This window comes from Microcystis sp. M015S2 (assembly GCF_020245945.1).
Lineage (GTDB): Bacteria > Cyanobacteriota > Cyanobacteriia > Cyanobacteriales > Microcystaceae > Microcystis.
The window spans coordinates 115344-173014 of record NZ_JADBTX010000018.1 but is presented as its reverse complement, the minus strand read 5'-3'; the positions used below and the strand labels follow the sequence as shown (position 1 = coordinate 173014).

53 protein-coding genes and 2 pseudogenes (2 of these 55 cut by a window edge) are annotated in these 57671 nt (G+C 43.1%); 29 read left to right on the top strand and 26 right to left on the bottom strand.

The genetic code is table 11. The features are described 5' to 3' along the window. The 6 genes from rplB to IM473_RS04750 all read right to left on the bottom strand — a co-directional run. Window positions 1–4: the start of a 50S ribosomal protein L2 gene (rplB, locus tag IM473_RS04775; protein ID WP_002746601.1), read on the bottom strand. Its footprint begins 830 nt before the window's first position; only the first 4 of its 834 coding nucleotides appear in the window; the start codon lies at window positions 2–4; the stop codon falls past the left edge of the window. Between the two features lie 33 nt (window positions 5–37). Then, window positions 38–343, bottom strand: coding sequence for a 50S ribosomal protein L23 (locus IM473_RS04770; RefSeq protein ID WP_002771034.1), 306 nt, complete (start codon window positions 341–343; stop codon window positions 38–40). Continuing rightward, window positions 333–965 carry a 50S ribosomal protein L4 gene (gene rplD / locus IM473_RS04765; RefSeq protein ID WP_002732765.1) on the bottom strand — a complete coding sequence of 211 codons (633 nt, stop codon included), beginning with the start codon at window positions 963–965 and terminating at the stop codon, window positions 333–335. The genes IM473_RS04770 and rplD overlap by 11 nt, the downstream gene beginning before the upstream one ends. A gap of 20 nt (window positions 966–985) precedes the next feature. Further along, window positions 986–1624 (bottom strand): 50S ribosomal protein L3, encoded by a 639-nt coding sequence (gene rplC, locus IM473_RS04760; RefSeq protein ID WP_002734589.1) that lies wholly within the window; start codon window positions 1622–1624, stop codon window positions 986–988. A gap of 608 nt (window positions 1625–2232) precedes the next feature. Then, a complete protein-coding gene (locus IM473_RS04755; RefSeq protein WP_002801914.1) occupies window positions 2233–2571 on the bottom strand; it encodes a P-II family nitrogen regulator in 339 nt (112 codons plus the stop codon). Between the two features lie 184 nt (window positions 2572–2755). Beyond that, window positions 2756–3241 (bottom strand): DUF4079 domain-containing protein, encoded by a 486-nt coding sequence (locus IM473_RS04750; protein ID WP_287658867.1) that lies wholly within the window; start codon window positions 3239–3241, stop codon window positions 2756–2758. Between the two features lie 198 nt (window positions 3242–3439). On the opposite strand from IM473_RS04750, the gene IM473_RS04745 reads away from it, so the two are divergent. Continuing rightward, window positions 3440–4099: a phosphoribosyltransferase gene (locus tag IM473_RS04745; protein ID WP_287658866.1), complete on the top strand. Its 660-nt coding sequence runs from the start codon at window positions 3440–3442 to the stop codon at window positions 4097–4099. Window positions 4100–4305: 206 nt separating this feature from the next. Then, a complete protein-coding gene (locus IM473_RS04740; protein WP_287658865.1) occupies window positions 4306–5859 on the top strand; it encodes a lamin tail domain-containing protein in 1554 nt (517 codons plus the stop codon). A 244-nt stretch (window positions 5860–6103) separates the two neighbouring features. On the opposite strand, the gene IM473_RS04735 is transcribed toward IM473_RS04740, so the two are convergent. Beyond that, a complete protein-coding gene (locus tag IM473_RS04735) occupies window positions 6104–6406 on the bottom strand; it encodes a YkvA family protein (protein WP_002801910.1) in 303 nt (100 codons plus the stop codon). A 232-nt stretch (window positions 6407–6638) separates the two neighbouring features. After that, the gene (gene ybiA, locus IM473_RS04730; protein ID WP_287658864.1) at window positions 6639–7367 is read right to left on the bottom strand and encodes a riboflavin biosynthesis intermediates N-glycosidase; all 729 of its coding nucleotides are present in this window, start codon (window positions 7365–7367) and stop codon (window positions 6639–6641) included. A gap of 248 nt (window positions 7368–7615) precedes the next feature. Between ybiA and IM473_RS04725 the strand changes: the two genes are divergently transcribed. From IM473_RS04725 to accD, 3 genes are read left to right on the top strand one after another with little or no spacing between them, the layout of a single operon-like run. After that, on the top strand, window positions 7616–8425 hold the full coding sequence (locus IM473_RS04725; protein WP_287658863.1) for a prepilin peptidase: 810 nt from the start codon (window positions 7616–7618) through the stop codon (window positions 8423–8425). Between the two features lie 41 nt (window positions 8426–8466). Beyond that, window positions 8467–8676 carry a hypothetical protein gene (locus tag IM473_RS04720; RefSeq protein ID WP_287658862.1) on the top strand — a complete coding sequence of 70 codons (210 nt, stop codon included), beginning with the start codon at window positions 8467–8469 and terminating at the stop codon, window positions 8674–8676. Window positions 8677–8695: 19 nt separating this feature from the next. After that, window positions 8696–9646: an acetyl-CoA carboxylase, carboxyltransferase subunit beta gene (gene accD, locus IM473_RS04715; RefSeq protein ID WP_287658861.1), complete on the top strand. Its 951-nt coding sequence runs from the start codon at window positions 8696–8698 to the stop codon at window positions 9644–9646. Between the two features lie 85 nt (window positions 9647–9731). On the opposite strand, the gene IM473_RS04710 is transcribed toward accD, so the two are convergent. Further along, on the bottom strand, window positions 9732–10115 hold the full coding sequence (locus IM473_RS04710; RefSeq protein WP_287658860.1) for a Fur family transcriptional regulator: 384 nt from the start codon (window positions 10113–10115) through the stop codon (window positions 9732–9734). A 31-nt stretch (window positions 10116–10146) separates the two neighbouring features. Between IM473_RS04710 and purS the strand changes: the two genes are divergently transcribed. From purS to IM473_RS04680, 6 genes are all read left to right on the top strand, one after another. Then, on the top strand, window positions 10147–10422 hold the full coding sequence (gene purS / locus IM473_RS04705; protein WP_287658859.1) for a phosphoribosylformylglycinamidine synthase subunit PurS: 276 nt from the start codon (window positions 10147–10149) through the stop codon (window positions 10420–10422). A gap of 135 nt (window positions 10423–10557) precedes the next feature. After that, complete coding sequence (gene purQ, locus IM473_RS04700; protein WP_287658858.1) at window positions 10558–11244, top strand: phosphoribosylformylglycinamidine synthase subunit PurQ; 687 nt, start codon at window positions 10558–10560, stop codon at window positions 11242–11244. A gap of 259 nt (window positions 11245–11503) precedes the next feature. After that, entirely contained in the window at window positions 11504–12430 is a 927-nt protein-coding gene (cdf31, locus tag IM473_RS04695) for a CDF family zinc efflux transporter Cdf31 (protein WP_287658857.1), read from the top strand. Between the two features lie 46 nt (window positions 12431–12476). Then, on the top strand, window positions 12477–13553 hold the full coding sequence (rfbB, locus tag IM473_RS04690) for a dTDP-glucose 4,6-dehydratase (RefSeq protein WP_287658878.1): 1077 nt from the start codon (window positions 12477–12479) through the stop codon (window positions 13551–13553). Window positions 13554–13747: 194 nt separating this feature from the next. Continuing rightward, window positions 13748–13996: a 30S ribosomal protein S16 gene (gene rpsP, locus IM473_RS04685; RefSeq protein WP_002780060.1), complete on the top strand. Its 249-nt coding sequence runs from the start codon at window positions 13748–13750 to the stop codon at window positions 13994–13996. Next, complete coding sequence (locus IM473_RS04680) at window positions 13989–14354, top strand: KH domain-containing protein (RefSeq protein ID WP_150978017.1); 366 nt, start codon at window positions 13989–13991, stop codon at window positions 14352–14354. The genes rpsP and IM473_RS04680 overlap by 8 nt, the downstream gene beginning before the upstream one ends. A 9-nt stretch (window positions 14355–14363) precedes the next feature. On the opposite strand, the gene obgE is transcribed toward IM473_RS04680, so the two are convergent. After that, on the bottom strand, window positions 14364–15392 hold the full coding sequence (obgE, locus tag IM473_RS04675; protein WP_002801904.1) for a GTPase ObgE: 1029 nt from the start codon (window positions 15390–15392) through the stop codon (window positions 14364–14366). 195 nt (window positions 15393–15587) lie between these two features. Here obgE and sppA point away from each other — a divergent pair, with 195 nt between their 5' ends. Further along, window positions 15588–17399, top strand: coding sequence for a signal peptide peptidase SppA (sppA, locus tag IM473_RS04670; protein WP_287658856.1), 1812 nt, complete (start codon window positions 15588–15590; stop codon window positions 17397–17399). Between the two features lie 54 nt (window positions 17400–17453). Continuing rightward, the gene (locus IM473_RS04665; RefSeq protein ID WP_287658855.1) at window positions 17454–19613 is read left to right on the top strand and encodes a ComEC/Rec2 family competence protein; all 2160 of its coding nucleotides are present in this window, start codon (window positions 17454–17456) and stop codon (window positions 19611–19613) included. On the opposite strand, the gene IM473_RS04660 is transcribed toward IM473_RS04665, so the two are convergent. Beyond that, on the bottom strand, window positions 19603–20133 hold the full coding sequence (locus IM473_RS04660) for a universal stress protein (RefSeq protein WP_287658854.1): 531 nt from the start codon (window positions 20131–20133) through the stop codon (window positions 19603–19605). The genes IM473_RS04665 and IM473_RS04660 overlap by 11 nt on opposite strands. A 610-nt stretch (window positions 20134–20743) precedes the next feature. On the opposite strand from IM473_RS04660, the gene IM473_RS04655 reads away from it, so the two are divergent. Continuing rightward, a complete protein-coding gene (locus IM473_RS04655) occupies window positions 20744–21130 on the top strand; it encodes a hypothetical protein (protein WP_287658853.1) in 387 nt (128 codons plus the stop codon). A 2-nt stretch (window positions 21131–21132) separates the two neighbouring features. Continuing rightward, a complete protein-coding gene (locus IM473_RS04650) occupies window positions 21133–22083 on the top strand; it encodes an NAD(P)-dependent alcohol dehydrogenase (protein ID WP_287658852.1) in 951 nt (316 codons plus the stop codon). Between the two features lie 4 nt (window positions 22084–22087). On the opposite strand, the gene IM473_RS04645 is transcribed toward IM473_RS04650, so the two are convergent. Continuing rightward, complete coding sequence (locus IM473_RS04645) at window positions 22088–23323, bottom strand: bifunctional sterol desaturase/short chain dehydrogenase (RefSeq protein ID WP_287658851.1); 1236 nt, start codon at window positions 23321–23323, stop codon at window positions 22088–22090. 211 nt (window positions 23324–23534) lie between these two features. On the opposite strand from IM473_RS04645, the gene IM473_RS04640 reads away from it, so the two are divergent. Further along, on the top strand, window positions 23535–24962 hold the full coding sequence (locus IM473_RS04640) for a glycosyltransferase family 2 protein (protein WP_287658850.1): 1428 nt from the start codon (window positions 23535–23537) through the stop codon (window positions 24960–24962). A 138-nt stretch (window positions 24963–25100) separates the two neighbouring features. Here the strand turns inward: IM473_RS04640 and IM473_RS22670 are convergent, their stop codons facing one another. After that, complete coding sequence (locus IM473_RS22670; protein WP_407069729.1) at window positions 25101–25343, bottom strand: hypothetical protein; 243 nt, start codon at window positions 25341–25343, stop codon at window positions 25101–25103. 49 nt (window positions 25344–25392) lie between these two features. On the opposite strand from IM473_RS22670, the pseudogene IM473_RS04635 reads away from it, so the two are divergent. From IM473_RS04635 to IM473_RS04625, 3 genes and pseudogenes are all read left to right on the top strand, one after another. Further along, a pseudogene (locus IM473_RS04635) lies at window positions 25393–25743 on the top strand (helix-turn-helix domain-containing protein); the annotation flags it as partial. A gap of 357 nt (window positions 25744–26100) precedes the next feature. Continuing rightward, window positions 26101–27066, top strand: a complete 966-nt coding sequence (locus tag IM473_RS04630; protein WP_287658848.1) for an o-succinylbenzoate synthase — start codon at window positions 26101–26103, stop codon at window positions 27064–27066. After that, window positions 27042–28391, top strand: coding sequence for a 2-succinylbenzoate--CoA ligase (locus IM473_RS04625; protein ID WP_287658846.1), 1350 nt, complete (start codon window positions 27042–27044; stop codon window positions 28389–28391). The genes IM473_RS04630 and IM473_RS04625 overlap by 25 nt, the downstream gene beginning before the upstream one ends. A gap of 75 nt (window positions 28392–28466) precedes the next feature. On the opposite strand, the pseudogene IM473_RS04620 reads toward IM473_RS04625, so the two are convergent. After that, a pseudogene (locus IM473_RS04620) lies at window positions 28467–28784 on the bottom strand (helix-turn-helix domain-containing protein); the annotation flags it as partial. Window positions 28785–29027: 243 nt separating this feature from the next. Here IM473_RS04620 and ahcY point away from each other — a divergent pair. Beyond that, window positions 29028–30305 (top strand): adenosylhomocysteinase, encoded by a 1278-nt coding sequence (gene ahcY, locus IM473_RS04615; protein ID WP_002795864.1) that lies wholly within the window; start codon window positions 29028–29030, stop codon window positions 30303–30305. A gap of 101 nt (window positions 30306–30406) precedes the next feature. Beyond that, window positions 30407–31012 carry a DedA family protein gene (locus IM473_RS04610; RefSeq protein ID WP_002784839.1) on the top strand — a complete coding sequence of 202 codons (606 nt, stop codon included), beginning with the start codon at window positions 30407–30409 and terminating at the stop codon, window positions 31010–31012. Window positions 31013–31102: 90 nt separating this feature from the next. Here IM473_RS04610 and IM473_RS04605 read toward each other — a convergent pair whose 3' ends face one another. Further along, on the bottom strand, window positions 31103–31327 hold the full coding sequence (locus tag IM473_RS04605; RefSeq protein WP_002763361.1) for a hypothetical protein: 225 nt from the start codon (window positions 31325–31327) through the stop codon (window positions 31103–31105). 599 nt (window positions 31328–31926) lie between these two features. Between IM473_RS04605 and IM473_RS04600 the strand changes: the two genes are divergently transcribed. Both IM473_RS04600 and IM473_RS04595 read left to right on the top strand, forming a co-directional pair. Further along, the gene (locus IM473_RS04600; protein ID WP_002734651.1) at window positions 31927–32151 is read left to right on the top strand and encodes a DUF433 domain-containing protein; all 225 of its coding nucleotides are present in this window, start codon (window positions 31927–31929) and stop codon (window positions 32149–32151) included. 71 nt (window positions 32152–32222) lie between these two features. After that, window positions 32223–32486 carry a DUF5615 family PIN-like protein gene (locus IM473_RS04595; RefSeq protein WP_238560392.1) on the top strand — a complete coding sequence of 88 codons (264 nt, stop codon included), beginning with the start codon at window positions 32223–32225 and terminating at the stop codon, window positions 32484–32486. 239 nt (window positions 32487–32725) lie between these two features. On the opposite strand, the gene IM473_RS04590 is transcribed toward IM473_RS04595, so the two are convergent. After that, on the bottom strand, window positions 32726–33631 hold the full coding sequence (locus IM473_RS04590) for a metal ABC transporter permease (RefSeq protein ID WP_024969942.1): 906 nt from the start codon (window positions 33629–33631) through the stop codon (window positions 32726–32728). 135 nt (window positions 33632–33766) lie between these two features. Between IM473_RS04590 and IM473_RS04585 the strand changes: the two genes are divergently transcribed. Continuing rightward, window positions 33767–34285 carry a cofactor assembly of complex C subunit B gene (locus tag IM473_RS04585; protein WP_002734244.1) on the top strand — a complete coding sequence of 173 codons (519 nt, stop codon included), beginning with the start codon at window positions 33767–33769 and terminating at the stop codon, window positions 34283–34285. Between the two features lie 7 nt (window positions 34286–34292). Then, the gene (locus IM473_RS04580; RefSeq protein WP_287658840.1) at window positions 34293–34700 is read left to right on the top strand and encodes an acyl-CoA thioesterase; all 408 of its coding nucleotides are present in this window, start codon (window positions 34293–34295) and stop codon (window positions 34698–34700) included. Window positions 34701–34902: 202 nt separating this feature from the next. On the opposite strand, the gene IM473_RS04575 is transcribed toward IM473_RS04580, so the two are convergent. From IM473_RS04575 to IM473_RS04540, 8 genes are all read right to left on the bottom strand, one after another. Beyond that, window positions 34903–36825, bottom strand: a complete 1923-nt coding sequence (locus tag IM473_RS04575; RefSeq protein ID WP_287658839.1) for a hypothetical protein — start codon at window positions 36823–36825, stop codon at window positions 34903–34905. Between the two features lie 107 nt (window positions 36826–36932). Continuing rightward, window positions 36933–39902, bottom strand: coding sequence for a DUF6603 domain-containing protein (locus IM473_RS04570; protein WP_287658838.1), 2970 nt, complete (start codon window positions 39900–39902; stop codon window positions 36933–36935). A 253-nt stretch (window positions 39903–40155) separates the two neighbouring features. Continuing rightward, window positions 40156–42393, bottom strand: a complete 2238-nt coding sequence (locus tag IM473_RS04565) for a tail fiber domain-containing protein (protein WP_287690361.1) — start codon at window positions 42391–42393, stop codon at window positions 40156–40158. Window positions 42394–42439: 46 nt separating this feature from the next. Beyond that, entirely contained in the window at window positions 42440–42634 is a 195-nt protein-coding gene (locus tag IM473_RS04560) for a hypothetical protein (protein WP_271973804.1), read from the bottom strand. Then, a complete protein-coding gene (locus tag IM473_RS04555) occupies window positions 42627–47021 on the bottom strand; it encodes a hypothetical protein (RefSeq protein ID WP_287658836.1) in 4395 nt (1464 codons plus the stop codon). Before IM473_RS04555 ends, IM473_RS04560 begins: the two co-directional genes overlap by 8 nt. A gap of 428 nt (window positions 47022–47449) precedes the next feature. Continuing rightward, window positions 47450–47914, bottom strand: coding sequence for a DNA phosphorothioation-associated protein 4 (locus IM473_RS04550; RefSeq protein WP_287658835.1), 465 nt, complete (start codon window positions 47912–47914; stop codon window positions 47450–47452). Between the two features lie 72 nt (window positions 47915–47986). After that, the gene (locus tag IM473_RS04545) at window positions 47987–49579 is read right to left on the bottom strand and encodes an ArnT family glycosyltransferase (RefSeq protein ID WP_287658834.1); all 1593 of its coding nucleotides are present in this window, start codon (window positions 49577–49579) and stop codon (window positions 47987–47989) included. Window positions 49580–50124: 545 nt separating this feature from the next. Next, window positions 50125–51243 carry a peptidylprolyl isomerase gene (locus tag IM473_RS04540; protein WP_287658832.1) on the bottom strand — a complete coding sequence of 373 codons (1119 nt, stop codon included), beginning with the start codon at window positions 51241–51243 and terminating at the stop codon, window positions 50125–50127. A gap of 265 nt (window positions 51244–51508) precedes the next feature. Between IM473_RS04540 and IM473_RS04535 the strand changes: the two genes are divergently transcribed. Next, window positions 51509–52669, top strand: a complete 1161-nt coding sequence (locus IM473_RS04535) for a 2,3-diketo-5-methylthiopentyl-1-phosphate enolase (RefSeq protein ID WP_147069152.1) — start codon at window positions 51509–51511, stop codon at window positions 52667–52669. Between the two features lie 56 nt (window positions 52670–52725). Here the strand turns inward: IM473_RS04535 and serS are convergent, their stop codons facing one another. After that, a complete protein-coding gene (gene serS, locus IM473_RS04530) occupies window positions 52726–54009 on the bottom strand; it encodes a serine--tRNA ligase (RefSeq protein ID WP_287658831.1) in 1284 nt (427 codons plus the stop codon). A gap of 196 nt (window positions 54010–54205) precedes the next feature. Here serS and IM473_RS04525 point away from each other — a divergent pair, with 196 nt between their 5' ends. Both IM473_RS04525 and IM473_RS04520 read left to right on the top strand, forming a co-directional pair. Further along, window positions 54206–54808: a M23 family metallopeptidase gene (locus IM473_RS04525; RefSeq protein ID WP_002738195.1), complete on the top strand. Its 603-nt coding sequence runs from the start codon at window positions 54206–54208 to the stop codon at window positions 54806–54808. Window positions 54809–54918: 110 nt separating this feature from the next. Continuing rightward, entirely contained in the window at window positions 54919–55881 is a 963-nt protein-coding gene (locus tag IM473_RS04520) for a glycosyltransferase family 9 protein (protein ID WP_287658830.1), read from the top strand. A gap of 61 nt (window positions 55882–55942) precedes the next feature. Here IM473_RS04520 and IM473_RS04515 read toward each other — a convergent pair whose 3' ends face one another. After that, entirely contained in the window at window positions 55943–56452 is a 510-nt protein-coding gene (locus tag IM473_RS04515) for a YceD family protein (RefSeq protein ID WP_002737400.1), read from the bottom strand. 270 nt (window positions 56453–56722) lie between these two features. On the opposite strand from IM473_RS04515, the gene IM473_RS04510 reads away from it, so the two are divergent. Further along, window positions 56723–57671: the 5' portion of a tetratricopeptide repeat protein gene (locus IM473_RS04510; protein WP_287658829.1), read on the top strand. 5 nt of this gene lie beyond the right edge of the window; 949 of the gene's 954 nt are visible here — the first part of the coding sequence; its start codon is at window positions 56723–56725; the stop codon falls past the right edge of the window.

The following is a 57671-nucleotide window of genomic DNA, read 5'->3' as shown; positions in this document are numbered from 1 at the left end:
CCATAGTTTAGTTTTCCGTTATCGGGTTTCTTGGTTGTTATACGTCGGGATAGAGGGCGATCGAGTCGCCTGCTGCCAGGGTCACGATCGCGCGTTTGTATTGGGGTTTGTAACCGAGGAAACGGCCGACGCGTTTTTTCTGACGAGAGGGGCGGCTGGTGTTCACTTTCGTTACTTTCACGTCAAACAACAACTCGATCGCCGCTTGAATTTCCGGCTTAGTCGCTTTCAAGGCGACATCGAAGACGTATTTATTTTGTTCTAGGAGTAGGGTGGCTTTCTCGGTCACGATCGGCTTTAGGATCAGATCGGCGAGTTGTCTGGCTTCAGTTTTAAGCACCATAGACCTCCTCAATTTTGGCTAGGGCTGCGGCGGTGGCGATAACTCGATCGGCTAGGATGACATCATAGACGTTGAGACTATCGGCGCGAATAATTTTGAGATTGCAGATATTACGCCCCGATAAATAGACATTTTCGGGAATTTCCGTCAGAATTAGCAGAATTTTTTCCTCTGGACTGGCTCCCCAGCGACTTAAGGCAGCGGTGAGTTCTTTGGTTTTGGGTTGGGAGAATTGTTCAGCGAAGCTTTCCACCACGATAAAGTTATCGGCCTGGCTGATCAAAGCGGTTCTCAGGGCTAATCTTTTCTCTTTGCGATTGACCTTAACCTCAAAATCTCTCGGTTTTGGTCCGAAGATGACACCGCCACCACGCCAGAGGGGAGAACGGATCGAACCGGCCCGGGCGCGACCGGTGCCTTTTTGCCGCCAGGGTTTGCGACCACCGCCGCGCACTTCCGAGCGGGTTTTGCTGGAGGCGTTACCTTGGCGGGCCGCCGCTAGATGGCTGACGACGACGCGGTGAATTAGGTGTTTGGCGGTTTCGGGTTTAGCGGTTTTCAGTTCCAGGGTGCCTGTTCCCGCTTCTTCCCCTTGCCAATTTTTGACTGTGTAGTTAACCATGGCTTTAATCTTTCCTTGCCCTATTTACCAAATTTCTTGGCGGGGGTGATGTTTAACAGGGTTCCTGGTTTGCCCGGGACGGCTCCTTTGATCAGGATCAGGTTGCGTTCGCTATCGATTTTGACCACGGACAATTTGCGGATGGTAACTTGGGTTGCTCCGTATTGTCCAGCCATTCTCTTACCTGGGAAGACGCGGCCGGGGGTAGTACCAGCACCGGTGGAACCAGGGAGACGGTGGTTTTTGGAACCGTGGGTCATGTTACCGCGCTTGAAGTTATGGCGTTTTTGATAGCCGGAGAAACCCCGTCCGATGGTGGTTCCAGCCACATCGACTAAATCGCCTTCTTGGAAGATAGCGGCGGTAATTTCTTGGCCTAAAGTGTAAGCGGATGCGTCCTCAAGACGGTATTCGATTAAATGCCGCAGGGGGGAGACACCGGCTTTGGCTAAATGACCGAGTAGCGGTTTGTTGAGGGCTTTTTCTTTGACGGTTTTGTATCCCACTTGGATGGATTCATAACCGTCGGTTTTTTTAGTTTTGACTTGGGTGACGGGACAGGGACCGGCTTGAACGACGGTGACGGGAATGGCGACTCCCGTTTTGTTGTCGAAGATTTGGGTCATGCCCAGTTTTGTACCGAGGATACCGATAGACACGGATTGTTCTCTTTATCTTTACTAGACGACAATCAAAAATAACGTGGCCGTGGCTATAGGAGCGAGAAAAATCTTTCCCGCTTTATCAGCCTGCCCAACTTGAATGACTTTTTTCGAGTTATTTAAGCTGGCATCCCGTTAAATTCGTAAGTAAGACTAGACAGGTTTGCTGGTTCTGCCTAGATTGTTGCTGGTCTTTGTTTCTTCAGGACTTAAAGGGTTGATCTTCAGTATCCCGGCGAAGACCGAGCGACCAAGGCGGTTCTGCTCGGCAGTGCCTTCAGCACCACCTAACCCCGATTTTGGCCACAATCAAACATTATATAATATCTGTGACTTTTTAGGCAAGAGGTTTTTTTAGTCACCGGAAATGATCATATCTAGTCTGGTCAAATTATTTATCCCGTTCGGCGGTCTTCAGCAGCGATGGGGGCAGACCGAGCCAATAGATTCAATTATAGTAGTTATCTTAATGTTGAGGTACAAAGTTTCCGTTTTGGGGAATCGGTCGTCGGTGGTCGATACCAAATTAGGTTACATTTCTTGATGGGAAACACTTTCAATGGGGGGGGGATGACAGCATTGTGCTATCATCCCTTGTCGGGGGGTTAAATCGCTTCGAGATTTTTTTCTCCGGTACGGATGCGGACGATCTGTTCCACGGGGGAGATAAAGATTTTACCGTCTCCGATTTCACCAGTACGCGCCGCAGAAATCAGCTTATCGACGACCATATCGACCTGCTTATCTTCGACGACGATCTCGATCTTGAGTTTTTGGAGAAATTCGACGGTATACTCGGAACCGCGATAACGTTCCGATTGACCTTTCTGACGACCGAAACCTCTAACTTCGGAGACGGTCATGCCGACAATGCCCGCGTTAACTAGGGCGATTTTCACCTCTTCAAGTTTAAAGGGTCGGATAATCGCTTCTACTTTCTTCAAAATATCTATCTCCTCGTTGCGTGACGATACTTTACTTTCTGGGTAAATTACCTGTTAATTCTAAACTCGGAATCCCAAGAATAGTGCTTAAAGTCATAATTTCTTCAATTATTGTCCTTGGCCACAGTCTTCTGCGGTGAAAAACTTCCGGGTGGGAATTGGCCCACCCGCAGCCATAAACCAACTAGAGAGATAATCCCAACTGAAGACCGAAAACACCGTGAACTAGCAGTAAAATCAGGGCAATACTGCCGATATAAGCGTGAATAGTCCGGAAAAGTTCTTTTTTCTCGCCAGCGAAGCCAGTGAGGGACAATAATCCATTGAAAGCTAATAAACCGATGGCGATCGATCCTGTCCAGAAATGGCTGCTTTCGAGGATTGGATGTTTCTGCATGACTAGGGATAAAATACCGCCGGTGTAACCGAGAGCGATAAATAAAAACAGCCAGGGGGCGAGTTTGCGGTGATCAGCCCGATTTTTGGCCACTACGTCCCCATCTTTGCTTAAACGGCTTTGCCAACCGGCATAGGCAGTATAACTACCCATAACTAAAACCACGATCCCCATCATGACTGGATGTCCCCAATGAACGATCGGTTCGGGAGTTCCGAGACCGCGAAAGGCAGCGGCGATCGGCTCTAGCGCATCACTTAAACTTTGATTCATCTTTGTTACCTAACTTTACAAAACCCTCTGGCCTAAGATTTTAGCCGATCTCTGGCCTAGAAAAACTGCGGTTAGCTGAAAAAATGTCAAGCCTTCGCTAAATTTCTTAACATTTCCGCTAGAGATGAGCGGAGAAATATAGAATAAAGTCAGGGGAAACTAGGGATCCCCACGGGGATTAACCCCTAGGAGGGAGTTATGACTTATCTGCTCAAAGATCGGCGATCAGCAGGGAGACTATTAGCTAGTTACTTGACAGAATATACCAATAGTGCTAGGGCGCTAGTTTTGGCTTTGCCCCGGGGGGGGGTTCCGATCGCCTTTGAAATTGCCCAAAGGTTACATTTACCGCTAGATCTGTGTTTGGTGCGAAAATTAGGTGTACCGGAGCGAAAAGAGTTAGCTTTTGGGGCGATCGGTCAAAATGGGGTGCGGGTAATTAATGAAAGTATCGTTGAAGACTTGCACCTATCGGAGACGATGATAGAAAGGGTAGCAAAGGAAGAAATGATCGAATTAGAGCGACGCGATCGCTTGTATCGAGGTGAGCGACCCTTCCCGGTCTTGAAGGGGAAAACGATTATTCTAGTAGATGATGGGATCGCTACGGGAGCAACGATTAAAGCGGCGATTCTGACCCTTAAGGCTGAAAATACCGCTGCTATTATTATTGCTGTTCCTGTTGCCCCGCCGGAAGTTTGTGATCAATTAGAAAAATTAGTCGATCGAGTAATTTGCCTACATAAACCCTACGAATTGAGATCAATTTCTCTTTGGTACGAGGACTTTTCCCAAACCAGCGATGAGGAGGTGCAAACACTTTTGTCCACCGTCGATAGTTCTTTGATTCCAGTTTAGGGAGATGGGCTAGATCAACTCTCATTAAACCAGCGATCACTGACTAGAGTGTGACACTTCATAATTCTTAGTAATCGCTAAAAGTCTTACTATACAAGGGCTAGAGCAACTGTTGATTTCAATGACTAGGTGCGGAATGTAGGATAAAAATTACCGAAGAGCCACTTTTCCGTATATTATGCAGTTAGTCATTGGAGAAAATTATTATGACAAAATCAACCATTACGGGCGGCAACGAATTAAAAACTCGTGGGGTCAGTGACTCTCGCTCTAATTTTTACTTAGTTGATCTCAACGTCCCTATAAGTGGCAAAGGTGTACTCAACTCTTGGGAAATATGGGCAGACAAAGTAACTCCTGTCCAATTAGTCATTTATAGAAAAACCGCAAACGCTTGGTCTGTGGTTGGTAAAAGTGATTTAAAAACACCAGCGCTTGGCTTAAATCAATTTGCATTAACAACAGCTATTGCTGTACAACCAAATGATTTTGCTGGTGTTTACTATCCACAAACAGGAAGCGTCAGTTTTAACCGTAAAACCGAACAAGAAGCTTGGGATTTAGGCAATTTATCTGGTAGCGTGTTATTCACCAGTACTGGTGCGGCGGAAACCGCATTTTCTGGTTCAAGTAACCGCGTCTATTCTTTAAAAGTGCATGGCATAGATGATGCCCCCGTGTTTGTACCAATCGAAAAACCAGCCAATGGTCGAATTATTGTTCATAATGACGAGTGGGCTTTAAGCGATGCTGGTTTTCAATCGGTATCTGATACCGCGACTTTTGCGTTGAATGTTGCCACATATTTTGTAGGAACGACACAGGGAAAATTTCATGTTTTGTCCAATAACTTTGGATTGGTCGGCGCAACGCTTGAGCGTACCATGACTGGTGCTGGGCATACTTGGACAAAAGGCATGAACATTGCCATTAATGCGGTAGCATTGGCTCAATATGATGCCATTTTTGTAGGTGGCGACCCAGTTGATAATCAAGTATTAATTGATTATGTCAAAAACGGCGGTAAAGTCTATCTTTGCGCAGGCACAGGGCATGGTGGCAGCCAAGCAGAGGCGGGTCAATGGAATACGTTTTTGACAGCTTTTGGTTTGAAATTTGACGGCGTTTATAACAACATCAGTGGTAGCCTAGCGGTTACCAGCCCAAGCCATCCATTGTTTAGCAATGTGAAAACCCTTTATCAAAACAACGGCAATTCAATCAGTTTATTACCAAATGCCACTGCCAACATTGTAATGACTGGTAGTAATCAAGGGCTGATTGCAACCGCAGACTATATTAAGCCAAATGCACCAGCACGGTCTGAACCTACGCCTTCGCCAGCAACTTCTGAGCCACCTAAACCGAAGACCATCGAAACAGAAGAGTTTAGCATCACCGCAGAGGATGACGTGTTTATGTCTAACTTGGTTTATAAAGGACTGGTTAAGAAAACACAATCTGACGAATATGTTGAGCTTAGCAATCGCGGCAATCATCCCGTCAATATTTCAGGTTGGAAAATCACTTCGGTCGGCAGTGCCAGGCAGCAATTTACTTTCCCAGCAAATACTGTTTTAGCGTCTGGCAAGACTTTTCGGGTTTATACCAACGAAGTACATTCTGAAACTGGTGGTTTTTCTTTTGCCAGTAAAACGGCTATTTGGAATGACGCTGGCGATGAATTGAACCTGTATGATGCGATGGGTAAGAAAATTTCCACACTGGCGTATGGCATTGCTCGAACTAAAAAAAGCTGACCGAACGCGGGGCGAGGGGAGAGCATCTCATTTATGCAAGTGAGTAATTATACTTATCCATAAAACTGGTTTCTAGCAATGCTTTCAAAATAGCTTGACATAAAAACCTGATTTAGGGGTTACAAAGGTGAGATGCTCCCGATGGGCTGTGGGGTGTGAGGAGACCAATTCGTGGGCGTTGCGGGGGGAGAATAAATAACAGCAATCTCCTGAAGTCAGAAGTCAGAATTGAGACTTCCGAATTCTAACTTCTGACTTCTACAGCATCGGTATCAACGGCATTGGTTGGGGAAGAAACTTCGGTTTGATTATTTACTCCCCCCGGACGGCGATTGCGATAATCAAGAACTAATCGCGATAATTCCGTGGTTAAAAGGGTGAGGACAATCCCATCATCGATCCAACCAATAATCGGGAAAATGTCAGGGGAAATATCGAGGGGACTAAACAGATAAACCATAGTTCCCAGAATGATAATCCAACGATATTTAGGGTGAGTAATTTTGCTGCTGTACCAGTTGTAAAAAGATTCAACAATCGGTTTCATTGATTTGTCCTCTTTGACTGAGATAATTTAATTTTGTCAGGTTGCCACTGGGGCTGATAGTGCGGTTTTACACCCATTATGTAGGGTTATCCCCGCTAATTATCCACTAAAAAAGCCCAGAAGAAAATTCACCGTTAGGAATGAGCCTGAAGTATGATTACTGGATGCTTAAGAGGGGAGATAGTGGCATCTTTTCCCCGTGCAGGCGTTGGTTAGATCGCCAGTGAACCATCTACTGGCCGCTGGAAAAATCGTAACGTATTCGTTCACGGGTTTCCATCAATAGCTGACCCAGCCTATTCAATCCAGTTCCATCTCCACCATCACCCCAGTATCTATCATTGTTTGTATGCTCAATCAGCTTTAGATCACCTGTTGAAAGTATCTTTTCAGTCAAGTCAGGATGTTGTGTAAATTTGGCATATAGAGCCTCTCGCATCACATCATCTTTGATGATTTCCCAATCTCGACGCAGTGGTCTGCGACGATCCCGTCCCATCTCGGCCGCCTCTCGTGCTGTTTTGGCTCGTCGAATTTCTTCTTCATGAGGAGTATTAACAAACTTCTGAGCCTGAAAGTAATGTTCTGAGGTCGGCCATATTCTATCTTTTAGATAGATTGGGTATGGTGCGAAATTCGAGAAACAACCGTAAGGCTTGTTAAGGTGATAAAACTTGATCGGCTCACTCAGAGCTTCGATCACAATGCCACCAAATCTAGCTTCATCAGCCCAACATTCTATGCCCTCGATATAGCATATATGGCTTTGATATTCCTCTTGAGTCTCAGAGAAAACCGCCTTGAATCCGCCACCTATCGAAATATTATAGAAACTCAGTTTTTGTCCGTAAGCATCACAAGCTTTGTCATAGCAGACTTCACAAACTGCGCGAGGATATTGTTCCCAATGAGGAACCGATTTACAACAAATCGGACATGGATGATACTTGTTTGAACTCATGAGACCTGTTGCCTAATTTTTTTATGGTAGAATAGAAAGTTTTGCTTTTTTATAGATTTTTAGATTGGAGTTGAAATCTGAATGGGAGGGGAGGTCGGCCACTCCATTCTTGACCAGTAATAGATGAAGTGTAACTTAATTTGGTATCGAGGACTGACTCCCCAAAAGGAAAACTTCCTATCTCGCCATTAAGATAACTGCTATAACCGGGTATTCTAGGGAAGTGATCGGATTTCAGCCTTGAATCTATGGAAACCCTCTTTCATCTAGTTACTTTTGCCTTTGTCTTCGCTTTTGGTGCCTCGGTGGGCAGTTTTTTAAACGTGGTCATCTATAGATTACCTAAGGGGATATCTCTAGTTTATCCCCCTTCCCACTGTCCGAAATGTCACCATAGGTTAGGTAAAAGCGAGAATATACCCGTTTTCGGCTGGTTATGGCTAGGGGGTCGCTGTCGCTGGTGCAAAACCCCGATTTCTGTCCGTTATCCAGCGATCGAAACTTTTACCGGTTGGTTATTTTGTCTGGTTTTAGGAGATTTTAGCTTTTCTTGGCAGACCCTCGGCTATTGGATTCTCCTAAGTTGGTTATTAGCTTTAGCTTTGATCGATTTTGACACGATGACGCTTCCTAACTCCCTCACCCAATCGGGATTAGTTTTAGGGATAGTTTTCCAAACTCTTTTAGGTTGGCAAAATAATCAAAGTGTTATCTATCTCTTTTCAGCGATCGCTAGTGCAGTTTTAGGAGTCTGGTTATTTGATCTGATCCGGTGGGGGGGAAGTTTTGCCCTCGGACAACAGGCCATGGGGGGAGGAGATGCCAAATTAGCGGCCATGATCGGTGCTTGGTTAGGATGGCAAGCATTATTAGTCACCGCTTTTCTGGCCTGCGCTATCGGGGCGGCCATCGGTATGACGGGCATTTTTCTCGGTAAAATGGGGAAAAGACAAGCTATACCCTTCGGCCCACTTCTTGCCCTCGGCGCTCTGATGAGTGTCTTTTGGAGTGATAAGATCATCTCAGCCTATCAAACCATTTTTTTCCCTTTCTTGTAAAAAAGCTATCTTGTAATTAAATCTTGATACAATAGTCTTCCGTGTCTTGGATCACCATTAGAACAACCCCCAGTAGTTGGGAAGCCGATTGGCTGCAGGAAATGCTCAAAGCTCACCACATCCCCAGTCGCGTTATCGCTATTGGCCCTGGTATTTATTGCGGCCAGGGGCATCAGGCCGCCCTACAAGTGCGTCCCCAAGATCGCTGGACAGCGCTTTTGTTATTAAGTCCTCTAGAAGAAAGTCGATAAATTGTCTTTATTTTAAACTATGTCTCTATTTGATTGGTTTGCAAATCGCCAAAAAACAGAACCCAAGGTTCAACAACAACAGGAACGAGAAATAGCCGATGGTTTGTGGACAAAATGCCCAAATTGCGGCGTTTTGGCCTATACGAAGGATTTATTAGCTAATCAACTGGTTTGTCTCGATTGCGGTCATCATAATCGGGTGGAAAGTGAAGAAAGAATTCGCCAGTTAGTGGATGCTAATACTTGGAATTGCCTCGATGAACAGATTCGACCGACGGATCCGCTCAAATTTCGCGATCGGAAAAGTTATAGCGATCGCCTGCGGGAAACCCAAGAAAAAACCGGACTGACGGATGCTGTCCACACGGGAACGGGGACGCTCGATGGTTTACCCTTAGCTTTAGGGGTGATGGACTTCCGTTTTATGGGGGGTAGTATGGGATCGGTGGTGGGAGAAAAACTCTGTCGTTTGACGGAACGAGCCACCGATGAACGTTTACCCCTGGTGATTATCTGCGCTTCCGGTGGGGCGAGAATGCAGGAAGGAATGTTAAGTTTAATGCAGATGGCCAAGATTTCTGGCGCCCTTAACCGGCATCGGGAGGCAAAGTTACTCTATATTCCCGTCTTGACTAATCCCACCACGGGAGGAGTCACGGCCAGTTTTGCCATGTTGGGAGATATTATTATCGCCGAACCAAAGGCTACTATCGGTTTTGCCGGTAAACGGGTAATTGAACAGACTTTGCGCGAGAAATTACCGGAAGGTTTCCAAACATCGGAATACCTATTAAAACACGGGTTTGTCGATGCGATCGTTCCCCGTACCCATCTCAAAAAAACCCTGGCCCAATTAATTAGTTTACATCAGCCCTTTTTCCCCTTGTTATCCCCCCTGAACAGCCATCATCACTACAGTCAGCCAGAGTTAATCCCTGTGAAAACAGCCCAAGGTCAAACAACAGTTTAATCTCTGTAAGACGGCACTGGAGTTGAAAGTCTGAGCATTTGTACTAAAATTTCCCGATCGGCAGTTTAAATGTAGTACAGCTTACTTAACTGGGTTGACAGTGATCACAAAGTCCAAAAAATTCGAGAGTATGGTAATAAACCTTGAATTGGTGTGATTTTTCGAGTTTTTCTTCCAATTCGTGAACGGGACACTCATTAAAGACGATAGACCGACCGCAATGAATACAGGTAAGATGGTGTTGATCCTGCTGAAGGGAACTGTAGAGGGATTCTCCTGTGGCTAGGGTTCTCACCTGCACTGCTCCCTGTAGTTTTAGGGATTCTAGGGCGCGATAAACAGTGGCTAACCCCATATTTTGGTCACGCTGACGGAGTTCCACAAACAATTCTTGAGCGGATACTGCCCGATTTAAGGTTTTGAGTAAGTGGATAATGCGCTCTTGCGATCGGGTGCGTTGGGATTTCATATCAAAAAGGTCAGCGATCAAAGTTAATTCTATGCCAAAAAATTATCAGTGCTGTATTTATGTTACTCTGCGTCCCTCGGTTCTCGATCCGGCGGGTACGGCGGTAGAGTCGGGATTAAAGCAATTAGGTTATGACACTGTAGCTGGGGTGCGAATTGGTAAGTATATTGAGCTTACCTTGACAGCAGCGGACGAAACCAGCGCTCGCGCGCAATTGGCTCAAATGTGCGATCAACTATTGGCTAATCCTGTAATTGAAAATTATCGCTTTGATTTGCATTGTCAGGAGATAGGAGATAAGGGATAGGGATTAGGGGATAGGGAAATGGGGAAATGGGGGATTAGGGAAATGGGAGAATGGGGAAATTCAACTAATACCCTAACACCCTAACACCCATCTGATGAGAGCTTTTTGCAAAATGAATTAACCAAGTTAAAAATTATGAAGTTTGGGATTATTGTTTTCCCTGGATCGAATTGCGATCGAGATGTGGCAACGGTGACGGAGGGGATTTTTCGGCAACCTACCCGCTATGTTTGGCATCAAGAGACGGATCTAGCGGATTTGGATGTGATCGTGGTGCCGGGGGGATTTAGTTACGGCGATTATTTGCGCTGTGGTGCGATCGCTCGGTTTTCGCCAGCGATGAAAACTGTCCGAGAAGAAGCCGAAAAAGGTAAATTAGTTTTAGGCATCTGTAACGGTTTTCAGGTATTAACGGAAATTGGACTGCTACCCGGTGCGTTAATTCGCAATCGGGATTTACATTTTATCTGCGATCGAGTGCCAGTAAAAGTGGAAAACAATCAATCTGTCTGGACGCGAGGTTATCAACCGCAACAGGTGCTTAATTTGCCGATTGCCCACGGGGAAGGGCGTTATTATGCCGCAGAAGATACGTTAAAATCTCTGGAGGATAACGGACAAATTCTCTTGCGTTACTGTACTCCCACAGGAGAGGTAGATGAGTCGGGAAATCCTAACGGTTCGTTAAATAATATTGCAGGAATTACCAATAAAGCAGGAAATGTGCTAGGAATGATGCCTCATCCCGAACGCGCCGCCGATCCGCTGCTCAATTTGACCGATGGGAGTCTGTTATTTCAGGAGTTGATCAATTGTTGTTGACTAGACCTCTTGTAAAAATCAAAAATTGTTGTTAGGGTCAGGAGTCAGTCGTCAGTAGTCAGGAGAATTAAAAATGAATAATAATCAATTAAATGGTCTATTTACCGACTTTAGGCAATTTAATCCTTATTTTTGCCGTTTTTAAACCCTCAAATAGTTGGGGTTTTTGGGGTTTTGGGGTTTTAGTTGAAATTTCCCTGATAACTGATAACTGATAACTTACCCACTGATAACTTACCCACTGATAACTGATAATCCTGTGGCTGTTTTAAAAGATAATCGGGCTACCGTCCAAAAGGTTCTCTGGATCACCCTGCTGCTGAACATTTTGGTTATGGCGATCAAAGCGGGGGTGGGTTTGAGGATTGGTTCTTTAAGTCTGCAAGCGGATGCTCTCCATAGTGTCACCGATAGTGCGAATAATGTCTTGGGATTAGTAGCGATGCGGTTTTCTTCTCCCTATCCAGATCGAGATCATCCCTACGGACATCTGAAATACGAAGCGATCGGAGCTTTAGCGATCGCCGCCTTTTTGGGGATTGCCTGTTTTGAAATCTTGCAAGGGGCGGTCATGCGTATTATCAAAGGAGGCAAACCCGTCGAGATTGCAGGTCCTGAATTATGGCTATTAATTATCGTTTTAGGGGTGAATATTTTTGTCACCTATTATGAAAGATCCGTGGGGCAGCGTGTCGGTAGTGCGATTTTGATTGCCGATGCTCGTCATACCATGAGTGATGTCTGGGTGACAATTACGGTTTTATTGGGTTTAGTCGGGGTTTGGGTGGGCAATACGGCCAATATTCCCCAATTACAATGGTTAGATGTGATTTTGTCCTTTCCCGTCGCTTTTTTGGTGTTTAGCAGTGGTTGGAAAGTCCTGATGGAGAATTTACCTTTGTTAGTGGATGAAATGGCGATCGCTCCTGAAGTGATTCATCAAATTGTGATGGAGGTGCCGGGGGTGCTTAATTGTCATGCGATCGCGTCTCGGGGAGTGGTGGGAAGACAGGTATTTATAGAAATGCACCTAGTTGTCTCCGCTCAAGATGTGGAAACTGCTCACGCAATCACGGAAGCGGTGGAAGCAAGATTAACCCAACAATTTAGCCCTGTGAGAATTTTAATTCACGTTGAACCGCCGGATTATCACTCCGATCAGATCACTTTTGATGAAGAAGTGTGAAGCAAAAAAGCCTAAAATAAGTAGCGAACTTTTGCTAGAGGTGGCCATGGCGACAGAAAATCAAGCTAGAAGCATAGTAATTACTGGTGGAGCAGGATTTATCGGCTCGAATTTTGTTCATCATTGGTGCGAGAATTATCCTGAGGATCGTGTCATTGTTCTTGATGCTCTTACCTATGCGGGCAATTTGAATAATTTAGCGACACTGAAAGATAGAAAGAATTTTCGTTTTCTGCAAGGGGATATCTGTGATCGAGCTTTAGTTGATCAATTATTTGCTGGTGAAAATATCGATACAGTTGCCCATTTTGCCGCCGAATCCCATGTGGATCGCTCGATTCTTGGACCTGGGGCTTTTGTGCAGACTAATGTGGTGGGAACTTTTACTCTATTAGAAAGTTTTCGGCAACATTGGTTAAGTAATCATCAACCGGATAACTATCGTTTTCTGCACGTTTCCACCGATGAGGTTTATGGCAGTTTAGGAGTAGATGATCCGGCTTTTACCGAAACTACTCCCTATGCTCCTAATAGTCCCTATTCTGCCTCAAAAGCGGGGAGTGATCATCTAGCGAGAGCTTATTTTCACACCTACGGAATGCCGACAATTATTACTAATTGCTCTAATAATTATGGTTCCTATCATTTTCCCGAAAAGTTAATTCCTTTGATGTGTATTAATATTCTTTTGGGTAAACCTTTACCCGTTTATGGTGATGGTCAAAATGTTCGAGATTGGTTATATGTGCGGGATCATTGTCAGGCTTTAGATACAGTTATTCACAAGGGAAAAGTGGGAGAAACCTATAATATTGGCGGCAATAACGAGGTAAAAAATATCGATTTAGTCAGGATGTTATGTGAGTTAATGGATGAATTGGCCACCGATTTACCCGTGCAACCTGCTCAGAATTTAATTACTTTTGTCAAGGATCGCCCTGGACACGATCGCCGGTATGCTATTGATGCCAGTAAAATTCGCACCGAATTAGGTTGGCAACCTGAAGAAACCGTAGAGGGGGGATTAAGAAAAACCATTCAATGGTATCTCGATCATCGGGATTGGTGGCAACCCTTGTTATCCAAAGAATATCAAGAGTATTATGGGAAAGTTTACGGTTAGAGAAGGGTAAAAACTTTAATCTTAATTTTGGGTGTGTTAGCGAAAACTAACACCCTCAAACCTTGTACCTCACTATTAAGATATCGGCGTTATTTTCAATAATATCCAATGGCTGCCGACCGTTCCCTCGATCGCCACTTGTGGAAATACCGCCTGGATGAGTTAGAATCGGAAAGGAGAATTTTTGAGTAACCATGATCAAATTACGTCTAAAACGCTTTGGTAAAAAACGCGAAGCCAGTTATCGTATCGTTGCGGCCGTTAGCACCAGTCGTCGCGATGGTCGTCCCCTAGAGGAGTTAGGATTCTACAATCCCCGCACCGATGAAGTGCGTCTGGATGAAGAAGGAATCATCCGACGCTTACAACAAGGTGCGCAACCGACGGACACCGTGCGCGGCATTCTCACCAAACAGAAAATTTTCGAGAAAATCAATGCCTAGTACCCCCAATTATCTCGAACTGGTGAAATTTATGATCGAGCCGTTTTTGGAAGATCCAGCCAGTCTGAGATTGGATATCGAGCGCTGTAAGGAAAATGAACGTCTTTGGGTGCGTGTAGCCTTCGATGATGCCGATAAAGGCAAAGTTTACGGCCGGGGAGGACGCAATTTACAGGCGATTAGAACTACCCTAGAAATGGCGGCCGCGAGTGCGGGTCGCTCTGTTTATCTAGAAGTCTATGCGGCCGAAAATGAAGGCGAACAGCGCCGCACCCGTCGTTCTAATGGTAACTTTGAAGGTACGGAAAGAAGACCGAGCAATCGCCGACCACCCGCACCCCGGCAACCCAACAACTAACGAGCGATTTTAGGAAAACAGGGAAGGGGTTTCAACCTCGACCCTCTCCAGTTGCTCTAATTGCTGCCAAACTTTGGCGAGTAAAGTGGTTAATCCGGCTCCCGTAACGGCGGAAATAGTCAAAATCTCGGCATTGGTTATTTTAGCAAACTGCTTTTGGTAGTTATCTATCGTTTCCTCGTCCACAGCATCAATTTTGTTGAAAACCAGTATTTGCGATCGCTTTTCCAATTCCCGACCATAGGCGGCTAATTCCCCTTGAATAATTTGATAATCGGCGATCGGGTCTTCTGATGTCAAGGAGACAAGATGAATTAACAGGCGTGTGCGTTCGATATGGCGTAAAAATTCGTGTCCTAAGCCGATTCCTAGGTGCGCTCCCTCGATTAATCCAGGAATATCGGCGAATACCGTCCCATCTCCCGTGGGTTTGCGTACCACTCCCAAGTTAGGAATAAGAGTCGTAAAGGGATAATCGGCGATTTTGGGACGAGCAGAGGAAACGGCCGAGATTAGGGTAGATTTTCCCGCATTGGGCAGCCCAATAATGCCCACTTCCGCTAATAACTTCAATTCTAGGCGTAAATGGCGTTTTTCTCCGTCTAAACCGGGTAAAGCGTATTCGGGTGCGCGGTTATTATTGCTTAAAAAGTGGCGGTTGCCTAATCCCCCTTTTCCCCCGGCAGCCACGATTAAAGTCTGTTCGGGAGTGACCAAATCGCCGATAATTTCCTCGCTATCGAGATCGTAAACCACTGTACCACAGGGAACTTTAATAATGCGATCGCTACCGTTGGCTCCCGTGCAGTTGTTCGGACCGCCCCGTTTACCGTCATCGGCCTTAAAATAGCGACTATACTGGAAATCTAGCAGGGTTTGCAGGTTCTGAGTCGCCACAAAAATCACCGAACCACCTTTTCCCCCATTACCTCCGGCCGGACCGCCGGCGGGGACGTATTTTTCCCGACGGAAAGCGACAATTCCATCACCTCCCTTACCCCCTTCCACTTCTATTTCGGCGCGATCAATAAACTGCATAAGATTAAATAATTAAAGTGAAAAGTCAAAACCAAAAAACCAATTAGCTGTTAGTGTGCCGCGACCGGTTAATCATACTCCTTAAAATAGAGCGAGAGTCAGTCTTTAGTACATTCGTTCGGAAATAAAAAACTTGTTTCTGGGCGGGGAATCCCTACAATAGGAAACAGGATAATTAGTAGCAGATGAAAACCGATGGGGCAGTTTTTTAAACAAACTTTCGCTAGTTGCTTGGGGACTTTATTGGGATTATTGGCATTTTCGACCCTAGGTGTGGGAGGGTTAGCATTTTTACTGCTTTCCTTGCTTAATTCTAGCGATAGCTCCTCAGTTAAGGAAAAATCAGTCTTAGTTTTTAACTTAGCCACCAATATCAGCGATGCTCCCCCTAGTTCCAGTTTAGCCGATAGTTTGACCGGTGAGAGTAGGACCACTTTAAATTTGCGACAGGTGATAGCGGCGATCGAAAAGGCCGCCCTTGATGATAACATTGTCGGTCTGTTACTCTATGGTCGCGACAATATCGGTGAATATGGCTATGCTACCCTGACGGAAGTGCGGCAAGCTTTGGCAAAATTTCGCCAATCGGGTAAAAAAATTATCGCCTACGATATGGAATGGACGGAAAAGGAATATTATCTCGCTTCCGTTGCTGAAACGGTGATTATTAATCCCGTGGGGAGAATGGAAATTAATGGTTTAAGTAGTCAACAAACCTTTTTTGCCGATGCACTAGAAAAGTATGGTGTGGGGGTGCAAGTGGTAAAAGTGGGTTCTTTTAAAGGTGCAGTGGAACCCTATACGCGTCAGGATTTAAGTGTCCAGAATCGTCAGCAGCTGCAAACCCTACTCGATACAATTTGGTCTAATTATAGTTCCACAGTGGCCAAAAGTCGCAATTTAACCCCCCAACAGGTGCAAACTATTTCTGATACTCAAGGTATTCTGGAAGCAACCACGGCGAAAAAGGCGGGTTTTGTCGATGAAGTGGCCTATTTAGATCGAGTAATTGTTTTGGCTAAAGAGTTGACAGGAGAAGCAAAAAATAAAACTAATGAGGAGGAAAATTCTGGCTCTTTTTCGCAAATTTCTTTAGCTAATTATGCTAGTTCTCTCGATGAGGAGGAAAATAGTAGCAATCAAATAGCGATAGTTTATGCAGAAGGGACAATCGTAGAAGGTCAGGGAGATAGAGGCCAAATCGGTGGGGATAAATTGGCGAAGGAACTGCGAAAATTACAGGGGAAGGAGGAGGTGAAAGCGGTAGTTTTGCGGATTAATAGTCCGGGGGGAAGTGCCACCGCTTCTGAGGTGATTCTGCGGGAAATTAAGCGTTTAGATGCGACCAAACCGGTAATTATTTCTATGGGTGATGTGGCAGCTTCTGGGGGTTATTGGATCGCCATGGGGGGTCAAAGAATTTTTGCCGATAATGATACAGTTACTGGTTCGATCGGTGTGTTTGGATTATTGTTAAATATCCAGAAGATTGCTAATAATAATGGCATCGATTGGGACACGGTGAAAACTGGACAATTAGCCGATCTATCTACTATTACCAGACCGAAAAATCCCCAAGAATTAGAAATTTATCAAGCGGCAGTTAATCGGTTCTATGATTTATTTATCGAGACGGTGGCCAAGGGGCGAAAATTATCCCCAGATAAGGTAAGAACTGTAGCTCAAGGTCGCGTCTGGACGGGAAAAGATGCGGTTAAAATTGGTTTAGTTGATCAAATAGGTGGCCTAGAAGCGGCAGTACAATACGCAGCCAAAACAGCTAAATTAGGGGATGATTGGAGTCTTCAAGAATATCCTCGTTCGCAAAGTTGGCAAGAAGAACTTTTTTCTAATTTATTGCAAACCTATCTTCCTCCTCTCACTAAAAATAATCACCCTTTGACGCAGGAATGGCAAAATTTTCAGCAGGAATTATTGAAGTTACCTACATTTAACGATCCCCATAGTGTTTATGCTAAGTTACTTTTTAATCTCGATTTTCGCTGATACTTATGTAAAAATAATGCCCGCTAATTATGAAATTCTTTGACAAAAATTTCTATGAATCGCCCTAATAGCGTTATTCTTGGTTTAGCCTATATTTTGGGATTATTATCTACAGGTCTGCTAGATTTTAGTCCCCAGTTAAACCGATGGCAAGAAGTGGTAATTAGGATTGTTATTATCAGTCTAATTACCCTGTTAACCACAACTTTTATCCGTCGTTTTTGGTGGCAAAGTCCCCCGAAAAAAACTTGGCTGATAGCGGGATTAATAGCTATATTTGCCGTTGTTTATCTAGAAATTCGTACTCCTTACCCCAGCGCAAACGATATCAGTCATCTTTTAAAAAATAATGTAGTTAACTCTATTAAAATCACGGGCAGTATTATATCAGAACTTCGTCTTAATCGCCGAGAAAATTTACAATTTTGGTTAGAAGTAAAAGAATTTAGCCTTAGGAATTTACCCACAGAAAAATCCGAAGGTAAACTCTACGTCACTCTACCAAATCTAGCAGAAAATCAGGTTTATCCCGGACAAGAAATAACAGTTAAAGGATTACTGTATCGTCCCCGTCGTGCCAATAATCCCAATGCTTTTGACTTTGCTAATTATCTAGCGCTTCGGGGTGCTTTTGCTGGTTTAAAAGGGGAAATAATTATCGATAAAAAGTCACCGACTTGGGGAGTTTGGCAGATTCGTCAGCGCATTGTTGAGGCACAAATTCAAGGACTAGGCCAAGAAAAAGGGACTTTATTAAGTTCGATTACCCTCGGACGACAAGCAGTTAATTTGCCAGCAAAAATCACTGATTTATTTATTAAAACTGGATTAGCTCACATTTTAGCAGCTTCTGGCTTTCATGTGGCTATTTTGTTGGGATTTGTTTTAACTATTACTCGCAATTTATCCCCCAAACAACAGTTTATTATTGCCCTTACTATCTTAATAATTTACGGTACTTTAACAGGGTTACAACCTTCAGTCCTGCGGGCGATTTTGATGGGAATTGGGGCATTAATCGGTCTGCTTTATAATCGACAAGTTAATAGTTTAGGTTCCCTGTTACTAGCGGCTACAATTCTATTATTATGGCAACCTCTCTGGATTTGGGATTTAGGATTTCAGTTAAGTTTTTTAGCGACTTTGGGATTAATTATTACCGTTCCTTTACTGAAAAATAAAATCGACTATTTCCCTAATTTAATCGCTGAACCTATAGCTATTAGTCTAGCTGCTACTCTCTGGACTATGCCTTTATTAATGTTTACCTTTAACTCGATCGCTCTTTATAATATCCCCATTAATATTATCACAACCCCCCTAGTTACCCTAATTAGTTTAGGAGGAGTTTTTACTGCTTTTTTAGGTTTAATTTATCCCCCTTTGGGCAGTATCAGCGCTAGTATTCTCTATTACCCTCTAGAGTTATTACTGCAAATTACCAACTTTTTTAGTCTGCTTCCTTTTAGTACCTACTCCACAGGTAAATTATCTTTAGGAGTGATGTTAATTATTTATATTTGCCTTACCTTAATCTGCTTTAATCTCTGGTTTCGTCAACGGTGGCATTTAATCGGTTTATTTATACTCGCTGTAATTTTAATACCGATTATTTATCAACATTTTACTTTAACTCAGGTGACAGTTTTAGCCACCAAATCGCAACCAGTAATCATTATTCAAAATCGAGGAAATACTCTGTTAATTAATGGGGAAGAACCCGCAACAGCACGTTATACAGTTTTGCCCTTTTTGCGACAGGAGGGAATTAATCAAATACAAGGGGCAATAACTGTCAATAATTCGGCGCAATTCTCAACTATTAGTGAGGATATACCGATCCAAAAAACTCTAAATTTATCCCGGTTAGAAAAATTTAATCTCGGCGAAATTACTGGACAATTGATCGAGAAAAATTTATTTAAATTTCAGGTAAAAAATCAATCTTGGCTCTGGATTGTCAACCCGAAAATTCCCGCTAATTTATCCCAAAAACTCAACCCGCTAGTGTTATTATGGCAGGGAAGTAATCTAGATAAACAATGGCTAGAGTTCATTCGACCACAAACAGCGATTGCTGTCACTAACAATCTCTCCCGCAATGCCAGAAATCAACTGAGAAAGGCCGGTATTAAGACTTACTGGACTGGGAGAGATGGGGCAATTCAATGGACGGCAAAAAATGGATTTCAACCCTTTCTAATTAATGAGTGATATGTACTACCAAAACTGAACAGGGAGCATGATGTACCACATAATTACTGACACTACCCAAGATTAACTCAGATAAACCCGAGCGACCGTGACGACCAACAATAATTAAATCCATCCCCTCTTGCTGGGCAACTTGACAAATTTTCTGCCCCGGATCACCGATATAATAATCAGCCTGGGCCGTGATATTATCTTCCTTAGCTCGATCGACTAAACCGTTTAACCAAGCTTGTAATTCCGCTTGCATTTCTTCGGTGATTTGTTGTTCTAAGGCGATCATATCGGAGGGATAACCGCCACCATAACCGATCAGATTACCATAAATAAAAGTTTCCGTGTAGGGGGTCAAAGGTTTGGACAGACTATAAATAATCCGCAACTCACTAGCGTAGGTTTTCGCTAAGAGAATAGCCGCATCCAACACCTCTGGAGTGACATCTTGATAATCCACAGCCACGAGAATTTTATTATAGAGTTTGTTGGTATCCCGATCGACTGAGAGTGTTTCCGTATTATTCATAGAATTAGCCTCCTCGATAGCAGACAACTTCAGGGTTGAAGTTAATCTTTTTTCCCATCGGCTGCCAGCAATACCCCGGGGAAATAGTCAAAAATTGCCGAAAGCTGATGATTGATCGCTGACGATCCCCTACCTCTAGTGTGACATTTTTCGGATAATGTAGCTAAATCCCCAAAAAAATTAACAATTTACCCTACTGTCACCTCCCTGTTCTGTCCTAACCCGTCACTATTTGTTGATACATATCATAGTCAGAATAGGATCAAGATTACATCTATATTGGTGCTAATGGGGGATGATAGATTGAAAGCGGATGTTTAAAGCTGTCCGGGCGTGTAAACCTCTTACAAATACACTGTATTTATAAATGTCAGTCCTTTTACACGCCTTTTTTCCCTTTTTAACCGCAAATCCGTTTTTAAGCAGAAGTTATTCAAAGAGGGCGAAGGCAATTCGCCTCTACAATAAATAATATTATTGCGCCAATGGTAGGGGCGCACTGCGTGCGCCCAAAATGTCATCTAGATATTTCGACCAAATTGAGATGCAGCCTTTGCCAAGGGCAGCTGCAGTATATAATCCAATTAGAGCGAGTTCTAAACCAACAGCTATGATTAGTCGCTACATTGTCGCATGGCTCCCGATGGTCTTAATAGGAATTAGTAACGGTATCCTCCGAGAAACCACCTACGGAAAATATCTCGATGAACTACGCGCTCATCAAATTTCTACCCTGACAGGAATCCTCTTTTTTAGTCTTTATATTGGCACTCTTGTTTATTTTTGGAGTCTAGAATCGTCTGGTCAAGCAATTACTATCGGTTTAATTTGGTTAGTATTAACAGTGGGTTTTGAGTTTCTATTTGGCCATTTTATCGCTGGTCACTCTTGGTCAAGATTAGGTCAAGATTATAATCTTTTAGCGGGACGAGTTTGGATTTTTGTTCTCTTGGTCATTACTTTTGCTCCCTTACTATTTTATCAACTTTTTTCTTAATTATGAAAGCTATTATCATTAATCGCTATGGCGATAGTAATGTTCTCCAATACACCGAAATAGAAAAGCCAATTCCCCAAGAAAAAGAAGTCTTAATTAAGATTATGGCAGCGGGAATTAATCCGATTGATTGGAAGATTCGTCGGGGAATGCTCAAAATAGCCACAGGTAATAAATTTCCCCTGCAATTAGGTTTTGATTATGGGGGAATTATCGTTGAAAAAGGTAGTCAGGTGGAACAATTTCAGATCGGAGATGAGGTTTTTGGTTTTGTCAATCAATTACCCGGTAGAACCTATGCTGAATATGCAATTATTCCCGCTTCCCTATTAGTTAAAAAACCGCATAATCAGAGTTTTATTGAAGCTGCCGCCACTCCTTTAGCCGCTTCTACCGCTTTGCAAGTCTTGCGCGATTTTGGCGGTATTCAAGCAGGAAATCGGATTTTAGTTAATGGTGCATCGGGAGGAGTGGGTAGCTTTGCCGTGCAGATAGGAAAAATTTTCTCCGCACAAGTAGATGGAGTTTGTAGTAGTAAAAATATCGATTATGTCACCTCTTTAGGAGCCGATAAAGTTATCGATTATACCCAAGAAGATTGGAGAAAAACTGAGCAGAAATATGATATAATCTTCGATGCTGTGGCTAAGTCTTCTTTTTGGCACTGTCGTCAGCTTTTAAAACCCCAAGGCACCTATATAACCACCCTACCAAATCCAGGAATTATCCTCCTAAATTATCTCGGTGCTTGGTTGCCACAAAAAGGGAAAGTGATATTTTTTGCTCAAGCACAAGCGTCCGACTGGCAATTTCTCAAAGAAGCGATCAAATCGGGAAAATTAACTGTTAGAATCGATCGCACCTATACTTTTTCCCAGGTGGCAGCAGCTCATAATTATAGTGAATCGGAAAGAGTGCGCGGAAAAATAGTCTTGATACCGGATGAAGGATAAATAGTTAGGGGTTTTCCTGATTTTTGGGGGAACGAGTAAATAGTTTTAAGTAAGTAGAAACAGAGAATTCTTTAATTGGAAAGGTGATAAAAGTCAAGGGATTAATAGTAATAATAATATTGCGGCTATCCCTCTGTACCGCCTTGATAATCTGTTTAGCCACCCAATCGGCGGACATAATACCCACAGGATTTAAATTACTCTTAAAAGGGCCAAGAATTAGCTTTCTCACCACACAGGGGGCATCTAAACGACGCAGGGTAATCATATCACCGATCGCCCGTTTACTGAGTTCGTAGAGGGGGCTAAAGGCAGGATTAACCTCCGCTTCCGAGGTATTCACCCAGACTTCCTTGCGGGCAATTTGCTCGTTAGTGCGGACAGTTTTGAAGAATAATTCCATTAAACGCCAGACGGAAAAAGTATTCACTTCGTAGGCTAATTCGATCGCTTCTGGGGTTCTTTGGCCGTGGACATTAACGCCATGATTTAAAATCAGTATATCTACAGACTTAAATAGGTCCTCAAGTTGCGTTTCTTCACCGATTTGCCATTTTACGGTTTTTACAGGGACTGATTCGCCGTTAATTTCAATAGCGATCGCATTCTCCCCGGAAGTGAGCGCGATCACCTTGGCTCCCTTCAGTTGTAGGTACTTTAACAGCGATCGCCCTAAGGTTCCATTCGCTCCGGTAATGGCGATCGTTTTGCCTTTGAGAGAAAGTGCCGTCCCCATCAATTTATCCATAAAGGTGAAAGTTCCACAATAATAAGCCTTTTGGTTATCAAAATGGTGTCGCCAGTGGTAGGTACGATTAACGCGCCATTGAGCGGGGAAACTCTCAAATTGCCCCGGACGATGGGTTAAATCGGTTAATTCCTCCAGATTGGCGATACCTAAACCTCGACCGATCGCCGTACTGAGAAAAGCCAAAGTATAAAGGGAGCCTAACCAACCCAACCAAGGGCGATCGAACCCCCAAAAGTAGGCCAATAGTACAGGTAAAACACTTGCAGCCAACATGACCAAGGCCTCCGGTACATCATTGTACCAGTGCGCCCGACGATAAATTTCCTCGCTCATTACCGACAGATCGGGACGAAAAACCCGATGATGCCAGACGTGCAGACGATAAAGGGGCTGCCAATGGTGGGCCAGAGCATGATAGCAATCACGCACGATCTCCACCCAAATAATTGAGCCACAAATCAGTCCGACACAGAGGAGCAGGTTTGACATAAGGGATAAATGTTAAATTTTTCTCAACGAATGTAAACAAAGCAATCTTAGCCGAAAAAGCGCATTTATAGGGAAAAAAAAGCCAATAGCTTGAAAAACTAGGGTTTATTTCCCGAAAAAACTTAAGATTCTGTTAAAAATTTTAACAATTTTCGGTAAGATAAAGCAAGAAACAAGCGTCTACTTGAACAGTACTTAACCTGAGTCGATTATGGCAGAAAATTATTGGTCGCGAGAGGATGATAACGAAGAATTAGACCCGATTGGTTCCCTCCTATCTGACTGGTCCGATCCCGAAGACGAGGAGGACGAATTTAGAAGCGAAATTTTTCAAGGCCGATCGGGACGCAGACAGAAAGCGGCTTTTAGCCTCATGGCGATCTGGACAATAATTATCGGACTTCATTGGCTGAGTTGGGGTTATTGGGCAATTATCGCCCTAACTATGGTACTATCGGGGCAAGCTTTGCGGCTGCTGTTCACCAAACCAGAAACGCCGCCAATTCCTTTACTAGATAAGGATTTAGCCTCTGTCCCCAGGGTTTCTCTCTTAGTAGCGGCCAAAAATGAAGAAACCGTAATCACGAAACTGGTTAATTATCTCTGTCATCTAGACTATCCCCAAGATAAATTAGAAGTTTGGATCGTCGATGACTATAGTACCGATAACACCGGTGCGATTCTCGATCGCCTTGCTTTAGAATATCCCCAATTACAAATTCTCCATCGTCCTGCTAATGCCGGAGGTGGCAAATCCGGTGCCTTGAATCAGGTTTTATCCCTGACTAACGGGGAAATTATTGGCGTATTCGATGCCGATGCGGGATTATCCTCCGATTTACTGCGTCATGTGGTCCCGATGTTCGACGATCAAGAAGTGGGTGCGGTACAGGTGCGAAAAGCGATCGCCAATGCCGACGAAAACTTCTGGACAAAAGGACAAGCGGTAGAAATGATCTTTGATAGCTGTTTCCAACAGCAACGGATCGCGGTGGGAGGGATCGGAGAATTGCGCGGAAATGGTCAATTTGTCCGTCGTAGTGCCTTAAATCGTTGCGGGGGTTGGAATGAACAAACGATCACCGACGATCTTGATTTAACTATTCGTCTCCATATCGATAATTGGAAAATTAATATCTTAAATTTTCCCGCAGTAGCGGAAGAAGGGGTGAAAACCGCGATCGCTTTATGGCATCAGCGCAATCGTTGGGCCGAAGGTGGTTTTCAGCGTTATCTCGACTATTGGAAAGCAATTTTAAAGTCTCCCATGCCTTGGCCGAAAAAGTTTGATTTAATTGCTTTTTTGCTCGTTCAATATATCTTACCTGCGGCCGCTATTCCCGATCTTTTAATCACTATTACCCAGCATCAAGCTCCGATTTTAACTCCTTTAACTGGTTTGGCTCTTTCCCTTTCTCTCTGGGGGATGGTGACAGGATTAATCCGGGTTAATAGGGGTAAAAAATTGACTTTTGCTCTCGGTTTGGACATCCTTGCTCAAACCCTTCGCGGCATGATTTATATGATGCACTGGTTTATTATTATTCCCAGTGTCAGCCTGCGGATGGCTTTGCGTCCTAAACGTTTGAAATGGGTGAAAACCGTTCATCTGGGGGAACATCTCAGGGCCGAAGTTTAATTTTCGAGGATAGACTCCAAAAACTTTGGCCTTATCAGGCTTGAAATCCCCTGTTAGTAAAGGTTACAGCCCTTACAAGCCCCTTTTGGAAAAATTTCCAATTTCCTTAATCATGCTTGCTGCCAATAATGTGTTAATTTAGATACAGAATTGAATTCCGTGACAGCACTGGGGTAGCGAAAAGCGCTCGCTCCAGTTTTTTTTATCTAAATCGGGGTTGGGGGTTAGGGGGAGTAGGGAGAAAAAAGCTGATGGCTCTCTTGGGTTTGAATGTATTCTAAGATACAGTCCTGCGGGGGAGCGAATGGAACGAACCACAAAAACACAAAGGACACAAAGATTGATCGCTACCATTGAAAATATGGCAATTATTGGAGCCATGAGGTACAATAGAAGGCAAATAGACAAATAATTGCGGGACAGAGCAGACATGAGACCCTATTCAGTAGATTTTCGCCAAAAAATTATCGATGTCTGGGAAAAAGAAAAAATTTCTATTCGAGAACTAGCCAAGAGATTTAATGTGGCCAAAAGCTTTATTCAAAAGTTATTGAAACAATATCAAGAAACTGGAGATATCCGTCCTCGTCCCCAGGGAGGCAGTCCCCCAAGCAAGTTAAATAGTGAGCAATTAGTAATTCTTGTCGAAATCATCGAAGCTAACAGGGATGCAACCCTGCAAGAATTATCTAACTTACTCTATGAAAAGACAGAGATTAAAGTCAGTAGAGCCACCCTAGGGCGAATTACGAAAAAACTGAATCAAAGTTTTCCCAAAAAATTCCACAGGAGTCCGAGAAAGTTGGAGAAAAAGTAACATGGTTTCCCATTTGCTTGTCGATGAAGTATTGAGCAATTGAGTCGAACAGAACAAAACCTCAAAAAAGAAGCAAAAATATGGCGATATAGTCAATATTTATCGAGTGCATCTCATCTGTGAGACTTTCTCCCACTTATAATCAGCAGCAGAAGTTATTAAAAGAGGGTGAATGCAATTCGTCCCTACAAGCCCAAAATATGATATAGATATTTCTATAAAATTGAGATGCAGCCTTTCACTGATTACTGTTTACTGATCACTGAAAGGTCTCCTGTCTCGACTAGGAAATTAATTTTTCACGACTACTTATAGTTAATCATGTATTTCTGGCAATTTCGTGTTTATCAGCGTCCTTTGCTGCGTCCCCTACAAACCCATCACGGACTCTGGCAAATTAGGCAAGGAATTATTATTCGCTTAGAAGCTGAAGATGGACGTATTGGATGGGGAGAAATTGCTCCTTTACCTGAATTTGGTTCAGAAACATTATCGGCAGCAATATTATGCTGTCAAAGTCTCAAAAATCCCCTATCAATAAATTCAATTTTTTCTATTCCTGAACAATTTCCCGCTTGTCAATTTGCCTTTGAATCAGCTTTAGAAGATTTAAGTATAGAAAATCAATCAAGAGAATTAGAACCGAAAAAGTATAGTTATTTATTGCCCACTGGTGCGGCAGTATTTCCCTGTCTGGATGATATTTTAGCCACCAATCAAACTAATACTTATAAATGGAAAATTGGAGTCAATTCTCTCAAGCAAGAGTTAAACTTATTTGAAAAATTAATTACCCGATTACCCAGGAAAATTAAATTGCGTTTAGATGCCAATGGGGGATTAAGTATTACTGAGGGTAAAATCTGGTTAAAAATTGCCGATGAATCTAAAATAATTGAATTTATCGAACAACCTTTACCCCCGTCTCAATGGTTAGAAATGTTGCAATTAAGTCAAGATTTTACCACAGGGATTGCTTTAGATGAATCCGTAGCCAATCTTCGACAAATAGAGGAATGTTATCAACGGGGATGGCGAGGAATTTTTGTGATTAAACCTGCTATTACTGGTTCAATACAAGGGTTAAGAAATCTTTGGAGAAAATATCCCTTAGATTTAGTATTTTCCTCGGTTTTAGAAACTAATATCGGCAGAAAATCCGCTCTACGTCTAGCACAAGAATACCCCAGAAAGGAGCGAGCTTTAGGTTTTGGTGTGCAACAATGGTTTAATAATAGTGACCCCGATTGGTTGGAAAAACTGTGGACGACATCAGCGAACAATTAGCATATCTCAGTCAAAAAGATTGGTTATATGGATACAATAGCCAGAAATTTTATCAATTATATCAGTCCTATTCTCGGCAATTTATCGCCGCAGATAATCCTCGATTAACTCTACTTCTGTCCGAAGGCAATCCCCTTAAATTCTTAGCGATATTCTTGGCTGCCGTCAGGGTCAAAAGTTGCCTATTTTTAGCTAATCCCGACTGGAAAAATAACGAATGGGAACAGGTTTTCTCTCTGATGCGACCCGATTATATTTTTGGCGAAAATATCAAGGTTTTTAACTATAATTCTCCTCCTGTCAATCCTGGGACTAATTCTCTGATGATACCCACGGGAGGAACATCGGGAAAAATTCGCTTTGCTATCCATAACTGGTTAACTTTAACTGCTTCTGTCAAAGGTTTTTCTGAATATTTTCAAGTCAAGCAGGTTAACTCTTTTTGCCTACTGCCCTTATATCATGTTAGTGGTTTAATGCAGTTTCTAAGAAGTTTTTTAACAGGGGGAGATTTTGCTGTTATTCCTTACCATAAAATCAAGCAAAAGCGCATAAATACTCTCAATCTTCAAGATTATTTTATCTCCTTAGTCCCCACTCAATTACAATTTTTTCTAGAAAATGATCCTCGATGGTTAGCCAATTTTAAAACAGTTTTACTAGGAGGTTCCCCTGCATGGCCATCTTTATTAGAAAAAGCTAGAGAATATAATATTTCCCTATCTCCCACCTATGGAATGACAGAAACTGCCTCACAAATTGTCACTCTTAAACCAGAAGATTTTCGACGAGGCAATAATAGTAGTGGACAGCTATTACCCCATGCTCAGATAAAAATTAATCCCGATAACCAGAAAATTATTATTGAAGCGAAATCTTTATTTTTAGGTTATTATCCCCATCTTAATCAAGCAAGCTACTTCGAGACCGATGATTTAGGTTACTTGGATGAAAGTGGTTATTTATATATCATTGGCCGCGATAGTCAAAAAATAATTACTGGAGGAGAAAATGTTTATCCTTTTGAGGTAGAAACTGCCATTAGACAAACTAATTTAGTTAAAGATGTGGTGGTTTTAGGATTGCCAGATTCTCGATGGGGACAGGTAATTGTGGCTTTTTATGTACCCGTCAACTCTCAGATATGCCAGACAATTATTCAATCCCAGATTAAAGATAAATTAGTCAATTATAAACTGCCGAAACATTGGATAAAATTACCAGAGATACCAAAAAGTCCCCAAGGGAAGATTAATCGAACCACTTTAATTAAATTAGCTGAAACTTGTTTTGACACCGAGTCAAACCCCGGACGATACTTATAGCAGTTATCTTAATGGTGAGTTATGAGATAACCACTGTCTTCTATGCTGGTAGTTAAAGGATGAAAACGAACTCGACGCTTTTGCTTGTCGTAAAGCATAGATAGTATCGGCGGCCAAATTTTCGATTTCAAAGTCTGGCAAAGTTCTAAATTCTTGTTTTTCCTCCGCTTCTAGGGGAGGTTCTCGGAAAAAGAATAAAGCGAGAGGACGTTTATATATTTCTGCTAACTTTTCCAATTGACTATAAGCAGGAAAGTCCTCTCCTGGCTCCCATTTCTCGATAACAGAAACATCTTTTTTAAACTTGACCGCCACAGACTCAAGAGAATATGTCGCCCTTTCTCTTGCCCACTGGATTATCTTGGGATTAACGCCTGTCAGTTTCTCGCCCATCGGTTTATCTTATCATCACCAGATAGAGATTTCTAGCTTAATTGAGCTACCGCAATAGTTTATTTATACTATATAATTACCCAAAATAGAGACAATGTACTGAGTTCTGGATAGGTCAGCGAGGGATTGATAACTTTTTCCTATATAAAAAACCAGTGAAAAGCTTGACATTGGCCAAAATCCCCGGACAATGTTAAGTTAAATTAACCAATAGCCAAGGCTTGTATTTAAGGAAAACCCCTTATGGTAGCAACACCAGTTCAACAGAAATACGACATTAAAGATATTAGTTTAGCCCCCATCGGCAAACAGCGCATCGAATGGGCCGGTCGGGAAATGCCAGTTTTGCGTCAATTAGCCGAACGTTACGCCATCGAAAAACCCTTTGCTGGACTGCGTTTAGTCGCTTGCTGTCACGTTACCACCGAAACCGCTAATTTGGCCATCGCACTCAAAGCCGGTGGCGCCGATGCGTTACTAATTGCTAGTAATCCCCTTTCCACCCAGGATGATGTGGCCGCTTGTTTAGTCGCTGATTACGGCATCCCCGTTTATGCAATCAAAGGGGAAGATAACGACACCTATCACCGTCACGTTCAAATCGCCCTCGATCATAAACCCCAGATTATCATCGATGATGGTTGTGATGTGGTAGCCACCCTAGTTAAAGAAAGAAGTCACCAATTACCCGACATTATCGGTACTACCGAAGAAACTACCACCGGTATCGTCCGTTTGCAAGCCATGCTCAAAGCCGGGGTATTATCCTTCCCCGCAATGAACGTTAACGACGCAGAAACCAAGCATTTCTTTGATAATCGCTACGGTACAGGTCAATCTACCCTTGATGGTATCATTCGCGCCACCAATATCCTCCTCGCCGGTAAAACGGTGGTTGTGGCTGGTTATGGTTGGTGTGGTAAAGGTGTGGCTATGCGGGCCAAAGGTTTAGGCTCTAATGTAATTGTCACCGAAATCAACGCCGTGCGGGCCATTGAAGCAGCGATGGACGGTTTCCGGGTTATGCCCATGGATGAAGCCGCTAAAGAAGGCGATATCTTCATCACTGTCACTGGTAACAAGCACGTTATCCGGGCCGAACATTTCGACCTGATGAAAGATGGGGCGATTGTTTCCAACTCCGGTCACTTTGATATTGAAATCGACCTGCAAGCTTTAGGCGCAAAAGCCGATAATGTTAAGGAAGTTCGCAACTTTACCCAACAATATAGACTAAAAAGCGGTAAATCCGTCGTTGTTATCGGTGAAGGTCGCCTAGTTAACCTCGCCGCCGCCGAAGGTCATCCTAGTGCCGTTATGGATATGAGTTTCGCTAACCAGGCGATCGGTGTAGAATATTTGGTTAAAAATAAGGGTAAATTGGCCCCCGGTATCTACTCGATTCCCTACGAATTAGACCAAGAAATCGCCCGTTTGAAACTGCAAGCCATGGGGATTGAAATCGATACCCTCACCGAAGCCCAATTAGAATATATCAACTCCTGGACTTCCGGAACCTAATATCAGTTATCAGTTATCAGTTATCATTTTACTGTTAACTAAAAATACTTCTCCAATCTCCTTTTTTTACTTTAAAACTGTTTTCTAAATCCTAAAAAATTATGACTGAATGGATTACAAATACAATGACTTCTATGGGCTATTTAGGCATAGCCCTATTAATGTTTTTAGAGAATCTTTTTCCTCCCATTCCCTCGGAATTAATTATGCCCCTGGCGGGTTTTACCGTCCATGAGGGACAAATGGAATTTATTCCGGCAGTCGTAGCGGGGATTTTTGGTACGGTCATCGGAGCGCTACCTTGGTATTATCTCGGTCGGGTTGTGGATGAGGAAAAAATCGAAAAACTAGCCGATAAATACGGCAAATGGATTACCGTTTCCGCTAAAGATATTCAAAAAGCCAATCAATGGTTTAACCGTCACGGTAGCAAAGCGGTTTTACTCTGTCGTTTGGTCCCCGGAGTACGAACTTTGATTTCCCTACCCGCCGGAATGAATCACATGGCGATGATTCCCTTTTTAGTTTACTCCACCATCGGCACGACCCTCTGGGTCGTTTTTTTAACGGCAGCAGGTTACTTTTTAGGGAAGAATTACCCCCTTGTGGAAGAATATCTGGCTCCCGTCTCAAAAATAGCTCTACTTGTCCTGGTTATCTGGTTTATCCTCTGGATTATCCGCAAACGTAATCGCCGGTACGAGTAGGTGTTGATGAGAGGTGGTGCGTTACGACGGATTGTCACCTTCGAGTCACAGCAGCAATTTTTGCCGTCTAACGCACCCTACGTTTTACTACTAATCACGCCGGCTACTCAAGACGGCCGTGATCAGCAAATAGGCCAGCGTCACCCCGATACTGATCTGGAAGGAATAGGGAGCGGCGCGGTATCGATACCAACTAGAAAAAGATTCAAGAATTCTCAGGGTGAACAACACTACCCAATTTAAGGAAAGCATTAGGAGGTAAAAAAACGCCCCGACTCCCAACGACTGCACAAACCGATTTTTTAATAAATCCATAGCCCTAACCAAGTTAACTAGAACTCTTGCAAATTAATTATATGTTATAATGATAGGCTGACTAATTTTCCAAAAAAATTAGCATTACTTTTCTCTATCAATACTAAACAAAAGCACGATACTGAGAATAATAGGAATTGTCGGTAATGCTTCATCCTCAGAAAAGGGAAACTCAACTGTACTAGGCATGAGCAGATGCCCCTTGGTCATCCTGAATCATCTGCCCCAGGATGTTTGCTGCTGCTGTTGCGTCGTAGGGCCACCAAATTGGGTACTCTGATGCGGAGAAGATGACTTGTAGTTCAGCGTCTGGGATTTGTGTGGCCAGGAGTTTAAAGAGTGATAATTTGTCTGACTGGCTCAGATTGTTGACCAGAGGAATTAACTCAGCGAGTGACATGGCTTAAACTTCTAGATGTGCGAGAATAAATTGATCATATCCAAAAAGGTGGTGTGGTGAGGAATCATCGTCCGGCCCCGGCGGTGAGGATGTCAAAATTTTTCATAATTGACAGGGTGGGCTATGCCTACCCTATTTTGTTGAAACTTTTAGCACTCTAGTTCACAATAAAGGTAAAGATCGTAAGAGCTACCTTGTAATGGCGGAATTGCTTTCAAGAATTACAGTTAATCCTCGGCAGTGCGGTGGTCGTGCCTGTATTCGAGGAATGAGAATCCGGGTATCAGATGTGTTAGATCTATTCGCGGCAGGTTTAAGCGCGAGAGAAATTCTAGATGAAATGCCTGATCTTGAGGCCGATGATTTGAAAGCAGCGCTTTTATATGCCTCGCGGAAGCTTAATCACCCGGTTTTAGTGGCATGACAATTTGGGTTGACGCACATTTGTCTCCTGCAATTGCAACCTAGATTAGCACTACACTTGAGATTGAAGCTGTGGCTTTGCGTGATCTTGGACTGAGAGATGCTGAAGATACTGAAATCTTTCAGGTTGCAAAAGCTCAAAGAGCTATCCTAATGACCAAAGACAGCGATTTTGTAGATTTAGTTGAGCGACTTGGTTCGCCCCCACAAATTATTTGGCTGACTTGTGGCAACACCTCTAATGCCCGGTTGCGTGAAATCTTGAGTGAGACTTTACCCAGGGCTTTAGAACTTTTAGCTGCTGGTGAGACATTGGTAGAAATTAGCGGAGACTAGCTGTACAGGCTAATGAATCCAAGAGCTACCCAATACAAGAGGTCAAATGGCTATTTTCCAATATCAGATTCTTGTGGGGAAGAATTAACCTAATGCTGTGGTCTGGTATGTCGCTTAAGTACAATATGAAACGATGAAATCAACACAATATCAGAGTAAGAGCCTCGAAAAATCTGGCAAATTATCGCAGTTATCTCGGCCGTCGGCTTTTTTTGGTCACTCCCACCTTCTCCTGCAAACTAACGTCTTCTCAACAAATTTTTTATCTCTACCCAGATAGAAAGTTGACCACCTAGACTAGCGGGATGAGTGAAAATTCCTTGACGGGGACTGAATAAAAAGGCCAACATAAATAGGGTAAAAGCGACAAGCACGATCGCCGGTCCAGAGGGTAAATTCCAGTAATAACTTAAATACATCCCACTGATACTAGAAATAATACCCACACCCACACCCACACCCATGACCTGATGGAGACGGGTAACTAAAAGATAAGCAGTGGCTGCGGGGGTAATCAAAAGGGACAAAACGAGGATTACTCCCACCGCTTGGAGACTAGCAACGATTGTCAGACCGATCAGGAGCATTAAGCCTAAATCTAACAAATTTACTGGTAAACCCGCCGCTTGCGCCCCGATTTTGTCGAAAGTGTAGAATAATAGTTCTTTATACAGGAGCAAAACGGTTAATAAAACGATAACGGCAATAATTAGGGTATCGCGGATGTCGGCAGCAGTAACACCCAGAATATTGCCGAAGAGAAAGTGATTAAGGTCAATTTTGTTGTTTTTTTGGATGAGAGTGATCAGGGTGATGCCAAGGGCAAAAAAAGCCGAGAAAACAATACCCATGGCCGCATCTTCTTTGATTGGGGAACGATTACGGATCAAGTTAATCAGTAGGGTACTGACCATTGAGGCTAGTAAAGCACCCAGTAGCAGATTAAAATTACCAATAAAAGCGATCGCTAATCCGGGTAAGACCGAGTGACTGATGGCATCGCCCAAGAGGGCCAAACGTTGTACCATTAGGTAGGTTCCCACCACCGCACAAATGATCCCGACGATGATAGCTTCAATTAGGGATCTCTGCATGAAACTATACTGTAAGGGTTCGATTAATCCTGTTAATAGATTGTTGCCCATGAATCTGCCTTGGGGTTAAATTTTTCTGATTCTCGATCGAGGTTTTGCTCCTAGGGTCTATCTTCTAAATCGGGGGAGAAGATAGGTTAGGATAATTAGGATTAATTGTAAGTTTTTTTGCTCCCAACCGCCGCCATGGATACCCCCGTTCTTTCCTCAACTTTTTTTCTGACTCTCCTGCTCATGGTGGGATTATTCTTTTTTATTCGCGGTTCCGTCAAAGAGCGCATCGAACAGCGTGTCTATCTTACCAGTACCAGTGACGACCAACTATTAGAACAACTGCGAGATTATTTTGACCGACGTTCCTATCAAGTCAAGGCGATCGAACCCGAACAGAATATTGTCAGATTACAGGGGTTTGTGCCGCCCAGCCCCTTTCTAGCGATATTTTTGACAATTTTGGCGGCCTTGGGTTTATTTTGCTTCTCACTGGTGTTATCGGTGTTATTTCCTGATACTAATCCCTATATTTTTGCTCTTGTGGGTTTATCTCCCCTCGCGGGTGTTTTCTATTGGCAAAAAGTCGGCCGTTTAGAAGAAGTGGCTTTTAAAGTGGAAAGCAAATCTCAGCAAACGGAATTAACTGTCAAAGCCCATCGGGACGAGTTAAGACAACTACAAGATAGTTTAACCTTTCTGGAAAGACAATAAGCTTTTTATGCCCTATGAACGCCTAATTTATCTGGCCGATACCGATGCGGCCGGTGTGGTTTACTTTGCCCATCTTCTCTCGATCTGTCATGAAGCCTACGAGTTTTCTTTAGCACAATTTGGCATCAATATCAAGGATTTTTTTAAAGATTCTCCGGTTGCCCTACCGATTACTCAAGCGGAAATCCAGTTTTTTCGGCCTCTTTTTTGTGGTGATCGCATACAGATTGATTTCACTGCTCGATCCCTGAGCGAAAACGAGTTTGAATTGCAGTATAAAATTTATTTGACTGAAATCATGGTGGGAAAAGCGAAAACCCGCCATGTCTGCATCGATCCCACCGCTAGACAAAGAATCTCTTTCCCAGAATCTTTAAAAAATTGGTTAATATATTCATCTCAAATGTCGGGGTGAAGACCCTCGCTTTTAGCGATGGGAGTGTCAAAAATATACATCTCCAATAATTGCCAAAATAATGGCTCCTTACTACAAGCTGAGCAAAAATCTTTTCTGGAGAGGTCTAATAGACATCGACCGAACTGAGGAACCATCAGCCTGAATTACCGTGACAAAATCCGCGTTTGGGACCGCGACCTCAACAACCAATCTAAATATTCTACAGCTTAGCGATGAATCTAACTTTAGGTGATCCCTCAATCATAGTTGCTGCAAATTGAGCAGAAGTGAAATTATTTGCAAGTTGTAAAGCCGCTTTGAGCCTGTTGGCCATGTCTTCAATATTAATCACTCCTAGATCATTGCGGAAAGGAACGTCGATATTACCATCCATTTGCCCACCGTCGAGTTTTCTTAACCCTTTAGTAATCTTAGTTCCTGTTTTAATCGGATTTACACCACAATTAACGGATGATGCTTTAAGGGAAAGGTCAAGGGTTTTGACTTCCCCCGCAAACAAACAGAGTAGGATCTGATCTGATAGGAGATCTCTTCGGATTATCTTTAGTTTATTCTCCGATACAGTAAAATTATCGCCAGTTACGGGCTCGCTGTAACCGTCTATTTCTAAACCAGGCCAACCGGATACGACTTCTGAGCGTAACAAAAAGCCGGTAATAGTTTGATCAGCGTAAGCTCTGCCCCGCCTTAAACTCCGAGTTTGAACATCTATTCTTAAGTCTTCTTTAGTAACTCGTCCGATACTAAAAGCCCCATCTTGTAAACAGTCAACCCAATAAGAGTCCACCCAAAAGAAGCGTAGAGATTCGAGGGGAAGTAACCGCTCATCAGGAACCAGATAGTTAAAAGGAACGTTTTTAAGTAATTCCAAATCTTGAAACCAAGTAGCGATCGCTGTTGGTAGTTCCTGGTTAATTTCAGGTGTATCTTGAAAAGGTAGATGAAGTATATGTTGCTGTATCTGATGTAAGTCGTGAGCTTTGGAACGTTTCCAGTTAAAAATCTCCACAGCAAGGGGTTGATTTTGTAGAGTCAGCATTCGTCCTAATTGCCAAGCCATAGAGTATGAAACGTCAAACATACCCGTATTAGGATCATAACGCATCAACTCATCAGCCATTGCGACAGAAGCGGCTAGGTTATCTTGGCTTTGTCCTGTACTTAAAGGACTATGATACCAAGAAACGGTTTGAGATCCTTGTCGTAGATCGTGGTGCAGAGGTACATAACCCAAATCTATATATTTCTTCGCTGCATCATTGCCTTGGGATGGCAGTCTGAGGGTGTCGGGGTCGTGATCAATTTCTTCGAGTAAGGCATCGAAATTGTACTTACTATCAACACAGGTAAAGCTCCAACTGGTAAGGCTGACTAAACGGATTAAATCGTTATTTCCTGCACCTTGATAGTTAAATTTTTCATCATTATTATTATAGCGCTCTTCTAGGGCGACTAAATGCACCGTACTCATTTCCCCTTTCTTCGGTAAGCGGCTGCCCAAAATAGTAGCTAAAGGCTCACTGAGAGAGTCTCTTTTATCGTTAGTTATTTGGTTAACATAAGCAAGGAGAGTTATATCTTTCTCCGTGGGTAGAATCTGTTCTAAAATGTGTTTAGGGACATCAATTACAGTAAGCTCATCTTCATCTTGTTGTCCCGGTTCATATTGAAATGTGGGGAATTTAATATTACTAGAAGTGGGTTTAAGATCCTTTAATTTGATCGTTTGTGGCTCAGGTTTTTCCGAGTCACGAAACAGAAGAAGAGCTAACCAAGGTAGATCAGGATTTGTTGCTTTGATAGTACGCTCCCAAGGCAGAGTACCCCTTTTGAGGATGATATGAGGTAAGGCATTAGAATACTCCCCTAAGTTTCCCGCAGGGGGAAAAACAGCATAAATGGCATCAGGAGTGAGGGGAGCAAAACGGTGGCCACTTACATAAAAAGTAAGCTGTTTTTTGAATGTCTGCTCAGGGATTTTGTTAGATGTTGATGGTGTTGATGGTGTTGATGTTGTGGTTTTAATAGTTTGCTCAACCTCGATGGTATAAATACCACTTTCTAGGGGAGGTTGACGATGTTCGATGAATTGAACTTTAATGTTAGTAGGTGTTGTGGACATGAAGATTCATCCTCTTGGTAAATAAATAGGGAATGGCCAGTTATTGGGATTGACTATTGCTATCAACTTCAACAGGGGCGAACCCCGAGGCATCGCCCCTACTGGAATTAGGCTTTAACTTGCGGTGCAATGACAAAAGAATTAGCGACAGAATCGGTTAATTTAACATCATTGTCGGGATTAAAGCCGAGAGATTGTAAAAGATTCGCACGATTATTCTCAGTATTGGTGCTACGAATGCTGTTTTTAATCGCAGTAGTTCTATTGTCTTGATTATCGACTGAAATACCGGCGAAATCTGTCATTGTTTGCCAAGCATAAACCTTATTTATGGATTTGGTATAGTGTAGCAACTTGTTAACATCAATACTATTAGTGCTACAGACATCTTCCTTAACTTGAGGAACAATACGGAAACCAGAGAGGACATTCTTGACAAATTGCTCATCGTTAGCTCCTGGGGGAAGAAGTCGCTCTGAACCGAAGAGTTTTATCACCTTAGCATTGCCCCAAAGTCCGCTTGGCAAATCTTGAATGACTCGGATAAATTGGAACTTGTCTTGAGAAACGGTTACTGAGCTAGTTCCTCCTGTTTCCTGCCGTTTAATGTTAATGTTGTAGGTCGTGTTTAGTTGGTTATCTTTAATGCCCATAGAAGAAATCCCAAACTTGGTGTTTGCATCGCCAAGATCGAGAGATTCGTTATTGTAAGATGCTTTCTTGGTAGGTATAACAGAATTAACCACCACCTCTAACTCCTTGGGATTAACGACAAAGGCGACTTCTTTGGTTGTTGCGGGTGAGAGTTGTTTGGTGACTCCCTGATTGATGATGACACTACAAACGTCTGCACCTGTTGGGGAACCTTGGGCTGTGGATTCGGAGGTAGCAGCGGGTAAGAAGGAGGCTTGGAAACTTTCCCAGTCGATAGGCTCTGGTAAGCGAGAAGATTGAGCGCCAAATTCGACAGTCACTTTGACGAACACAATCGTAAATTTGGCTGTACCGGCAAATTCTGGTCCCCAAATCCTCAATTCAACCCCTAAACTAACTGGCCCGAGTATTCCATAGCCGGCTCGGATCCGCACTTGTACGAAGATATTGTAGTAGTAGGGCTTCCAAGCAATGAGGAAATGAGCCTCAGCCACAAAGTCAGCCCACAGTTTACCGAGTCGGAAATTGGCTTCTAGTCGGCCACCTGCCATGATGGCATGAGCGCACAGAGCAAAATACTTCTCGCCCTTGAGGGATAGACAGTTTCCTATTTTCCAGTGGAAACCGAGACGAGGAACGGTAGGATAGTGGGCAGGTTTTTTGAACTCTGGATGATAGCCACCTAAAGTAATGACAAAATCCCCAGCATGAGGGCCGTCAAACCATAAATAGGCGGCAAAGCCGCCGGTTACGCGACAATCTGGGGATAGGATATAACAATCTGAAGCTAATTGAGCTTCTATGGCGATGACTCCTTCAATCAGAGAAAATCTGGCTCTTAGGAGCATTGTCATACTGAGAATGCAGCTTGTATTTTTCGAGTCTTTTGCCGGGGTGGGAATTTTCATCTTGGCCACTCCCAACAAGTTGATCTCGAAACCTTCCCCAAAGGCGATAGTTAGCAAGGCAAAGCAGTCTAACATCTTGAAGCAGTTAAACTTGAGTCCGATGGCCACAAAGCCGGAGCCGATGGATACAACCATGTATTGATCCATTTGGCTCAGTTGTTCGGTAATCAGTTCACTATCTTCAGAAAATTTACTTTGGGAGCCGCCGATGGCTTGGGCAACAAGAGGAAAGTCTGTTAATTGGTCGATGGAGGGTACTTTCAGATAGCGGTTGTAGCCGAAACCCAGAGCAAATCCGGTGATAATGAAGGACGGATCCAGCATTATGGTAAAGTCGAGAACGGCATACAAAAATAGAGAGGGTTCGCCTTTATAGTAGGTATAGGCCCCGATAGCAGTGACACCAAAAGTTTTACCCGCTAGATCAAATTTGAGGCTGGCTAAACCTAGATATTCTGTATATTTTACGCCATCTTTTTGTTTTTCGGTACGCAATAAAGCACCGCTTATTTCAAAAGCCGGACTCTTGTACTCTATGCCAATCCCCGACATCTTAAAGGATGGCTTTAAGTCAGCTAGGCCAATCCCGACACCTAAATCGTCACAAGAGAGGGTCAAGCCAGAAATTTTGAGGGCGGCATCAATTAAGATGGCTATTTCTCCCTTGTTTCCTGTTGTTTCATATTTGAAGCCAATCTGTTTGAGTGAAAACGGTCCGAAGGTTTTGTCTAGATCAAACCAAACAGCTAATTCACTGTTGGTAACTTCTTCTTCTTCTCCACCCGGAGCTAATTCTTCCTCTTGTGTTTGTGCTTGTTCTTCTTCTTCTTCTTCTTCTTCTGCTTGTGGACTTACTGGTAAGCTCAAAATCCGAGAAGTATCAGGTAATCCTAATTGGCCGGAGAAGCTGAAACCTTTACGGACAGATCGTTTTGCTTCGCTTTCTTCTGTTCCCTCTTTTTTAGGAACAGGTAGCGGGGTGATGTTGTCAGGGATTTTGTCGTTTAAAAAGCGAAATTCTTTGATGGTAAAAGCTTTAGAAGCGGCGATAATTCGCAGGAATGGAACTATTTCTTCTTCTGCAAGCTTCTTGGGTATTAAATCACCAACTACGGGGAGGGATCCTAACTTGATTTTGGTTCCAATATCTAGATCTAGGGCAAATAGCCATTGTGCTTTTTGACTTTTGGGGGTTTCTTTTCTGTAAATTACCATCAAATTTTTGAAGTTGATGGATTGCTCCTGGAGTCCCTCTGGTAACAGGTCAGCCATGCTTGCATCGAGGATTTTCATCAAATCCTGAAGGGTGATTTTGAAGGGTTCCTGTCTTTCTTCTTGGTAAGCTGTATAAGCGACAACGGTTTTGCCTTTACCCGGTGATTCATCAGGTTTAACTTCATATACAAAGTCGATGTCTTTGCCAAGGGAAACTTTGATGTTTTTAAGTGTTCCCTGTGGGGCTTCTAGCGCTTTGTCTAGCTCTTCTTTTAATTGAGGTTCGGTGTTAGTTGTCATGGTTTTTTGGGGGTTTGGCAAGGGGTTTAAGTACAGGACAAAAAGCTTCAAGCGAAATTTTTGAGTTTTGGTCAGCCATCTTAAGTAATCATCTTCTCATGTTGAATGAGATTGTTGGGTTTGATACTCTAAAGATTTGACTTTTTCTGCTAACTCTGAGGGGATAATACCATCTTCTAAATAGATGGTATTACTAATTTAAACTTCATAGTAATAAGGGTTTACAGGTGGCGTAGTCCCTACTCCGCTAATATTACTCCACGTTCAAGAACAAACTTGACTTCGGCGGAGAGTCATAGTGGATAATCATAAAAGAAAATTTTTGTGCTTTTTGGTATTGGGTATTGGTATTTATTATGCATATTCGACAATGATCTTTTTCAATGATTCGAACACAAGCAGTGTGATCTGCTGCCTCCTCGAATGTTGTGGCTAAAATCATAAGCTGCTGTGTCCATTGCACAGTAAATCCATAATAAATGTCAAACTGTCCTTCGGAAACTTTCTCAATACGCACGCCTTCTGCGAACGCTCTGTATTGCCATTTTTGGTCCCTAGTATTATAAAAAACTTGACCACAAATCATTTGCTGCACAATTGTACCATTAGTACCTAATTTTACAGAACCATTCACATCAAGTTTAGCTTTGGGATCATTCGTACCGATGCCAACTTTAGGACTATCCAAAGTAATCCGAGTATCAGCATGAATTAATAACTTTTTCTCTTCATCTTCTGTGAGATAAACCACATTCTGACTACCAAAATTCAATTTAGCCCCCTCTGCATACTGGCCCTTACCTAGCAAACGTAATGTTCCTCCTAATCCTTGAATGTCGTTGGTTCGTATGACTAATCGATCGTATGAAAGGAAGCCAGCAGATGGCCCAAAATAGACTGTACCATGTTTAGTTACTCGCACTCGCTCTGAATTATTTGTGTAAATAGCCAATTCGTCATCTCCTTGCTGCTGTAGCCCGGTGTCATCATCACCAATTGCTAGATGAATTTTAGGATTATTACTGATGCCTATACCAACCTTGCCACTAATAACCGCATCCCCACCATTCACATGAAGTTTAGCTGCGGGAGAGTTTGTACCGATACCAACCTTGCCAGTAATAACCGCATCCCCACCATTCACATGAAGTTTAGCTTGAGGCCTAGACGTACCGATGCCAACATTACCACCTCTTTGTAAAGTGATTCCTTGCTCCCAATCCCATTGTCCACCGGTTTTGTCATGGGTGATTTGCAGAAAGTCGCCTTTGTAATTTTTACGGCTGTGAAGCATGAATTTTTCGTTTTCTTTATCATTCCCTAAAACTATATCGCCGCCAGCAACTGTGAGTTTAGCATGTTCATAAAAATTCTTTGTACCGACACCAACCTGTGACCCACTATACAAAAGTGGCGTTTTTTCGATGGGTATAACTAGCCGACCATCGGGATAGCTACCAATATTTTGATAGTCTATATATATACAGGCAAATCCAGAAGCACTGCTTGTCACTAAATTGGTAATTCCTAGCTCAACTCCCTCCCCTGCATTCAATTTTTTTATATGATCTTTAGGTGTAAAACTCCACCCAGTGGAATTGGGTTGATGATCTGATTGCCACGAACTGGGATCTGTAACTGCGATGTTAACGTTATTTGACTGGTCCGTTGTTGCCACCAGTGCGTCTGTATGAGATCCCGTCTCAAAGCTAACAATAAACCGTGAATTCTTGTCTAATAATAAAATCGGTCGTGCATTACTAGACAAGGGGGAATTGAGTATCTTTAATGTTAGACTGTTTGTGGTGGTTCCATCATTAAGAATCTTATTAGAACCTAACACCCGGAATTGTAAGGGAATTTTCGCCTTGCCAGGATAGTTGATTACAGAAACTGCGATTCGGGAGCTTATTTCATCCTCAATAGCTTCCTGAGATTGTCCCTGCAAAACTAGACCCTTTCCACCATACAGCAATTCAACATTGCTGCTTTTCACAGTGCGATTATTAGCCGTAAGTTTCAAGAAGCCTAGCTTAATTTTCTCAGATGGCTTTAATTCTAGTCCAGATTTGTGAAGAAAATAAATGGAGAAAAAGCGTCCGTCATCGTCATAGTCATAATTGACTTGCCATTGTTCACCTGCTTCCATTTCGATTTCATTAGGTTTAAGTCCTAAGTCATTTTCCCAACGGAGTTGAAAATGGCATTTTTTCGCACTAGCTGCTTGATTCCCCCCCGCTTGAACAGTTGCTAATCTTCCCCCAACCGAATTAGGCTTTTGAAAGGTGATGACATCTTCGCTATCATTAAACACCTCTAAATATAACGTCAACGAGGTATTACCATCTTCTAAATAGATGGTGTTACTAATTTCAGCTTTGCCGTTTTGTTCGTAATAAAACTGAAACTTTAAAGGTTCTTGGCTGGCAAAATCGGCAAAATCAAGGGACTTCTCGGCCAGACGAATTTCTTCGGGAACTCTGGTAAGCATGATGGTTACTCCTTAACAAAAAAGAAATTGATTTTTGTGGTGGCACTTATTCGTTGACAACTTGAACCTCTCGAGACAATGAATCCGTGGATTCAGGCTGCTGTAATTGGGCTTCTCCTTGCCTCTGGATTTTGCCAATTAGTTGATAGACTTGGCGGTAAGGCATAGTCCCCAAAGCTTCTAAAACTTGGTTGACTTCTCCCAAAGTTAATCTGAGAGAAATTTCTTCACTTTCATTCATTGATTTCCTCTCTTGTACTTAATTTTAGCCAGCCATCATAGATTTTTTGTGGACTGGAGAAGACGGACTGAGCATCAAAAGGAGCTAGGGGACGACTCGACCAAATTACCCCATTTTTTCCTAACCAAGACCATTCATAACCGGGTACTTCGGGAAGGGAAAGTTTGATCTGATCAAGACCATTAACTGGCTTAAGATCACTCAGCAGTGGTGCTGCTAAAAATGTAACCTCAATCGCTTGTAAAGCAGGTACATACTGTTCCGGCGGAATGGAAATACTCTTAGCTGGAAGTATCCCACAACTCGCGTTAACTTGTCCACGTGGGTCGATTAACATCACTAGAGTTTGGGCTGTGTCTTCCTCTAGGGTTTGCTCTAGGTTCAAGGGAGTGTCAGGGGTAGGATCTGTGGCATTATCAAACAGAGTTTTGATCTTTTCATGGGGAACATAGCAACTTTGGGGAGCATAAAAAGTCTTGCCTTTGTAAGTGCCATCTTTTTCTTCTATCCAGTAGCCCACTAAACTATCATTAAACTGCTGATATTCACCAATACGGATGGGGAATTTGACCTTTTCAAAAGCGTCCGTCGTTCGGACTGCATTGGCGAAGATGTCCTCAGAGAAGGATGTGATATTCTGGCTAACGGCGGGTATGCCTTGGATAGCTAAATTGATTCGCGATCGCACTAGAGCCAAAGGTCGCGCCACTAGCAAGGATATGGCTTTATTTTGAGCAAATCCTTCGGGGTCAATGGTTTCTAAAGATTTATTGATAGTGGTGAGGAAATCGGTAAAAAATTCCTTTTTTTGGTCAACTTGTTCAACCAGATACCAGACCATTTGCTTGAGATAGGGGTTAGTATCATCGATCATTTTCTGAATTTCCTCTGGACTGTAATCACGTCCCGGAATAGAGCGCAATTCAGCATTGCGATCAATCATAACTAAAGGATTACCCTGATCATCATAAATCGTCAGACTATTATCTAGGTTGTTGGGCAAAATCCAGCCACAGATTGGGCTTGTGGCGGGTACATCGTTCATTTCCTGCTCTTGTTGACCTCTGCGACTTTTCTTCTGTTGTTGAGTAGCCGATAGCCAGCGAAAATTCAACCGAGCGGGTTGCGCTAAACGCGGGGCCAGGTAGATGGGATGGGACCCTAACACATTAGCAAGAGTCGATGGCAGTGTTAGAGGTTGGCTAGTGACAATCTCAGGGCGGTTATCACTGTCAAGCAGCATATTAACCCGTCCAAAGGTGTCAACGAGTCGCAAACCACTAATTTGTAATCCTCCGACACGAATCGGACTAAAAGCAAAACTCAATAAAGGCGATCGTAAAATACTATCCGGCACGAGACTGGTGCTACGATCTAAACTGCCTTGCACTTCTTCGAGGAAATTTGCTGATGGTCCAGATAAACGTAAATTCTCTTTGACATCTAACTGAAGTGTCCGATTATAGGTGAGTAGCGCATCACTAAAGCCCCCTAAACTTTGGGCGAGACACCCATTAAAAGATTGCAGTTGTTCATAAGCCCGCAGTGCCGTATAAATGGGATCATTGGGATCATTAGCTGTGGGTTGTTTCTTGTCATACCACGCTTTTACAGCCTCAAAATTTTTAACGAGGAAGTCTTCAGTTTGGTTGTCTGGGGAGATATTTTGCTCTTGGTAGTAGTCGGGCAGCAGATACCTTTTCAAGTAATCTATCAGATTGTTTTCGAGCAACATAGTAGCAGAGGGAGAAAGAAAACTAGCTCCTCTGTAATTGTCGGGATAATCGGCGAAACCACTTGCACTTGCATCCGTCGGGGTGATGTCAATGCCATCAACTCGCAATTGATAGTTGTTTTTGATGATGTCAGAGGGGTACTTTGTGCTTTGGTCGTATTCATTGCTTATTCTCGTATGGTTTAGCCCTTTTAATTGTACTTGCCATTCCAAAAGGAAGGGGTTCCAAGGCTGATTTTTCCACTCATGGAAGCCAATTTTTTCTGTAGGTTGGTTGACAAACTGGTTGAGGAGTTCGTCAAAAACATCTAAGGCTCCATTGTCAGGTAAGGTTTGCAAATTAATGGTCTTAGTTAATAATTTGCATTGGAGGAAACCATCTTGCCTCAAACGCTCGTCGTTACGGTTGCGAGTCGGTTTAACCACTTCCCCAGTCATTAAAAGTACGGGATCACTTGGTTGCCAATAGCGAGGACCTGGAACTATTTTGATCGTGTAAAATGGTCGGAATAAACCGATTTTATCTCGGTAATTCTGGTCAATTTGTGCCGGTGATAGCGGTTTTTTGTAAAAGCTAACGCTGGCAATGCGGCCCTGTAAACGATTAGTGTGGGAAGCATTAGACATCAAATGGACGATCCCACTAAAGGGTTTATTAGTCTCTAAATAGAGGAAAACCCACTGATTCTTAGGAATTGCCGTCCAGTTGCTCTGCTCGTTTACTTGTTGCTCGTTAATGTAGATTTTTTGCCAACTGTTGCTAATTCCATTAGTGGCATTAACATAAAGGTTGGAAAGTTCACTACTTCTCACATCTAAAAGGGAACCCTGAACTCCCGCCGGTAGGTTTACCCACATCGAGATAGCCCGGATATTCCCTAAATCAGAGATTTCATAATCCTGAGTGCCATTAAAAGATAAACACTTTAGGGCAATATCATCATCCTCCAATGTAGAGTCGCCTTTGACTGATTTTTTCGGGGCAATTAAACGAGATTCTTTGTTAAACTGCTTAAGTTCAGCAATTAGTTCTTCAATAGACTTGGCAAGTCTGGCGGCGCTTGAATTACTGTCAAAAGAGTATTTTTCAAAATTAGCAGGAGCAGAGGCACTGATAATTTCACTCTCTGTATTTCTTCCTAATGTCAAAACTCCGGCAGCTTTGATCTCCTTATCTAAGGCTTTTCGTCCATATTGATTGTTCTCCGGCTTAGCATCAATAAACGCCCTGATTAAATCCACGTCACTGGCTCTTTGAACCTTTGTTTGGGCTGGTTGTGGCAGTTTTGTTATTTTGGTTCTATCTAGGAAGTTAGTTGTAGTGACATAAGTAGCCAGCATATACTTATACCAATCAGCATAGACTTGTTCTCGAATTGAGCCAATTTTTGCTAATTTTTGGTCGTATTCGCGCTGCAATTCATTAACTTCACTGATTCTATCGCCGACGCTTTGGGATAATGTCACCTGAATGTTTGCTTCCCCTTGCACTGCATTAGCAGGTTTGGCATTTCCTGAAGCAGAAACTTTGGTGTTACCTTCTGGCACCACCTGCCACGATATCTCTTTAGACTGGCTAGTAAAGCTGTCCGCGTGTAGTGCGTCTTGAAACTTCGGGCCAAAGTCGAGATTCTGCTGTATTAAACGCCCGCTCATTTGTAGGGCTTCTAGTTGCTCCTCAATAGTTTTGCGATTTTCTATCTTTGAGTCTAGTTGACGGGCTAAATAAGCTGCTATAGCTTCTTCTTGGGTGTTCCCTACGGCAATCTTTCCTTTGAATTTCTTCGTTTCTGGATTAGTCAAAGAAGCATTGGGTGTAAACCTTAAGGATGCATGACAAAGAACACGACGAGGGAAACTTTGGTTATTACCTATTTCTACCGTCCAGCCGGCCTTACTTTGCAGAATATCCAAAAGTCCTTGAGGATCTGTTTCTGGGTACTGTTCTTGAATAAATTTTTCAAGATAATCCTTGTCAGAGTCGCTATACCAGCCAATAACGTCATAGCGTAGGTTATTGGCTGGGGTTGTGGTGGTTTCCCCATCATGAAAACCAAATACACTGCGACAGTTGGGATAAAACCCAGCAAAGGCGACTTTTTCGTTGTCTAAGCTATCGACTCTGGCAAAGGGGCCAATAGCTGACAACTCCTTAATATATTGAGCATTTGTTGGCCTTGAGCGCCATGCTCCCAATTCTAATTTACGCCCCAGAAAACGATAGGGCTGATATTCATTAGTAGCTGGATAATAAAGAATATTAATTGTATCTTCTGGTGTAGCGTTTTCAGGATACAAATAGTCACTTTCCACAACCCATTTCTTGTCTGCTAGATTGCCCCCGCGTCTTATAATTAACCAGCGATTAGGAACAAGGGGGAAGGCAATCCCCGGTTCTCCTTCTCTGGCTATACCGTTAGTCAGCGCATCCGGCAAAGACCAGTGTAGGTGAATGCCAGCTTTTAGGTTTAATTGGGGTTGTTTAAAAGGGGGCGATAACACGGTTTCACTAATATAAGCACTACCGCGGTTTACTAGGGCTGTCCCTTGATGGTAGGGCAGCTTACTATAATCAGTCATTTCCTCCAGTACATTTGTCTGGTTAGCGAGGTAGAGGGCATCAAGGTACATCGGAACCAGAAGTGTGTTCATCTCAGTTAACCCACGAGAAGCATTTCTATTGTTTTTTAGCCATCCTACCAACCATCTTTTTTGCTGTCAATCCTTTTTTTTGTGCAGGGCAATCGCACACAATTCTTAAAGATTTGCAACAAAGATCTAACATATATTAAAGTAAAATCAATTAGGGACTTGCGCTTTGATAATGTGCCATCTGGCTGGTCTGATTCTTCTACAGAGCGATTTTCAAAGCTGGGATATTATTCCCACGCAAGTCCCTTAGAGCAAATTCCTGAAACTTTACTCTTACGAGAGCCTGCTAAGTTATAAGTTTGCGTAAAACAATGTCAACGGAAAAATTTTCATCGCCAACAGCCCTGATTGGGAAATACTTTCGCACTCTAAAAGACCCCAGAATAGTATGGTTTCCCTCCCACAGCAATAACTAGCTAGAATTTCTACTACAAAAATCTGTCTAAATCGAATTCGGTTGTGGCAGTAATTTCTCGAAAACGTTCTTGACTGATAATTAACAATAATCTTTCAGTATAATCCACCGCACCGCGCAATTCTCGTTCTAATCTTGCTAAACCGGCGTTGGCATATTCCTCGAAAATTGTCACTCGCAAAGCTTCCGAATCTACCCGATGATGAGAAAGAATTTTCGTGTCTTGGAATTCATTGACTGCCAATAATTTGATTAGGGTATCGTAGCCACGAGAAATAAAAATTTCTAGGTTAATAGGTGAGGGTTCCTTCGCTACATTTTCTATCGCCACCCTCTCCTGATATTTTACCCCTAAAGCCGCCGCAAAAGCGATGACATCAGCATAGGTTTGAAAGGGTCCAATTCCCTGATTAAAATTAACTAAGGACTGGACGAATTCCCCTTTATCTCTAGCAATACGCACTCGATGAATGGACATATTTATCAAGTAAAAAGTAAAAAAGGTTACAAAATTCGGGAGATAGGAACCCGCTAATAAATGATAACTGCTTTAAGGATAAGTTTTAATTAGTCCTTTAGCTTGGTAAACATGAAATTGTTCGATGGCGACACCACCGCGCTTGATCGGAATGACAGCTACTTTAGTTATATCTTGGAAATAGGGACGGTAGCGATCGATTATTTCTGGTCTTTCTAGAGAACTATTTGTAGTAATTAATAAACCATTTTTACCGATCCATTCTTGAAGATTAAACCAAATTTGATAACCCCTTTGATCGTTGTTAAAACAGGTGACGGGAATAGGAACTAGGGGATAAAGAGCCATATCTAGCCATGCTGTCACATAAAAACTATGGGTAAAAACGAAGCTAGAATCTTTTAAGAGGGCTAATAATTCGGGCGAATTAGCAAAGCCTTGACGCAGTTGATCGATATCGACAATTTCCCGAGAAGGGTCCTGTTCTGGGGCAATAATTCCCCCAAAAATTGCGTATTGACTAGGTTTTTGGAAAGTGCCAAAAGTAACGTGAAGCATTGCTATAGATAGAACAGTAACAATAAAAATTCCTGACCCCCATAACCATCTTTTTATCCAGATTCGAGAAGATTGCTGCCAAGTATTGGCCTTTTCTCCTAATAAAATCGTGCAAGACCAGAACCCGGGTAAAATCCAACTAGGAGCGAGATAATGGGAAGCACCCACATAAAGCATTCCCAAGATTAAAGGCAGAGAAACCGAGAGAATTAACCATTTTTTCATTGATTCTTCTTCTCGATGAAAAAATCTTTTTTTAGAGATAAAATTAGGAATTTGTTCGGCAAAGCTTTTAAATGTCACCCACCACATCGGCAGACCGAAAGGTGGAAACATCGTGGCGATACTAATACCAATAACCGAGAGAATACCAAGAATATTAAAGGTTTTGGGTTCTCCAGAAAAACGGTCTTCTAAATGAAAGCGAAAGGAAATCCAATCATGGTTAATATTCCAGTAGATAATCGGCAATAAAGTTATCAAAAAAAGAATAAATCCTAATCCCAACCAGGGGGATCTAAATACAGGCCAATAGCGGGGAGTGGTCAGGCAAAATAAAACTAAACCAAAGCCCAAAATAAAGCCGTGATATTTACTTAAAACCGCCAATCCTACGGCAAGTCCAATATAAGCGAGACGATAGCTAGGATGATAGTTTTTTTCCCGAATTGGCCAGAATTCTTGGGCAGCTAAATAGACTGTTAATGACCAAAAAAAGATTAAAGGACTATCTGGCTGCGAAAGAATCCCGAAGACGATCCCATAGATGGGGATGAGAGTTGCGATCGCTAAAGTCATTCTGGCGACCGGCAGACTGAACAATTTTAAAGCTGTCAGATATAGCAAGCAGAGGCTGCCAGTATAGAGGAGGAGAGTACCGAGGCGAATGGTAAATTGATTGACTAATCCCGTGATCCAAGTCCCAAAACCCGTGGAAATCGCTACTATTGGCGGATGATCGAAATAACTCCAATCCAGATTATGGCTGTAAACGTAATAATAGGCTTCATCGTACCCCGGATAAAGCCCCAGGGCGATGATGATTCTAAACAGGAGTCCACCGATGAGCAGATAAACGGCAATGCGATCGCTAAGTATTTTCGTCAAAATTCTTACCTCATTTCATCGCTAAAACTGATGTTAGAGACGGGAGATTTTTGGGGTTGCCAGATTCGAGATTTGTGCATCTATGGCAAGGTTAGATTTAAATGTGATCTTTAGTTACTATATCACCAACTCTGTCATCTCTTAGACCTTGGCTATCAACCAACTCTCCCTAGGCGTTGCTGATTTCTGATATGAAACTAGGATTAAGGGAACGGGGAACTTAGATAAAACTGATGTTAATTAAATAACTTTTGCCGCCATCAAATCAATAATAATCAGGGCCATAGATTGCAGAATTAATAATCTTAAGTAGGTAGGTGTTAAAAGTTGTCAGGCACCCCCCTTATCAAGGGGGGATTAAGGGTAGGGTTGATTCATGAATCAACCCTACAAAGCACGACGTTTTGAAAAATTTTCAGATATTTATTCCGATGAGAGAATGAAACGACCCTAGGGGTATCAGGGGAAGTACCCAGAATCTGAGCTGCTTCCCCTAGCTTGACTAATCTCTGTGCCTTAACAAAACCCAGTTAAAAACCCCCACCCTAGCTAGGTTGGACGAGATTATTTAAGCCATAAACCACTTTAACGCTGATAATCTTATCCTGATCGGTAAGTTCTTCTAACACCTCTTTTCCCTCGACTAAATAGCCAAAAACCGAATAACGACCATCCATGAGATTAAACCCCGGAGGAGTTAATTCATTATCGAATTTAAAGAAAAAGAATTGCGAGGAACCTCCATTAGGATTAGTATCCGGACGTGCTAGGGCCACCGCACCAAAAGCGTTAAAAGGTAAGGCGAGACTGGGTAAGTAAATCCCTAATTCTTCGAGAGTATTGCCATAAACTGGTTCTTCTTCCCCTTTAATCAAAATTTCTAAGGGAATAGAGCGATATTGCTTAGTTTTCGGGTCAATAAAGCCCTCTTCTGCACCGACGGGATCCCCGGTTTGCACAACGAAATTATCTTCGCTGCGAATGAAGGGTAAACCGTCATAAAAACCCCGTTGGACTAAATCCACAAAGTTACCCCCATTAATCGGAGCGCTGTAACCATCCACAACGATGGTTAAATCTCCTTTGGTGGTCTGCATCTCTATGGTGGCACGTCCTCGCAATTGCGGCAAGTTAGCGTATTCCGGGGGAACGTTAAAGGGAAAACCCACCACCATTAATTCTTCTAACGCGGTGATATTATTGAGCAATTCCCGTCTGGTTGACCAAACTGCCTCTTTATCCTTTGCTTCTACGGCCGTATCGAGGGCGGCCACTCCCGTTTTCAGTTTTTCGATTAATTCCTCCCCTTGGCTTTTACTTGCTTCGGGAACACTATCTAAGATAGCCTTGCTTTTGGTAGAAAGGGCATAATTGGCATCCTTGACATCTTTTTTAATCGGACTCCAACGTTTGGCCCGCAGATGTTTGGCAATATCTTCGATCGATTGTTGCACTTGACGAATTGGTTTATTATCTATGGGTAAGGCATTGCGTAAAATCGCAGTGGGATCCGTTACCGCATCACCCTGGGCAAGCACAGCTAAAGCAGGGGCAGTCCCCTTAACCGTGAACAGACTTAAGATTAAAAATAGTGCTAGGGCAATACTAGCACCGCTTTTTAAGAAAAATTTGCCCCATTCCCGTAATCTTGTCGTTATTTTCATATTTTGGTCGGTTCCTCAATGGTCATACCTATCCAAAATACTTGTAGGCTTTTAGGGGAACCCTTGTCAATAGCTAAGAAAATCGATCGAAGCCATCAGTTATCAGTTATCAGATGTGAGTTTTCAGTTCACTGATTACTGTTTACTGAAAAAAGGCTCCCCACCTCCCCACTTCCCCACCTCCCCAATTCCCCACCTCCCCAATTCCCCAGCTCCCAATTCATAATTTATAATTGATAATTCCCACTCCCTTTTTTTTCCTTTTATGACTATTATCGTCGATTATCGCTTTCCTCCCGCTATTAATGCCGAAAAACAGGCAAAAACGATCGCTATCGGTCAAACCGCCGGCACTTGGAGCGATCGCCACAGTCATCGTCAAGAGCAGCTGCAACAACACCTAGCGGAAGTGGTGGGGATCAGGGAGGAAGCCGACGGTTATAAGGTGGCTAGGGTGCGGTTTCCCCAGATAAACGTTGAAAATGACATCGCCAGTCTTTTAACCATGATTTTCGGCAAATATTCCATGGCTGGAGCTGGAAAAGTGGTGGGGGTGTATCTCCCCGAAACCTACGGCACGAAAGCCAAGCTGGGAATCACCGGAATTAGGCAACGTTTGGGGGTTTATGATCGACCTCTAGTCATGGCAATTTTTAAACCCGCTTTAGGACTATCGGCTCAAGATCACGCCGATATCCTGCGAGAAGTGGCTTTTGCTGGCTTAGACGTGATTAAAGATGATGAAATCATGGCGGATCTTCCCGTAGCTCCCACCCACGAGCGCCTAGATTGTTGTCGTCGGGTTTTGGAGGAAGTGCGGCAGCAAACCGGTAGAAATGTTCTCTATGCGGTCAATGTCACTGGAAAAGCGGACGAATTGCAGAGAAAAGCCCGTTTATTGGTGAAACATGGGGCTAATGCCCTGTTATTAAACGTTCTTACCTACGGTTTTTCCGTTTTAGAAGCTTTAGCCAGTGATCCGGCGATCGATGTGCCTATTTTCGCCCATCCTGCCTTTGCCGGAGCGATGTGTGCCGGTAGCGATACGGGATTAGCCTATTCTGTGGTTTTGGGAACGATGATGGCCCACGCAGGAGCCGATGCAGTGCTATATCCCGCCGCCTACGGTAGTTTACCCTTCGATCCCCAGGAGGAGGGCAAAATTCGCGATATTTTGCGCGATAGAAACGTTTTTCCGGTTCCCTCGGCCGGCATTCGTCCAGGTATTGTTCCCCAGGTCCTTCGGGATTACGGACGTAATGTTATCCTCAATGCGGGAACCGGAATTATGGACCACCCATCGGGACCGGCCAGTGGTGTGAGGGCTTTTTTTGAAGCTTTAGCCAGAATAGAAGCGGGTGATTCTTTTGATCCCGCCAATTTGCCCGAAGGAGCCTTAAAACAGGCAATTCTAGAGTGGGGTTAAGAGCAACTTTTTCAAATGCACTATACAAGTATTTTGTCAAGCATTTTTCAGAAAAATTAACCAATAATCTCCCGTTTTAGATAGGGTTGCAGCACTTCTGGCACTTTTACCGTCCCGTCTGGCTGTTGATAATTTTCTAGGACAGCGGCCATAGTACGACCGATCGCTAATCCCGAACCGTTGAGGGTGTGGACAAAATTAGTGCCTTTTTGCCCTTTTTCTTTAAAGCGAATATTTGCCCGTCGTGCTTGGAAGTCTCTAAAATTAGAACAACTGGAAATTTCCCGATAGGTATTAGCCGAAGGTAGCCACACTTCTAAGTCATAACATTTGGCCGCCGAAAAACCCAAGTCACCAGTACACAATTCAATCACGCGATAGGGCAACTGTAAAGCTTGCAGGATTGCCTCCGCATTAGCGACTAAACTTTCATGTTCCCCAGCAGAAGCGTCAGGATGGACGATTTTGACCATTTCCACCTTATTAAATTGATGCAAACGGATCAAGCCCCTCGTATCTTTGCCATAGCTGCCCGCTTCCCGACGAAAACAGGGAGTATAGGCACAGTGTTTGATCGGTAATTGCTCCGATGAGAGGATTTCATCGCGATAGAGGTTAGTTACGGGTACTTCTGCCGTTGGTGCTAACCAAAGCTCATCATCTCGACATTTAAAGCTTTCTTCCGCGAATTTTGGCAGTTGTCCCGTCCCGCGCAGGGAGTCACTATTGATCAGAATTGGCGGTAAAACTTCTGTATAACCGGCGACAATATGGCGATCAAGCATAAAATTAATTAAAGCTCTTTCTAGGGCTGCCCCGAGGGCGATAAGATTAACAAAACGACTCTGGGCGATTTTTACTGCCCGTTCAAAGTCTAAAATGCCCAATTTTTCCCCAATTTCCCAGTGAGGCAAAATATTCGGGTTGGTGGGTTTATATTCTTCTCCCCAGCGTCTGACTTCGACATTTTCCCGTTCATCCTTACCGATAGGAGTGGTTTCACTGGGTAAATTGGGTAAATCTAAGATTTTTTGGTCAATGGCCGCTTTAATCTCTTTTTCCTGCGGTTCTAATTGAGCTAGTTTACTTTTAATCTCGTTTCCTTCTGTTTTCAGTCCCAAAATTTCGGGACTGTTGGCATCGCTGCCACTTTTAACTTTTTGTCCCACCAGTTTACCGATTTCGTTCCCCCGGGCCTGTAAACTGCTGCGTTCTAACTCTAAAGCCTTCTGTTGTTGATTTAACTGGAGAATAGGGGCAATATCATAACTCCCTCCCCGACTATCTAAGCGTTTCTGTACTTCCTCTGGATTTTCTCTAATTTGCTTTAGGTCTAACATGGTACGAGTCAGTAAAAAATAAAAATTAAGTGGGGGAGTCGGGGAATTGGCAGCCTGAGGAGAAATGTTCTCAACCCCCAACCAATGGTCAATAATAACTCAAAACTTAACTAAAATATCCGTTAAAAGCCGCCGGTAAAATTAGCGGCAGCGGAAACTGGGGTATATTTAATTTTGGTGTCTGGAGTTAAGTCTCATGCTAAAGTATCTGCCTGTTAAATTCCTGCGTTTTTTAGCGATTAGCTGTCTTGTCACGTTAATTTCTCTAGGATTTGACCGTTTACACCCCGTTAAAGCTAATCCCACCCTCATAGCTCAAAATGCTTGGGCCGGGGCCTCCTTCCCCGTGGAAAACTTCCAAACCTATACCTCCGGTTTCGGTTATCGTTTCTCTCCCATGGATGGCAGTCAACAATTTCATGCCGGGTTAGATCTGGCCGCACCCTTGGGCAGTTATATTCGCAATTGGTGGACCGGCAGAATCGTCGAATTATCCGATCATACAGGCTGTGGGACGATGATTAAGATGCAATCCGGTCAATGGACACATATTTATTGTCATCTCATGGGTTCGGTTCAATCCGATAGCCGTGGTACTTTTTTGATTGACAGGTCAGGGGGAATCGTCCTTACTCTCGGTCAGGATATACCAGCAGGGGCCCGCATGGCTAGAGTGGGAATGACAGGACGCACCACCGGACCACACCTGCACTGGGGACTGATGTACGGCAATCAATACGTTGACCCCGCTTTGGTTTTAAATGCTATGTACGGCTCTAATCCTTCGGGTAATAGTTAAGAGAATCTGCGATCGCATTCTGTTGAGAAAAAACATAGCTGCCCGGATTTAGTGAATAACGAGGGACACTGCTAAAATTAAGCTGATCGATTCAGGTATATCTAGATAAAATGCGAATATTAACCCTTGTACCGGGAGGAATTAGCAATCAACTGCTGTTTTTTCCCACTCTAGAAACCCTCCAGCAAACTTACCCCCAAAGCAGCATTGATGTTTTGGTCGAACCTAGGGCAAAAGCTGCCTATCGTCTCTGTCCCCAGGTTAAGGAAGTGCTTTTATTTGACTATCGAGATCAGTACGGATTAGCGGATTATTTAAATATTTTGGGAGTAATTCGGGACCGGGAGTACGAAATCGCCATTAGTCTCACCAATCGTCCTGCTATCAACCTTTTACTCTGGTTAAATGGTGTTCCTAACCGTATAGGCTATGAAAATAATGGCGGTTGGTTCTTATCGGAACAAGTACCCCGGCCAACGGAAGGCTATCTAGCGGATAATTATCACGCACTGGTCAAAGGGTTAAAGATTGCCGCACCCTGTCCACCTTTAAAAATAACATTGAATCGGGATGATATCGATTGGGCCGAAATGGAGCAGCAACGCCTCAATATCAAGGATAGCGGCTATATTCTCCTCTACGCCGGCGGTAGCGATCTGAGCATCAGCCAAGGACTGGAAACGCTTTATCCCCTGGAGAGTTGGCTAGAAATTATCCAAGGCATTCGCCATCAACAACCGGATTTACCAATTGTCGCGATCCAGGGAGAACTAGATGAAGCTTGGGTTTTAGCCCTCAAAGCCATGGATAATAACTTAAAAGTGTCCAGAACGGCCGATATCGGTAAAATGGCCGCTATGATCGCCGGTGCTAATTTATTGTTATCTACCGAAAGTGTCCCTTTACAGTTAGCAGTGGCCGTGGGAACCTATACCCTCTCTCTGCTGGTTCCTTCGTTGTCTAAGAGAGTTTTACCGAGCGGGGGAGAGCTTCATCGATATATTGAAGCTAATACGGGAAAAGTCGCCGATATTACCCCCGAAACTGTCCTGAAAAAGATTTGGGGCCGGTAAAAAATCGGGTTTCGATCGCTTTTCTCTGGGATCGAAACCCGAAAAAAATCAGCATCAAAGCTCAATTTTGCGATTGAGATAACTGACTTTTCAAGGATTCTAGGGAGGCCCAACGACCATCGATGGCAGTCTTTTCTGGAAGCAGAAAATCGGGGGGTTGACAATTAGCGCCGCAGAGTTGACGGGGGGGCAAAGTTAGACATAACTGCTCGTATAACCACATTTGCGGGTCAAAATCCCCGTTAGGATCGAGAGTTTCCGAGAGGTCTTCGTAGGCTATTTCTCGCTCTAGAGGATAAGAGCTATCGTAGTCTTTATTTTTGTCTAGCCAGATTAATTCGGAAGTGTTTAATTGCAGACGATGATTATATTGTTGTAAACAGCGATCGCAGGTTAAGGTGACGATGGTTTCTGCTTTCACCGATACTTCCAAAAAATTGCCCCCATGTCTAACCAGCAAGGTCCCCCGCACTGGTGTCAAGGTTTCTAGACCGGGGATAAAATTATCGATGATGATCACTCTTTGTCGATCAGGAGATTTGAGGAGGTGGGGGATAAAAATAGTTTCCATAGATAACTCCTGTATCATTTATCGGGTGTCAACTGCGTTAGCGAGTAACGCCACCATAATTGCTCGGTGACAATCTTTACTTATATCAGCTTATCGCAGTCCCGAGTGTAGGAATTATCAATTATGAATTATGAAGTGGGGAGAATAAATAAAAATAATCTCCTGCCGACCGTCTCCTGAGTGCTGCATAAGTACCTTGCTAGGGGAGAAAGGCAGTTTGACAGTCTGTCTGTTGATCGATCAAGAAAGTTTCCTCAGAATTGGGAGTATATGCACAAAGATACTCCTATGTCAACGGTTTTGAAAAATTTTCTTCCTCGCCTCGGTGGATTGGTTATGGTTGCACTGCTCTGCTCGCTTGTGCTGGGGGGATTGCCTCGGCCGGGAAAAGCGGCTCAATCAGTACATTTATCCTACTGGTTGCGATCGGGAATTGAACAACTAGAGGCAGGTAATTATCAGCAAGCTTTGCACGATTTCAATCAGTCGCTCGAACGGGAAAATAACTTGGCCCTAGCCTACAGTAATCGCTGTTTAACTGAGATTTATTTGCAGGATTATCTCCACGCTTGGCAAGACTGCACCCGCTCTTTACAACAGCAATCCGATAATTATCTAGCCTATTTCCATCGGGGTTTAGCTTTTTATCGTTTGGGAGATTATTCACAGGCGCTGACCGATTATAACCAGACTATCCGGCTAAAACCCACCTATTATCAAGCCTACTATAATCGGGGTTTAGTTCAGTCAGCTATGAAAAATTATCCCCTTGCCCTAGCCGATTTTAATCAATCCTTGCGTCAAATTACTAACCAGCAACCCGACACTTTAGCCACTATTTATAATGATCGAGGTTTATCTCATTTAGCCCTCCACAATTTTACCTCAGCCAAAGCGGATTTTAATCAAGCTCTCCGGTTAAATAAAAATAATGCCTCAGCATACTATAATCTAGCTTGTACCGCTCACGAATTAGGTGAATACGACCGCTCTATCGCCCATTTAAATCGAGCGATTGCCATTGATCCTTTTTATGCCGATGCTTATATTAGAAGGGGATTACTGCGGCATCAATTGGGTTATTATCAATCGGCTTTAGCGGATTTAAATCAAGGAGCAAATCACCTCTATCATCAGGGATTGCACCACAATTATCGGCAAATCCTCGCCCTCATCGAGCAGATCCACCAACAGTTACTTTCCCTACCATCTCCCATTG

Coding starts and splice junctions, on each gene's coding strand:
- rfbB (WP_287658878.1), top strand. CDS start 12,477: ATGGCGACAGAAAATCAAGCTAGAAGCATAGTAATTACTGGTGGAGCA.
- obgE (WP_002801904.1), bottom strand. CDS start 15,392: ATGCAGTTTATTGATCGCGCCGAAATAGAAGTGGAAGGGGGTAAGGGA.
- IM473_RS04540 (WP_287658832.1), bottom strand. CDS start 51,243: ATGAAAATAACGACAAGATTACGGGAATGGGGCAAATTTTTCTTAAAA.
- IM473_RS04550 (WP_287658835.1), bottom strand. CDS start 47,914: ATGTCCATTCATCGAGTGCGTATTGCTAGAGATAAAGGGGAATTCGTC.
- IM473_RS04555 (WP_287658836.1), bottom strand. CDS start 47,021: ATGAACACACTTCTGGTTCCGATGTACCTTGATGCCCTCTACCTCGCT.
- sppA (WP_287658856.1), top strand. CDS start 15,588: ATGGGGCAGTTTTTTAAACAAACTTTCGCTAGTTGCTTGGGGACTTTA.
- IM473_RS04740 (WP_287658865.1), top strand. CDS start 4,306: ATGACAAAATCAACCATTACGGGCGGCAACGAATTAAAAACTCGTGGG.
- IM473_RS04745 (WP_287658866.1), top strand. CDS start 3,440: ATGACTTATCTGCTCAAAGATCGGCGATCAGCAGGGAGACTATTAGCT.
- IM473_RS04590 (WP_024969942.1), bottom strand. CDS start 33,631: ATGGGCAACAATCTATTAACAGGATTAATCGAACCCTTACAGTATAGT.
- IM473_RS04770 (WP_002771034.1), bottom strand. CDS start 343: ATGGTGCTTAAAACTGAAGCCAGACAACTCGCCGATCTGATCCTAAAG.
- rplD (WP_002732765.1), bottom strand. CDS start 965: ATGGTTAACTACACAGTCAAAAATTGGCAAGGGGAAGAAGCGGGAACA.
- purQ (WP_287658858.1), top strand. CDS start 10,558: ATGAAGTTTGGGATTATTGTTTTCCCTGGATCGAATTGCGATCGAGAT.
- IM473_RS04605 (WP_002763361.1), bottom strand. CDS start 31,327: ATGGATTTATTAAAAAATCGGTTTGTGCAGTCGTTGGGAGTCGGGGCG.
- IM473_RS04640 (WP_287658850.1), top strand. CDS start 23,535: ATGGCAGAAAATTATTGGTCGCGAGAGGATGATAACGAAGAATTAGAC.
- IM473_RS04600 (WP_002734651.1), top strand. CDS start 31,927: ATGGCGGAATTGCTTTCAAGAATTACAGTTAATCCTCGGCAGTGCGGT.
- ahcY (WP_002795864.1), top strand. CDS start 29,028: ATGGTAGCAACACCAGTTCAACAGAAATACGACATTAAAGATATTAGT.
- IM473_RS04575 (WP_287658839.1), bottom strand. CDS start 36,825: ATGTCCACAACACCTACTAACATTAAAGTTCAATTCATCGAACATCGT.
- serS (WP_287658831.1), bottom strand. CDS start 54,009: ATGTTAGACCTAAAGCAAATTAGAGAAAATCCAGAGGAAGTACAGAAA.
- IM473_RS04735 (WP_002801910.1), bottom strand. CDS start 6,406: ATGAAACCGATTGTTGAATCTTTTTACAACTGGTACAGCAGCAAAATT.
- IM473_RS04630 (WP_287658848.1), top strand. CDS start 26,101: ATGTATTTCTGGCAATTTCGTGTTTATCAGCGTCCTTTGCTGCGTCCC.
- IM473_RS04585 (WP_002734244.1), top strand. CDS start 33,767: ATGGATACCCCCGTTCTTTCCTCAACTTTTTTTCTGACTCTCCTGCTC.
- IM473_RS04750 (WP_287658867.1), bottom strand. CDS start 3,241: ATGAATCAAAGTTTAAGTGATGCGCTAGAGCCGATCGCCGCTGCCTTT.
- accD (WP_287658861.1), top strand. CDS start 8,696: ATGTCTCTATTTGATTGGTTTGCAAATCGCCAAAAAACAGAACCCAAG.
- IM473_RS04645 (WP_287658851.1), bottom strand. CDS start 23,323: ATGTCAAACCTGCTCCTCTGTGTCGGACTGATTTGTGGCTCAATTATT.
- ybiA (WP_287658864.1), bottom strand. CDS start 7,367: ATGAGTTCAAACAAGTATCATCCATGTCCGATTTGTTGTAAATCGGTT.
- IM473_RS04580 (WP_287658840.1), top strand. CDS start 34,293: ATGCCCTATGAACGCCTAATTTATCTGGCCGATACCGATGCGGCCGGT.
- IM473_RS04560 (WP_271973804.1), bottom strand. CDS start 42,634: ATGAATGAAAGTGAAGAAATTTCTCTCAGATTAACTTTGGGAGAAGTC.
- IM473_RS04650 (WP_287658852.1), top strand. CDS start 21,133: ATGAAAGCTATTATCATTAATCGCTATGGCGATAGTAATGTTCTCCAA.
- purS (WP_287658859.1), top strand. CDS start 10,147: ATGCCAAAAAATTATCAGTGCTGTATTTATGTTACTCTGCGTCCCTCG.
- IM473_RS04525 (WP_002738195.1), top strand. CDS start 54,206: ATGCTAAAGTATCTGCCTGTTAAATTCCTGCGTTTTTTAGCGATTAGC.
- IM473_RS04710 (WP_287658860.1), bottom strand. CDS start 10,115: ATGAAATCCCAACGCACCCGATCGCAAGAGCGCATTATCCACTTACTC.
- IM473_RS04565 (WP_287690361.1), bottom strand. CDS start 42,393: ATGCTTACCAGAGTTCCCGAAGAAATTCGTCTGGCCGAGAAGTCCCTT.
- IM473_RS04535 (WP_147069152.1), top strand. CDS start 51,509: ATGACTATTATCGTCGATTATCGCTTTCCTCCCGCTATTAATGCCGAA.
- IM473_RS04515 (WP_002737400.1), bottom strand. CDS start 56,452: ATGGAAACTATTTTTATCCCCCACCTCCTCAAATCTCCTGATCGACAA.
- IM473_RS04680 (WP_150978017.1), top strand. CDS start 13,989: ATGCCTAGTACCCCCAATTATCTCGAACTGGTGAAATTTATGATCGAG.
- IM473_RS04665 (WP_287658855.1), top strand. CDS start 17,454: ATGAATCGCCCTAATAGCGTTATTCTTGGTTTAGCCTATATTTTGGGA.
- IM473_RS04520 (WP_287658830.1), top strand. CDS start 54,919: ATGCGAATATTAACCCTTGTACCGGGAGGAATTAGCAATCAACTGCTG.
- IM473_RS22670 (WP_407069729.1), bottom strand. CDS start 25,343: ATGGCTCCAATAATTGCCATATTTTCAATGGTAGCGATCAATCTTTGT.
- IM473_RS04660 (WP_287658854.1), bottom strand. CDS start 20,133: ATGAATAATACGGAAACACTCTCAGTCGATCGGGATACCAACAAACTC.
- rpsP (WP_002780060.1), top strand. CDS start 13,748: ATGATCAAATTACGTCTAAAACGCTTTGGTAAAAAACGCGAAGCCAGT.
- IM473_RS04570 (WP_287658838.1), bottom strand. CDS start 39,902: ATGACAACTAACACCGAACCTCAATTAAAAGAAGAGCTAGACAAAGCG.
- IM473_RS04655 (WP_287658853.1), top strand. CDS start 20,744: ATGATTAGTCGCTACATTGTCGCATGGCTCCCGATGGTCTTAATAGGA.
- IM473_RS04725 (WP_287658863.1), top strand. CDS start 7,616: ATGGAAACCCTCTTTCATCTAGTTACTTTTGCCTTTGTCTTCGCTTTT.
- IM473_RS04610 (WP_002784839.1), top strand. CDS start 30,407: ATGACTGAATGGATTACAAATACAATGACTTCTATGGGCTATTTAGGC.